Origin of the sequence: Pseudarthrobacter sp. YAF2, from assembly GCF_052113345.1 — a bacterium.
Lineage (GTDB): Bacteria > Actinomycetota > Actinomycetes > Actinomycetales > Micrococcaceae > Arthrobacter.
In genome coordinates this window covers 57,672-113,806 of the sequence record NZ_JBFRDA010000019.1, presented here as the reverse complement: position 1 = coordinate 113,806, position 56,135 = coordinate 57,672, and the positions used below count along the sequence as shown (strand labels likewise).

The following is a 56,135-nucleotide window of genomic DNA, read 5'->3' as shown; positions in this document are numbered from 1 at the left end:
GGCGGATCTTTTCCAGGAGCCGGTTGATGTATCCGCCCACGGTCCGCGCCCGCTGCATGGAAAGGCGCCCGTTCATGAGGTACCAGGACAGGTTCTTCTCAATCAGTGACAGGCCGAAGAGGTCGCGCAACCAGGTCAGGACAGTCCGGGTCCCCGGATCCGCCACTTGCTGTAGCGCCTCGGTGAAAGCCTCCCACTGCAGCAACTCGGCGTGTGCCTGGGCGGCGTCGATGAGTTCGTTCTGGTGCCTGTTGAACAGGGCGGCACCCTTGTCCTGCGGGAGCCGCTTGCTGCCCTTGAGCGCGGCGCCGGCCTCCGCCACCATGGTCTGCACCCTGTCGGTGAGGAGCGCGCGCTGGCTTTCCTCGTCGCGGAGGGCGATCGCGGCCTTCTGGACTGACCCGGTGTCCACGACGAACTGCGCTACTTGGCGCAGGCCGGTGCGGTGGACCGCGGCGCCTGCCGCCTGGTTCACCACGTAGCGGGCCAGTACGCCGAAGTCCACGTTCCGGAATTCTTTCGCGTAGTCAGCGAGCAGGCGCTTGGCCACGAGTTGCAGCAGCACGGTGTTGTCGCCCTCGAACGTTGCATAGACGTCAAGGTCGGCCCGGAGCGAGGCGAACCGGTTCTCGATCAGGAACCCGGCACCGCCGCATGCCTCGCGGCATTCCTGCAGGGTGTCCAGGGCGTGCCAGGTGCTCAGCGGCTTCAGCGCCGCCGCCAGGGTTTCGAGGTCCTGGCGGTCCGCGTCTGTATCGTGCGCGCCGGAGAAGACGTCGTCGAACTTCTGCAGCAGCTGCTCGTGGGCAAAGCCGGCAGCATATGTGGTGGCCAGCCGGGTGAACAGCCGCCGCTGGTGCCGCTGGTAGTCGAGCAGGACTTCTTCGTCCGTGTGGGAGGACGCGTTGAACTGGCGGCGTTCGGTGGCGTACTGGATGGCCGCTTTCAAAGCCAGCTTGGAGGCGGCAACGGCGGCGCCGTCCAAGGACACGCGGCCCTGGACCAGCGTTCCCAACATGGTGAAAAAGCGGCGGCCGGGGCTTGCAATTGGGGACGTATAGGTTCCGTCGGAGTCGACGTTGCCGTACCGGTTCAGTAGGTTGGTGCGCGGGACGCGGACGTTGGTGAAGTGCAGGCGGCCGTTGTCGATCCCGTTAAGGCCGCCCTTGATGCCATCATCCTCGCCGCCGATGCCGGGCAGGAACTCCTTGGTGTCCGGGTCCCGCAGGTCGACGTAGAGTGCGTGGACGCCGTGGTTGACCCCGCGGGTCACCAACTGGGCAAACACCACTGCGCCCAGTCCGTCCGTGGCGGCGTTGCCGATGTAGTCCTTCCACGCCGCGCGGAACGGGGTATGGATGACGAATTCCTCGGTATCGGGATCGTAGGTGGCCGTGGTGGCGATGCTGGCCACATCCGAGCCGTGGCCTGTCTCCGTCATGGCGAAGCAGCCGGGGATGTCCAGGTTCATGATGCCCGGCAGCCATTTGGCGTGGTGTTCGCCCGTTCCCAGGTGCATCACGGCGGATCCAAAGAGACCCCACTGGACCCCCGCCTTGATCTGCAGCGACGGGTCTGCCACGACCAGCTCCTCGAACCCGGCGATGTTTCCGCCGTGGTCGTCAGAGCCGCCCAGTTCCGCCGGGAATGCCCGGTGGACGGCTTCGTTGTCCACCAGGTAGTTGAGCTGGCCGAATACCCGCTCGCGGTGGTCCGTGTGTGTCAGGCCTTCGATCTTGTGCAGTTCCGGGCGTGCAGCCAGGTCCCTTGCCTGGAGCCGCACGTCGGCCCACTTTCCCAGGAGTTGCCGGCCCAGGGCCGCGACGTCGATGGCGGGTGCGGGGGCGTAGGCCATGGGTTTGGCTGCCGGGGTTGCCGGGGAGCGGAGCCCTTTGCGGGCGGTGCGGTCCACTACGTCAGTCATGTCACAGTCCTTCTTTGGCGGATAACTTGGTGGTCGGTGGGGCAGACGTGAGTTCCGGGGCTATGCCAACACACAGCCATGCCGTGATGTGGCGGGCCATGGTTTCCTGGCTTGGCTTGGTGGGGGAGTCCGGTGTGCTGAGCCACTGCTCGCCGGCGTTCCGCACCAGGCCGATTGCCGCCCGGGGCCAGAAGTCGATGATGGCTTCCCCGACATCACCCAGGTGGGAGCGCATCGGCGTGGCGATCATGTCCGCAATGGCATCGAAGAAGTGGCCCAGGGCGCCGGCCCCTGTCGCCGCAGGCGCAGGGACTGCGGCCTCGCCGGGGGAGTAGCTGGTGACGAACGCATAAACGCTGGGGCTGGTGTCTGCCATCTGCAGGTAGGCCGAGACCATCGCCAGCAACCCTTCCCGCGGAGTAACGGCACTCTGCGCTGCTTCCTTGATGCGGTTCTGCATTTGGCTCAGGACCACTTCTCCCACCGCCTGCTGCAGGCCGGCTTTGTCCCCGAAATAGCGGTAGAACACGGATTTCGAGGTTCCGGCCGCCGTGGCGATTTCTTCCATGGACGCGTCGCTGCCCAGCGCATGGACTGCCCTGCGGGCCTGCTTGATCAGCTCCCGGCGCCGCTCCTCGCGGTGGCTCTGCCAGCGTGCGGAACGGCCGTCTGGACTGGCGGCAGACGGCAGTCCAACGGTGAGCGGCAGGCGGGCATTACGGAAATTCACGATACCCAGCGTATCAGGTACGCTGGGTATCGGTAACCGCATGTGAGCAGAGGAGCCACCCATGTCCATAGACGGACAGTCCACGCCAGCACCTGATGAATCAGTTCGAGCAGCAGTTTCCGCACCCCGCAGGGCGGTGATAGTCGGCGGCAACAGGATTCCCTTTGCGCGGTCCGGCGGCGCCTACGCGAAGTCTTCCAACCAGGACATGCTGACCGCGGCCCTCGACGGCCTGATCGCACGCTTCGGCCTCCAGGACGAACGCATCGGACAGGTTGCCGCAGGCGCCGTCCTCAAGCACTCCAGGGATTTCAACCTCACCCGGGAAGCCGTCCTTGGATCTGCCCTGTCCGCCGAAACGCCGGTGTACGACCTCCAGCAGGCCTGCGCCACCGGCTTGGAGACAGTGGTGGGCCTGGCCAACAAGATCAAGCTGGGACAGATCGATTCCGCCATAGCCGGCGGCGTGGATTCAGCATCCGATGCTCCCGTGGTGGTCAGCGAGGGGCTCCGCGACATCATCCTTGACCTTAACCGCGCCAAAACGCTTCCCCAGCGCCTCCAGATCCTGAGCCGCCTCCGGCCAAAGGACCTGGCCCCGCTGGCGCCCGGCACGGCGGAACCGCGCACAGGCCTGTCCATGGGAGAGCACCAGGCCCTGACCACTGCGCAGTGGAAGATTTCCCGCGAAGCGCAGGACGAACTGGCGCTGAACAGTCACCGGAACCTCGCGGCCGCCTACGAGTCAGGTTTCTTCGATGACCTGCTGACGCCCTACCGTGGACTGACGCGGGACGGCAACCTGCGCGCTGACACCTCATTGGAAAAACTGGCGTCGTTGAAGCCTGTGTTCGGCAGGAACCTCGGCGCCGGCGCCACCATGACGGCGGGCAACTCCACGCCGTTGACCGATGGCGCCTCCACCGTCCTCCTCGCCTCCGATGACTGGGCCGATGCCCGCGACCTGCCCAAACTGGCGGCCGTGGTGGACGCCGAGGCGGCAGCCGTGGATTTTGTGCACGGCAAGGACGGCCTGCTGATGGCCCCCGCATTCGCAGTGCCCAGGCTCCTGGCCCGGCAGAACCTGACTTTGGCGGACTTCGACTTCTTCGAAATCCATGAAGCCTTCGCGGCCACGGTCCTCAGCACGCTTGCGGCGTGGGAGGACGAGGAATTCTGCCGGACCCGGCTCGGACTGGACGGCGCTTTCGGCAGCATCGACCGTTCACGCCTCAACGTCAACGGATCATCGCTGGCAGCGGGTCACCCCTTCGCCGCCACCGGCGGACGGATCGTGGGTACGCTGGCCAAGATGCTCCACGCGAAGGCAGCCGTGGAGGGGCGGCCCGCCCGGGGCCTGGTGTCTGTGTGTGCGGCCGGCGGCCAGGGCGTCGTCGCGGTTCTGGAATCTGTGTAGGGGGCAGTCATGACGGATACTTACACCCAGCTGGTTAACAGCGGCGTGGGCCGCAAGGTGGCCAGGAAGCTCGGGCTGCCGCAGCCCGCAGTGCTCCGCCGCTACCAGCCCGGACAACCTTTGGTCGTTGGCCCTGTCGTCGTCGTGGGAAACACTCCAGGGGCTGACAGCCTCGCCAACGAATTGTTGTCCTGGGACCTTGACGTCCGGAGGCACGCCGTTCCGGCCGAAAAGCTGGGCGCCATCATCCTGGTCCTCGACGAGCTGGAGCATCCGACGGACCTGGAGCAGCCGGTATTGTCCGCCGCAGGCTCACTGCGGGACCTGCGCGCCGGCGGCCGGATCATTACGGTGTCCCGGCCTGCAGCCGACGCACCTTCCCCTGCGGCCGCGGCTGCCCGCCAAGGCGTCGACGGTTTTCTGCGGTCCCTGGCCAAAGAGCTGCGGGCGGGTGCCACAGCAAACGGTGTCCTCCTCTCGGAGGGCACCACCTCCACGAGCCCCAGCGCACTGGGCGCCATCAGGTTCTTCCTTTCCGGCCGATCGGCGTTCGTTGACGGGCAGTTCCTGAAAGTCTCCTCGCAAGACGGTGAGCTTCCCGTGAACCCCGATAAGCCGCTGTCGGGCAAAATCGCCGTGGTGACCGGCGCCGCCAGGGGAATCGGCGCCGAAATTGCACGGACACTGCACCGCGACGGAGCCACACTGCTCCTTGTCGACATTCCGACGGCGGGGGACCAGCTGGCGGCCGTGGCCAACGAGGTGCGGGCCACGGCCCTGCAGCTGGATATCAGCGGCGCGGACGCTGGCGGGCGGATCCTCGAGCATGCAGCGCAGCGGCATGGCCGCCTGGATATTGTGGTGCACAATGCCGGGATCACCCGGGACAAACTGCTGGCCAACATGGACAAGGCGCGGTGGAACTCGGTCATCAACATCAACATCGCGGCCCAGCTCCGGATCAACGAAGCCCTGCTGGCTTCGGACCACTTCCGCTCATCACCGCGGATCGTGTCCGTTGCCTCCACCAGCGGCATCGCCGGCAACAGGGGACAAACGAACTACGCCGCCTCCAAAGGCGGCGTCATGGGCATGGTACGGGCCACCGCTCCGCTGCTCGCCGCCAACGGCGGCACCATCAACGCCGTCGCGCCCGGGTTCATTGAAACCGAGATGACCGCGCGGATTCCTTTTGCCGTCCGTGAAGTGGCGCGCAGGCTCAACTCACTGCAGCAGGGTGGCCTCCCCACGGACGTGGCGGAAACCATCGCATTCCTGGCCAGCGACGCCGCGGGCGGAATCAACGGAGAGGTGCTGCGGGTGTGCGGGCAAAACCTGGTGGGGGCATGACACTCCAGCAACCAGTGATCCTCGGTGAGATGCCGTCGCTGTCCAAGCTGTACGTCAACGCCGCCGCCCAGGCAGCACGTCAAAGGCTTCTTGGAACGCATGACTCGGCCGATCTTCCTGCCGAGAGCCACGAAGTCAGGGGCGTCACGGTGGACGTTGGAAACCTCACGGCGTACCAGCACCTGATCGGCGAGACCGCCAGCGACGTACTGCCTGCCGGCTTCATCCATGCCTTGGCTTTTCCACTGGCCATGAGCGTCATGAACCGGGACGACTTCCCGCTGCCCCTGTTGGGGATGATCCACCTGCGCAACAGTGTTGAGCAGAGAACGCCGCTGGTTTTCACGGACGTCCTTGACGTAACCGCCAGGGTGGAGGACCTTCGGGGCCACCGGGCGGGGACGCAGGTGGATGTGGTGGCAGAGGTGCGTCGCGCGGGCTCGGCGGACATTTGCTGGCGGGGGGTCTCCACCTACCTTGCCAAGGGGGTGTTCCTTCCCGGCATCGACAAACCCTCCGCCGCCGCGCAGAAACCGGATTTCACGGCTCCCGCCCCAACGGCTCTGTGGCACCTGGGGGTGGACACGGGCCGTGCTTACGCTGCCGTGTCCGGTGACTTCAACCCGATACACCTGAGCGTGTTGTCGGCCAAGGCGCTCGGGATGAGGCGGTCGATAGCCCACGGGATGTACCTCGCCTCGCGTGCCCTCGCGGACGTCGGGCCGTCCCGCGGTGACTCCTTCAGCTGGGACGTGGATTTTGAAGCGCCGGTCTTCCTGCCGTGCAGGGTGGCATTGGAGATCAGTACGGACCAGGCCGCAACGGGGGCGTGGAAGCATTCACGCTTCGTCGCGTGGAATCCACGTTCAGGGCGGCGCCACTTCGGTGGCACAGTTTCAGCGCTGTAGGCGTTGGGGAGCCAGCCGGATCAGTCCTTTGGCCTGACGGCGCGCAGGATGCGGTGCAGGCTCAGGAGGACCGATTCGGAGGCGGGGACGGTCCCCTTCTCCGCCTGCCTGGCGGTGGTGGCGGCCATGCAGGCTTCCACTGCCACCTTGGCGGCGTCGTACCTGCCCTGACGCCCGTTGTCTTCACCCTCTTCGTTGGTGGACAGCATCTCTCCGGTCGCCGTAATGGCTTCGGCCAGCGGTTTGGTGTCCTCCAGGGGGATGTCATACGGCAGGTCGCTGTTCCAAATCACGTCGGAAAGCACATCGGTCATGTCCTGGATATGGAAAGTGACCTGCTCCAGATTCTGCAGGTCGCGGTAGTCCTTGTCGATGTCCCTCGGGTGCAGCTTTCGCCGCGGGTTGGCGCGCCGGCTGGCGTCAGCTTCTTTGACCAGGTGCCGCACCGATCTCGCCGCGTCGGAAAGCTCCTCTGACCTGCGCGACCATTCTTCATGCTCCGGCGGCCACTTCTCCGTGAGGGCTGCTCCCATATCGGTCAGCTGCCTGCCAAGGGCGCGCCTGAGCTCTGCCAGGCTGGTGGCGGCCGCATTCAGGTGCAGTGGTGGAAAGATCAGGAAGTTTACGGCGATGCCCACCGCCACGCCGGCGGCCATTTGCAGGAGGTACCCGTAGGAGAAGTCCTCGGCATTCCTGCCGCCGACCAGCAAAACCAGGAGCGCCGCCGTCGGGATCCAGTCACTGCCGGAACCGATGCCGGGCAGGCCGCCCAAGAGCACCCCGACGCCCATGAAGAGAGCCACCGTCAGGGGGGAGGGATCGGAAATGCTGACCAGGATGAAGGCCAGGCCTATCCCTACCGCCAAACCTGCGATGGCCTGAAGACCGTTCCGCACCGAACCGGCGACGTTGTGGTACATGGCCACAAGGGCGCCCAGTGGCGCATAGTACGTGTAGTGGGACGCCGCGCCCGGCATGAGTGGAGCGATCGTGAAGGCTACACCCGCGGCGAGCGCGGCTTTGGCCGCCAGCTGCAGCCGTTGTGCTGCGAAGGCGGCAGAGATTCCCTCCACCGAGCGTTTGAGAAGTTGGGTCCCCCGAGCCCACCGTGCGTCCGGTCGTGCTTGAGTATTGCCCATCCGGACCACAGTAGGGCCGGTACCCCGTCAGGACAAGCCGGCCGCTGAACGCCGCACCTCAGTGGCCAGCCGGTGGGCCCGCCCCGGTGTCCGCCCCTCCTCTTGGCGCCGGGGGATGTAGCCGAAGCCAAGGCCGTAGGAGGGGTCGGCAAAGCCGAGCGCGGCGTTGGCTCCCTCATGGCCAAAGGCGCGGTGGCTGCCGAAGTTCCGTGACGGGTGCGGTTTCATGAAGACGACGGCGAACGCGTTGTCGAGTCCCGAAGAACGGTCCAGGCCCCACACCTGCTCCCGGGACATTGCCTCGATGGTTGGGACCGAGAGGAAGGGCCGGCCGCCGTCGACGCCGGTTGTTGCCGCCGCATACAGGCGGGCCAACCCGTCAGCGGACCCGACCCCACCGGCGGCCGACATGCCTGCTGCGCGGACGGCGCGGATGTTCGGCAGCTCCATGATGGTGCTGACGGGTGCGTTGCCGTTAATGCCTTCCAGGCTGAGCGGGTCCACCCAGTCCTGGTCCGGGGCGTCCTGGTAGAGGACGTCCCGGTAGCGCGGTTCCAGTTCTTCGGGCAGGCCGAGGAAGAAGTCCACGCCGTGGGGCGTCCGGATCCTGCGGTCATAGATAGCCTGCAATGGCTCGCCCGCCGTGCGGCGGCACAGCTCCTCCATCAGGATACCGATGGTGAGGGCGTGGTATCCGAACTGCCGCCCGGGCTGCCACAGGGGAGGGGCAGCAGCGAGCCGCGCCGCAGCTTCGGACGTGGTGAACTCGGCAAGGCCAAAGCCGCCGTCGATTCCCGTCAGCCCGGCCTGATGGGACAGTGCTTCCCTGACGAGCAGCCGGTCTTTGCCATGGACGGCGAATTCCGGCCAGTAATGGGCCACCGTCCTGTCCAGATCGAGGAGGCCGTCCTGGACCAGCAGTGCGATGACCATTGCGCCGACCCCTTTGGAGCAGGAGTAGGCTCCCGTCACGGTGTCAGGCGCCATGTCCGGGCCTCCAGTCAGCCGGACCACCTGGCGGGAGCCTTGATACGCGGCAAGCTGGGCACTGTAGTGGGGGTCCTCAGCGAGCAGCGACTCGAACAACGCCAGCACGTTCCCGTATCCGGGTGCAACGAAGCCTAGGGAAGTTTGCATGCCTCCCAGCATAAGGGAAAGCGATTTCCTGTGGGCGCTTTCCGCCTAGCCCTCTGCCCCGTGTCCGGGCGCCACTTCCTCGCCCGGCCGCACCGGTGCCGGCGGAGTACCGTCTCCGAAGGGCCGTCCGCCCAGGGACTCGCGGCCGTGGTCTTCCAACCATCCGCGGAGGTCCGGCCCCGAGGGGACAATGCCGGTGGGGTTGATGTCCTCGTGCACGATGTAGTAGTGCCGCTTGATCTGGACAAAGTCGATGGTGTCGCCGAATCCGGGAGTCTGGAACAGGTCCCGCGCGTAACCCCACAAGTGCGGCATCTCGCTCAGCTTCTGGCGGTTGCATTTGAAGTGGCCGTGGTAGACGGGATCGAACCTGGCCAATGTGGTGAACAGGCGTACGTCCGCTTCGGTGATGGTGTCGCCCACGAGGTACCGCTGGTGTGAGAGCCGCTCTTCCAGCCAGTCCAGCGCGGTCCACAGGCGGTCGTAGGCTGAATCGTAGGCCTCCTGTGAGCCGGCGAAGCCGCAGCGGTACACGCCGTTGTTGACTTCGGTGAACACACGCTTGTTGACCTGGTCGATCTCCTCGCGGAGGTGCCCGGGATAGAGCTTCGGTGCGCCCGGCCGGTGGAACTCCACCCATTCGGTCGAAAAGTCGAGGGTAATCTGCGGAAAGTTGTTGGTCACAACTTCTCCGGTTGCAATGTCCACGATGGCGGGGACGGTGATGCCCCGCGGATAGCCGGGGAAGCGTTTGAAGTAGGCCTCCTGGATGCGTTCGATGCCCAGGACGGGGTCCACGCCGCCCGGGTCGAGGTCGAAGGTCCAGGACCGGGCATCGTGGGTGGGTCCGGGCTGGCCCAGGGAGATGGCGTCTTCGAGGCCAAGCAGCCTGCGGACTATGACGGTCCGGTTTGCCCACGGGCAAGCCCTGGCGGCAATGAGCCGGTACCGTCCTGCTTCCACGGGCCAGCCGTGCTCTCCGTTGCTGCCGGGCGCGGCGTCCTTGGTAATGCGGTCCTCGATGTAGTTGGTATCACGGGTAAACCCGGCGCCGCCGGTCACATAGGCGCCTCGGGTGCTGTGCACGGTGGCGTCTTCCGCCGCTGTGGGAGTGCTGTCCGTTTCATCGCTCATCCTCTTAGCGTATGCGCCACCGGACACCCTAGGTCCCGCCAAGAAGGATCTGCGAGACCGGAAACCAGGCCGCAAGCCATGATCCGGCGACGAGGAAACTGAAGATTGTTATCCAGACGGCGGACGGTACGGAGGTGGCGCGGTACAGCAGGTAGGCGTCGGAAGTCGCCAGGCGGTCGCGACGCCGGAGGTGGACGTGGGTGAGTTTGGCCAGGTCCCGGACCGCGGCCACGAGCAGGGCAAGGCCGAGGATGACGGCGGCGTGTCCGGCGACGGCGGCCGGTGCGAGGAACGTGAGCGCTGCAGCGCCGGCTATCGCGGTGATCGTAATGAGGAAAGCCGCAAGGTTGCGAAGGAAAAGCAGGGACCCGGCCAGCACCACCATGCTCACCGCCATGGCTGCGGCACCCCACCCGGTGACCCCGCTCCACACGAAAGCCGCACCAACAACGGCCGGGACCGGATAGCCCCAGAAACACGACCATGCAGCAGCCAGACGGCTTCGGCTGTAGGTGGTGGTTGTTCCGGAGTGGTCCAGGCGGAGCCGGATCCCGGACAGCCGTTGCCCCGAGGTGACGGCGGCAAACGCGTGGCCCAGTTCGTGGGTGGCGGTGGCGAGAAGCCCGAAGTAGCGCCAGGATCGGCGCGGGATGGACAGCGCCGTTGCTGCTGCCAGGGACAACAGCATCTCTACCCAGGTGATATTGGGCACGGGGGCCTGGGTGAAGGCCGCTGCGAAGGTGTTCCACAAGCTCGCTGCGCTGTCCAACGCTGCCTCCTGGCTGCCGGGTCGTCGTCGTAAGTGCTTGACCGCACGTTACGCACCTTGTCTGGGCGAATGCTTTAAAACCGAGAGGCACGCCCTGTGCGGCGTGCCTCTCGGTTGTTGTTCAGGAGATTCCCGGCGCTTCCGCCGAAACTTGCCGGCCTCCTAGCCTTCGCACTCGGTGCAGTAGCTGTGGCCGTCTTTCTGGCGGGCAATCTGGGACCGGTGCCGGACCAGGAAGCAGGAGTAGCAGGTGAATTCGTCCTCTGCCTGCGGAATGACCTGGACTACGAGCTCCTCAGCGACGAATTCGCCGCCAGGGACGCCGGCGCCGTCCAGCCCGTCAGCCTCGTCCAACTCCTGCACCACACTGCGGGCGTCGGGAGCATTTGCTGACTGGAGCTGCTCAAGTGAGTTGTCCTGCGATTCCTTGACGTCGGAACGCAGTTCATCGTAATCGGTTGCCACTTTAGGTGCTTCTCTTTTCTTTGATTGGCTGTCGGGTATGAAACGTACAGCATCAGGCCCGTATTCCCCAACAGGGAGCGTATAGGCGCCGGTGATTGGGTACATGTTCAAGGAGCAGCCGCCGGCCACCGGCCGGAGTCGGGTTGCGCAGGAAGAGGACGGCGGGGGCCTCCTCTGGACAATGGAAGGGGCTGTCGTGGAAGGACCCACCGCACGGTTCGGAGGTTCGGAACAGGTCGGTGCAGGCGTTGGCCCGATACTGGAGAAGTTTGATGCCGTATCCCATATTGCCGTGCTGCGGGGAGGCGGGCTCGGTGACCTCCTGTTCGCCGTTCCCGCCTTGGCTGCCCTGAAGGCGGCCTACCCGGCTGCGACGATAACGCTACTGGGCACGCCGATCCACCGTGCACTGCTCGAGGCGGTGGAAAGCCCTGTGGATGAAGTGCAGATCCTGCCCTTTGCCGAGGGAGTGCGGCCCGGGGACGAAGATCACGACGAGCTTGCGGCGTTCTTCGCGGACATGCGGAGCCGCAACTTTGACCTTGCCGTCCAGCTCCATGGTGGCGGACGATACTCAAACCCCTTCCTGTTACGGCTCGGAGCCCGCCACACCGTAGGGACCCGCACGCCGGATGCGGCACACCTGGAGCGGACCGTCCCCTACCTCTACTATCAACACGAACCCCTCCGCGCCCTGGAGGTGGCAGGATTCGCCGGCGCCTTTCCCGTTGACCTTGAAGCACGGCTGGTTCCCGCCGTGGGCGGAGCTGTCCCAGAAGCAGCCGGCCGCGATAGGGGCCCCCTCGTAGTGATCCACCCGGGCGCAACCGACCCCCGCCGTCGCTGGCCCACGCAAAAATTTGCGCAGCTGGCAGCTGCCTGCGCGGCCGACGGCTCACGGGTTCTCCTCATCGGGGACAGCAGCGAGCGGGAACTGGCTGACCGGATAGCCCGCTTGGCTGCAGCGCCCGCAGTCCACTCAATCGCCGGGGAACTCAATATGGCGGGACTGGTGGCCGTCCTCGCGGACGCTGACGTCGTGGTGGCAAATGACAGCGGACCGCGGCATCTGGCCCAGGCGCTCGGCGTGCCCACTGTCGGAATTTATTGGGTGGGAAACGTGATCAATGCAGGCGCCCTGGGCCGAAGCCTTCACCGGGTCCACGCCTCGTGGACCACGGCATGCCCCACGTGCGGCATCGACATCACGCAGGTCGGCTGGACCGCACCGCGCTGCGCCCACGACGACTCACTGGTTGCGGATATAGAGGTGGGTGACGTCTACGAGGATGTCCGCAGCCTCAACGCCCAGAAGTCCGCGACGCAGGCCGCATGAACGGCGCGGAAATGGTCCCGGAATCCAGCGCGAAGACCCCCACCGGTCAGCGGCCGGAGCTATTGGTGCTGCGGGCCCTCAAGCTGGGAGACCTGCTGGTCGCGGTACCCGCTCTTAAAGCCCTCCGGAGGGCATATCCGGGGCACCGGCTCCGGTACGCGGCGCAGGGGTGGCTCGTCGAAGCCCTGGAGCTGGTGGGCGGCTATGAGCTGTTGCCCACGCACGGCCTGGACGAGCCACTGGCGGTGGAGCCTGGCCTGGTGGACGTCGCTGTCAACTTGCACGGCAGCGGCCCGGAAAGCCAAGGCCGGGTCGAGGCCTTGAAGGCGCGGTATACCGTTGCCCACCGGAGCGTCCACCGGGATGGTCCGCCATGGAGGCCGGAACTTCACGAGCGCGAACGCTGGGTCCGGCTCCTGGAATGGCATGGGATAACAGCTGATCCACTCGACGTGCAGCTCGAGCGGCCTCGGATTCCGAGCCCCGTACCCGGTGCCTCCGTCCTGCATGTGGGTGCCGCCTACGGCAGCAGGCTGTGGCCTGCGGAGCGCTTCGCAGCGGTGGCGGCGGCGCTCGCAGCGGCGGGACACCGGGTGGTATTCACCGGTGGCACCTCCGAGCGGGGCCGGGCCGGGGAAGTCTGCCGCCTCGCTGGACTCCCGGGCTCCTCAGTGCTGGCAGGTGGGCTCGGACTGGGGGAGTTTGCGGCCACCATCGCTGCTGCGCGGCTGGTGGTCTCGGCAGACACGGGAGCTGCGCATCTCGCATCTGCGTACGGCACCCCCTCCGTGGTCCTGTTCGGGCCCGCGCCGCCGGAAATCTGGGGTCCGCCACCGGGGCCACATACTGTTCTGACACGCGCTGAACTGAGGCGCGGCGATACGTTCGCGGATCAGCCTGATCCGGCGTTGCTGGCCGTCCAGGTGCCGGATGTCATAGCAGCAATCAGGGGTCTGGGAGTGTTTTAGGTGTTGTGGATTTAGGCGGCTTTGATGTGGATCTGCGGGGGTAAGCCACGGCCGCCGAGACCTAAAATTGTGACTATGAGCACTGAGCTGGAGATCGCCTTGGTGTTGGGGACCGCCCTCCTGTGGATGGCGGTTACGCTGACCATCCTGTCCGCTATCGACCGTCCGGAACGGAAAGCCCGGCGGCAGGAACGCCGTGACATTCGGACGGAAAAACGCCGGATCGAGTACCGTCCGGCCGTGGCGGGTTCGCGCGTGCACCGCCATCCCCGGCCCCGGAGGTTGCATCTGCACTGACGACGACGGGACGCCGGCGGGTGCCCCGGCGACCGCGCAATGGCGAGGCATGTCGACCTAACGCGGCGCTCGCCGTCGTGCGCCCTTCCTTGGCCCCTGGCACCGGATCCTTGGCGCCGTCCCACCGGAATCTTCTCCACGGCTGCCTGGATCGTCAAGTCTTGACGAGGTTCGCCGGACCGCTGACACTTTCCGGATGGGAGTAAGCGAAGAGTTGCGGGCCCTCGGCGAAGTGGTGGACCGGCTGGCGGCCAGGTTTCCCGCGCTGTCCCGGGAGCAGATCGAAGAAGTGGTGCAGCAAGAGCACAGCATGCTTGACACCGGAAGGGTGCGCGCGTTCATACCGGTGCTCGTTGAACATGCGGCCAGGGACCGGCTTTCGCAATAGTCCCGGAGCGGCACCGCCGCCGCCGGTCCCCGCAGGTTAAGACGCGACGTCGATAAGCACTTTTCCGATGGTGCCCTGTTCAACAGCGTCATGGGCAGCTGCGGTTTCCTCCAGGCGGAAGCGTGACAGCGGCAGCCCATGTTCTTCGCCGACGCGAAGCGCGCCGGCTTCGAGGGCTTCGGAGACAGCAGCCACGGCCTGCTGCTTCTGCTCATTGGTAACCGTGTAGGTGAGGATGAATTGCAGCCGGACATTCTTGGTCATGCTTTCGCGGACGGGCACTGTGAGTGAGTCTCCGGGGTTGGCGGCGTAGACGGAGATCGTTCCGCCCGGCTTGAGCACTTCAAGGTCCGCCTCTATGTTCGCCGGAGCGTTGACGTCCACGATGACGTCCACGCCGTCCGGGCACGCCTCACGGACAGCACGAACGACGTCCTCCGTCCGGTAGTTGATGATCGTGCCGGCGCCCGCCCGCCGTGCCAGTTCCGCCTTGTGGTCGCCGCTGACGGTGGTGATCACTGTTGCCCCGGCCCATCGTGCCAACTGGATGGCTGCGTGTCCCACGGCTCCCGCGCCTCCAGTGACCAGCACGGTCCGCCCGGCCAGGACGCCGGGGGAGAGCCGGGACGGTCCGCCTTCTGTCGAGGTGAGGGCGCGGTGGGCGGTCAGTGCGGGAATGCCGAGCGAGGCGCCGGCGTCGAAGGACTCTCCGGCCGGAAGGGCCACGGCCTTCCCGGCCGGCACGGTGACGTACTCCTGCGCAGTGCCTTCGTTGCTGTCCCACGCCACGTCCCAGAGCCAGACACGGTCCCCGACGCCGAACCCGGCCACCCCGGAACCTGCCGCATCGATCACCCCGGCCCCGTCCTGGTTCGGAACCTTGGGCGCGTCGAGCTTCATGCTCCCGCCACCGGAGCGGGACTTCCAGTCAGTAGGGTTCACCCCGGACACGAGCAACCGGACCCGGACCTCGCCCTGACCGGGGTCCAGCAGCGGCTTGTCGCGGAGCTTCAGGACCGATGATGGGCCTGTCTCCTCGTACACGATGGCTTTCATGTCTACTCCAAATCCGCACTCGGCTGCAGTTACCGCTCCAACTTACCGCGGCCGCAACGTGCCCCGTGCAGGTGGTTTGTTCGGCCCCGGTCGCCGGTTTTGGGGGGGCGGCACCTGTCCGGCGCCTAGAACCTGTCTGTGCCGCGGAGGGAGCGTGGCCGGCCGTCCGGGTCCACTACAAGGCGGTACAGTGGATCGGCCCAAAGCCCGTGGAGCGGTGGCAGGGGCTCTATGGTGTGGCGGCGCACCTGTCCGGAAGGTCGAGGCGTGCGGCGCCCGTCCCGGTGCCATTGATCAAGGGCATCAGCGGTGCTGTTCCACAGGTCCAGCCCGGCCGCCCGCGCATGGAGCCGCGGGTCTTCGGAGTCCAGCCCCAGATGCTCGGCCCAGAGCTGGATTCGAAGTTCCCTGGCCAACGGCCCGGGTGCGGCAGGTTCGTTGGCTTCGGCCGGGCTGCCGCTTCCGGGGCCGGAGGTATCGACGACGGCGCACGTGAGCTCGCTGTCAGTGGCCCAGGACCGGCGGTTGAAGTTGTCCGATCCGCAGGTGAACCAGGTGTCGTCGATGATGCAGATCTTGGCATGGACATAAATGGGGGTGCCCTCGCTGTTCTCCAGGTCGAACACCCCGACCCGGTCAGGCGCGGCCCGCCGGAGCATGGCGATGGCCCGGAGTTGGCCCAGCCGCCTGGGCGGGCCGCCCAACCGGCCATCCGAGTCCGGATATCGGGGTACGACGATGATCACCTGCAGCTCAGGATTGCGCTCCAACGCCGCTGCGATTCCGGCCGCGACCTCGGTTGACCACAAGTACTGGTCCTCGATGTAGATGAGTGAACGGGCTTGGGAGAAGGCTTTCGCGTAGGCGCGGGCTATGCTTCGCTCGCCGCCGGGAGCGAACGGGAAAGGTGGGTGCTTCCGGCCGTACGTACGCAGCAGCTGCACCGCGTGCGGGCCCGCCGGAGGTGGGGGAGGGGCAGCGGCCGGAAGCGGTTTGGGGTGACGGGGCATCCGGGCCAGGCGCTGCAGCAACATGCGGTAGGGCGTGTGTCGGTCCAGCGGGTGCGGATCGTTCCACCGTTCAGCGAAGACCGCCAGGACATCGGCCACCGCGGGACCACGCAGCTCCAGTGCCGCATCGTGCCAAGGGGGCCGCTGACCGTATTTGGGATCCATTTTTACCGCTTGCGGGTCACCGCCATGGCGGGCGTCGTCCCGGCGGCTGTGTGAGAGGTCCAGCCCGCCGACGAAGGCGACGTCCTTCGAAGGGTCGTCGCGACGCCGGATGACCACCAGTTTCTGATGGTGGGAACCAAAAAGACGCACACGCTGGTCCAACAGCGCTTCGCCGCCGGCATCGTTGATTTGCCGGCTGAGGAGTTCGTTGGAGCGCCCGCTGATGGGGGCCGATACCCGTTCGCCGTGGGACCGCCAAACGAGTCCACGGACTTCCACCCCGGCACGGGCCAGCCCGGCCAGCACCTCGCCAATCGTGGGGCCGCCAGCCGATATCTGCTCATCGGCATCCCCGCGCCAGTCCGTGAACCACACCCGGTCACCGGCCTGGAGCGCCGACAATTCCTCGTGCAACCGCGAAAAATAGGACGCCCCATGGATCAAGGGCCGCACCAGGTTTCCCTCTGACCACGATGGCGATCCATTGTTCCCCGCCTGCACAGCGCTGGCAGGATTTCCCCGCTCGGATCTGCTCAGGAACCACTTGCCGGCGATGTTGTCCACTCGGCGCTCCTTGTCCGGGCCCGGGGGAAGGCCTCTTCGTTTCCAACGTAGCCTACGGACGCGGGCCGCCGCAGTATCTCCGGGCGTTGCCGGTTTCCCTCGGGGTTTAGGGAAATTTGGGACAATTGTTACCCCTGTGCAGGTTGTTTTGTGCTACATCGACAGTACGATGGGCACGTTCCAGTCACTTCTGACACCTGGGGGAAAACCTTGAGCTATCCGCAATACCCGTCGCAGCAGCCTTATCCGCCGCAGCAGTACCCGTCCCAGCAGTCTTGGCCAGGCGGGGAACCTCCGCTCTGGGCCCCTTACTACGGTGCGCCGTTCCCGGCGGCAGTCAAACGCTTCTTCAAGAAGTATGCGGCTTTCTCCGGCAGGGCCAGCCGGAGCGAATACTGGTGGTGGACGCTCGTATCCGTGATCGTCAGCATCATTTTGAACATCATCGTCAACACAGGCATGGTCGCGTCCACGTCGTCCTACAGCAGCACCCCGCAGTTGGGCCCTGGTTCAGTGTTCGGCCTGATTCTGCTCATTATCTGGGGTCTGGCCACCATCGTTCCGTCGCTGGCACTGACGGTGCGCCGCCTGCACGACAGCAATAAGAGTGGCTGGCTGATCCTGCTGGGACTGATCCCGTTCGCCGGAGCAATCATCCTCCTGGTCTTCACCCTTTTGGGTCCGGACCCGGCCGGGCAGCGGTTCGACCAGCCCACGCAGTAACAATTACGCAGCCCGTCCCGACAGGGGACAGGACGAAGGAAGAGGGGAAGACCACCGCGGTCTTCCCCTCTTTCATGTCTTGCAGTGCAGCCGTTTCCTGCCCCGGCGCTGGATAGTTGGCGACGCGTGGTGAATTAAGTGGCTGGTGCTGTGGCTTTCTTTTCAAGTGACTGCGCCATTTTCTGGAGTTTGGCACCGTAGCCGCCGTTTAGGGCAGTGTCCTTGATCTTGCCGGCCTGGCCATCCACTTCTACCGCGGAGGCGTTCTTGAGTGCCGTCAGGTCAGCCTGCAGGTTCGTTGGGAGCTTGGCGAACAGCTTGGGATGGCTGATCAGTTGGTCGGCGATTTTCTGGAGTCCGGCACCGGGCGTCGCCGAGGTAAACGCTGTCCGCAGCTCCTGGCGGAGGCCTGCCATCGCCGTCGCTGTCTTTTCGAATGCCTGGGCGCGCTGTTGAATTTCGGTACCGTACCCCCCGGAGAGGGCGGTGGTTTTGATCTTGTAAGCGTCCTTCACCCGGTCGGCGGCGGGTGCGTCCTTGAGCGTCGTTACATCTGCCTGCAGGGATGCCGGGAGTTTCGCGAACAGCTTGGGGTGCGCCATGAGGGTGGCGGCAGCTTTCGCTGCCCGGTCACCGGCGGACTGGGGACTGTCCGCCTGCAGATTCAGAAAAGTTTTGAGGCCACCGGTTCCCTGGCCTGCCTTGGCTGCGACATTAGCACCGGTGGACGGGGCCGCCGTCGAGATCGGCGACGGCGTGGGGGCGGCCGATGCGGTCGCGATGCCTGCCGCGGCCATGGCACCGGCGGCGAGAACGGCCGCCGCTCCAACGCCAACGCGTGTCTTCAATGATGGGATAGATGGCTTTGCCACGCTGTGTCCTTCCAATTGCCCTGCATCCCCCGTGGGGCCGCCCCTGGCCCATGACATTCCAACTCTACGAGTGAAGTCTTGAAACAGGCTGAATGCCTGACCTGGGGCCGCATCAGTTCAGGGAAGCACGCCACGCCGGCGGCCGAAGGGGCGCCGGCGCACAGAAAAGACGCGCCCCGTTCGCTGAGCGCGCCCTTCCTAAAAGAAACTGTTAGTGCTTGAAGGCGTCCTTGACCTTTTCTCCGGCCTGCTTCAAATCACCCTTGGCCTGGTCTGCCTGGCCTTCGGTCCGCAGGCTCTCATCGCCTGTGGCCGTGCCCGCGGCTTCCTTGGCCTTGCCGCCTGCCTTCTCGGCAGCGTTATCAATCTTGTCGCCCAGTCCCATGGTGTTTCCTCCTCTGGTTGGTAGCCGTTAGCATTCGGCCACCTACATCATAAGCATGCTTAGGATACCGTTCGCAAGCTCCGGCTGAGGTTTGGAGGCTACACCCCTGCCGGGAAAGTGAACGTGGCAGGGAGCGTGGCAGGGGCCGCGCCGTGGAACAGGACGATCTCGTCGTGGGCTTTCAAAACCACATCGGCGATTTTCCCGTCGTGCCGGGCACCGTTGACGGCCGCACTCCAGCCGTCCTGGGCCGAATGCGCCGCGCCGGGTGTCGGGTCGGTTCCGTCCAGGACGCCCCATTCGGTGAGGAACTGCCCAAGGGTGTAGGTGGCGCCGGCGGTGGGTGCTTCAATGTGAATGATCCCGGATTCGTCATGGCTGTGCAGTGCCGAGATGCCGTTAGGCCGGCCGGAATCGTCAAAGCTGAAGCCGATGTCTGCCGGCACGCTAACCGGCTTACCGTCCACGAAAACATCCAGGTGGGCGTGGAAGTGTTCGGCGGCGCCTTCGGCGTTGAGAACCTGCAGCCCGGCGGCTTTGATCCGGTCCCCACCGCTCCTTGGCTTCAGTTCCCAGCCGGTGGACGCTGCGGAGGAAGACACAGGGGCGGTCGATGCAGGTGAGGCTGTTGTGCCGGCCGTGGGCACCGCGGTGCCAGGGCCGGGGGTGACGGACGCCGAGCATCCAGCGACTGCCAGGGTGATGCCGGCAATGACAGCGCCGAAGGTGAGCTGTTTTTTCAACGGAGACTACTTTCGATCAGGAACGGATACCCGCCATGTGTGCGGAACCCGGCGTTCCAGGCTTCATTCCGGTTACAGGCCGGGCACGGCAGCATTGCTGGCCGACGCCCCGCCAATCCAGGACCTGGGCGGACGAACAACCGCGGGGGCGGGACAGGGGCTCTCTTGGGCGGCGAAAGAAAAAAACCCCTGAAATCCTTGGATTTCAGGGGTTTTCCCTTGTGCGCGGAGGGGGACTTGAACCCCCACCCCCTTTCGAGGACTAGCACCTCAAGCTAGCGCGTCTGCCATTCCGCCACCCGCGCAGGTGGTATTTCGGGAAGCCGTCCCGCCTTTCAGCGTTTCGCGCCTCTCCGAAGCAGCGAGAAAAACTCTAACATGACTTTTCGGGAACAACGAATCGGGCCGAATGGGTAGGCTGAGGACAGCGATTCAGCTCGTGCCACCCAGTCATTCCCTACCAAGGAGATACAAATGCCTGACGTCCTGCCCGAGGATGAAGTTGTCCGGATCTGCCAGGAACTCATTCGGATCGACACGTCCAACTACGGCGACGGGTCCGGGCCGGGCGAACGGGCGGCCGCTGAATATACGGCAGGTCTGATCGAGGAAGTGGGACTGGACGCGGAGATTTTCGAATCGGCCCCCGGCCGCGCCAGTGTGGTGACCCGGATGGCGGGGGAGGACCCTTCCGCCAGCGCCCTGGTGTTGCACGGCCACTTGGACGTCGTCCCTGCCCTGCGTGACCAATGGTCCGTGGACCCGTTTGGTGCGGAACTGAAGGACGGCCTGATCTGGGGACGCGGCGCCGTCGACATGAAAGACATGGATGCCATGATCCTCTCCGTCATGCGCAGCTTCGCCAGGGACGGCAGGAAACCCAAGCGGGACATCATCTTCGCGTTCTTCGCGGATGAGGAAGCCGGCGGCGTCTATGGCGCCCGCTACGCGGTGGACAACCGTCCCGAACTGTTCGAGGGCGCAACGGAGGCGATCTCCGAGGTGGGCGGCTTCTCCGCCACCATCGGCGGCCAGCGCACCTACCTGCTGCAGACCGCCGAGAAAGGCATCTCCTGGCTTCGGCTGGTGGCTCATGGCAGGGCCGGCCACGGTTCGCAGATCAACTCGGACAACGCGATCACCCGCCTGGCCGCCGCGGTCACGCGCATCGGTGAATACAAGTGGCCCATCGAACTCACCCCCACCACCCGCCAGTTCCTTGACGGCGTGACCGAACTCACCGGAGTGGAGTTCGACGCCGACAATCCGGACATCCTGCTGGACCAGCTTGGCACCGTGGCCCGCTTCGTCGGCGCCACCCTGCAGAACACCACCAACCCCACCCTCTTGAAGGGCGGTTACAAGCACAACGTGATTCCCGAGTCGGCCGAAGCCCTGGTTGACTGCCGCACGCTGCCCGGACAGGAGCAGCAGGTCCTGGAAATTGTCCGCGAACTCGCTGGCACCGGCGTCGATGTCAGCTATGTCCACAATGACGTCTCGCTGGAGGTCCCGTTTGCCGGCAACCTGGTGGATTCCATGATCGATGCCCTCCACAAGGAAGATCCGGGCGCCAAGGTACTGCCGTACACGCTGTCCGGCGGCACAGACAATAAGTCGCTCAGCCGGCTGGGCATCACCGGCTACGGTTTTGCCCCGCTGATGCTTCCGGACGAACTCGACTTCACCGGCATGTTCCACGGGGTGGACGAGCGGGTCCCGGCCGACTCGCTCAAGTTCGGCGCGCGGGTGCTGAACACCCTGCTGACCAACTACTAGGGGTGGCTGTGACTCCGGAACAGCTCCTGCCGGACGCGCTCCTGGAGCGCATCCGTGGCCGGGCCGCCGGCTATGACCGGGACAATGCCTTCTTCCACGAGGACTTGCAGGAGTTGGCGGCTGCGGGGTACCTGAAGCTTTTCGTGCCGGCGTCCGACGGCGGCGCGGGCCTCGGGCTCCAAGCGGCGGCGCAGTGCCAGCGCAGGCTGGCAACAGCTGCGCCGGCCACTGCCCTTGCGGTCAACATGCACCTGGTCTGGACCGGCGTCGCGCACGTCCTGGCAGCCCGGGACGACGACTCGCTGGCGTTCGTCCTCAAGGAAGCCGCACAGGGAGAGATCTTCGCCTTTGGCAACTCCGAGGCAGGCAACGACTCCGTCCTCTTCGACTCACGGACCATGGCGACGCCGGGGCCCGACGGCGGATACACGTTCACCGGCACCAAAATCTTCACCAGCCTGTCGCCGGCCTGGACCCGGCTTGGAATCTTCGGCAAAGACCCCATGGCCAGGGACGGCGCGGGGGAGCTTGTCCACGGCTTCATCAGCCGCGAATCCCCGGGCTACCGGATCCTGGACGATTGGGACACGCTGGGCATGCGGGCCAGCCAGTCCAACACCACCGTCCTGGAGGGTGCGGCCGTCCCCGCCGGGAGGATCTTCCGCAAGCTGCCCGTGGGACCCAACGCTGACCCCCTTATCTTCGCGATCTTCGCCTGCTTCGAAGCGCTCCTCGCCGCCGTCTACACGGGACTGGGCGAGCGTGCCCTGGCCGTGGGGGTGGAGACGGCCAAGCGGCGCACGTCGTTCAAGAACGGCGGCCGCAGCTACGCCCAGGACCCGGACATCCGGTGGAAGGTTGCGGAGGCCGCCATGGCCATGGACAACCTGTACCCCCAGCTGGACGCCGTGGCCGCGGACGTCGACGCCGTGGCCGATCACGGGGCCCAATGGTTCCCCAAGCTGGTGGGGCTGAAGGTGAATGCGACAGAAACCGCCCGTCGGGTAGTGGACCTGGCCATCCGGGTCAGCGGCGGATCCAGCTACTTCAGGGGCTCCGAACTCGAGCGGCTGTACCGGGACGTACTCGCCGGAATGTTCCACCCCTCCGATGACGAGTCAGCCCACAACACGGTGGCCAACGCCTGGCTCGGACCCCTGGAAGACTAGGCGGGCCGCCGGGCGCCCGCCCTGCGCGGTGCGCGCTATACGGTGCGCTGGACCTGCATCACCCGGCGGCGCAGCCAAAAACGCCTGCCGCCGCCCACGTAGAGCTTGCTGCGTTCCAATTCCCACTTGCCGTATTCGGAGTGCTCCACCAGACGGCGCCGTGCCTCCGGCAGGGAATCCTCAGGGCTGAGCGTCAGTACGAGGTACTCGTACTGACGCAAATAATCCCGCTCCCGCTGGACCGAGCTGGTGAGAAATTGTTCCTTCATTTGCTCTCCATTTTCGTCCTTTTCCGGCTAACGTGAAGTCATGAGCATCGATCCGCGTGTCGCGCTTTCGTCCCTGACCACCGCTTTGGAAGAACACCTTATAGCAGCATCGAACCGGCGCGGGGACGGTGACCCCTCCGTGGAGGCAGCCTTTTTTGCAGTTGCAGATGCCTTCGAGGTTTATGAGGACGCACTCTATGAGGCCTACAACGAAGTAACCCCGTTGCAGGTATTCGACGATGAGGACGATGAAGAGGAAGCCGACGTGGACGACGACGAAGACCTGGAGATCGTCGACGAATAGCGCAGGGTCCAAGTCTTTCGAGACCGCTGCAGACCCCGTCAAGGCCTAAGCGGAAACGTCCTCCAGGGCCCGTGCGATCTGGGGCGGCAGGGGTGAGAGCTGCGCGTCGAGGATTTCCTTCAGCTGGACGTTGGTGCGGGCCCCGACAACAACCGTAGCTACGCCGTGCTGTGAGAGCAGCCAAGACAACGCGACATCCTGCGGCGTACGTCCCAAGCCATTGGCTGCCATGCATACCGCGTCCACCACCCGGGACGGCTTCTCCTCCAGGTAAGGCTCCACATAATCAGCTTCGCCGGCCGAGGCGCCGCGCGAACCGGCGGGAATGCTGCCCCGGTACTTACCTGTAAGCACCCCCCTGCCCAACGGACCCCAAGCCATCAGGCCCAGCCCTGCGTCTTCAAGGGCGGGCATCAATTCGGCTTCCGCCGACCGGTTAAGGAACGAGTATTCCGCCTGGGCGGCCACAAGCGGCATGGGACTGATCGCGGCAGCTTTGGCCGCCTGCCAGCCCGTGAAATTTGAGATTCCGGCGTACCGGGCGCGCCCGGACCGGACGGCGAACTCCAGCGCGGCCAGCGTCTCCTCGAGGGGAACGTTTCCGTCCCAAGCTTCAGCAAACCAAAGGTCCACGTAATCCGTGCCCAACCTGGCCAGGCTTGCGTCCAGTCCGGTGAGCATCGCATTGCGCGAAGTGTCCACCGCGCGGCGGCCATCCGGCGTCGTCATTCCCGCTTTGGTGGAAATGGAAATCTCCGTGCGGGACACTACGTCGCCCAGGAGCGAGCCGAGGACCGCTTCGGAACCCCCGCCAGCGTATGACGCCGAGGTGTCCACATGCCGGCCGCCCGCATTAAGGAAGGTACGCAGCAACTCCGAGGCGTCCTGCTCGTCAGTTTCCCCACCCCAGGACCGGGCACCCAGGGAAAGGGCTGAAACTCGCAATCCACTGTTGCCGACGTAACGCTGCTGCATAGCAGCAAGCTTACGGGCAGAAGCACCGCCGCCATGCCGTAGGGTCTTAGCGTGAACTGGTTTGAAGCGGCCCTGCTGGGCCTAGTGCAGGGTCTGACCGAATTTCTACCGATTTCATCGAGCGCACACCTGCGGATCGTGGGGGAGTTCCTCCCCAACGCGCAGGATCCGGGTGCCGCGTTCACGGCCATCACCCAGCTGGGAACCGAAACAGCCGTACTGATCTACTTCTGGCGTGACATTGTCCGCATCGTCAAAGCCTGGGCAGGCTCCCTGGCCGGCAAAGTGCCGCGGCAGGATCCCGATGCCCGCATGGGCTGGCTGGTGATCCTGGGCAGCATCCCCATCATCGTCCTGGGCCTGCTCTTCCAGGACCAGATCGAGTCGGTGCTCCGCAGCATGTGGATCGTCGCCACCATGCTGATCGTCTTCGGCCTCATCCTCGCCGTCGCGGACGCCATCGGCGCCCAGAAGCGGGACCTGACCCACCTGACCTACAAGCACGGCATCCTGTACGGCCTGGCGCAGGCCATGGCCTTGATTCCGGGCGTGTCCCGCTCCGGCGGCACCATCACCGCCGGCCTCCTGATGGGCTATACCCGTGAGGCCGCGGCCCGGTATTCCTTCCTGCTCGCCATCCCGGCTGTCTTCGGCAGCGGGCTGTACCAGCTCTACAAAGTGGTCACCAAGGAGGGCATTTCGGGCCCGTTCGGGCTGCCGGAGACCGCGCTGGCCACCGTGATCGCACTGGTTGTGGGGTACGTGATCATCGGCTGGTTCCTGAAGTTCGTCTCCACGCGCAGCTACCGGCTCTTCGTCTGGTACCGGATCTTCCTGGGCCTGGCCCTCTACCTCCTGCTCGGTTTCAACGTCATCAGCGCCTAGGACTAGGCTTTACCTGTGAAATCCTGGACTTCCCGCCCCGTTCCTGCCCTGCCCGGAAACATGGCCGCCATCCGGCTGTTCGACACCGCGGCAGGCCGCGAAGTGGCCCTTGAGCCGGACGGCAGGCCCTCCATGTACGTCTGCGGCATCACTCCCTACGACGCAACCCACATGGGTCACGCCGCCAGCTATGTCGCATTCGACCTGCTGAACCGTGCATGGCGCGACGCCGGCAGTGAGGTGTCCTACGTCCAGAACGTCACCGACGTGGACGACCCCCTGCTCGAGCGCGCCACCGGCACCGGAGTGGACTGGCGCGACCTCGCCGCCGAACAGGTGGAGCTGTTCCAGACCGACATGGAAGCCCTCAACGTCCTTCCGCCTGACCACTACGTGGGCGCCGTCGAGTCCATCGGGCTGATCGTGCCGGAAGTGGAGCGGCTGGTCAGCATGGGGCTGGCCTACAAGGTAAACGGCACCAACGGCGAACCTGACGGAGATGTCTATTACGACGTCGAGGCAGCCGGAAAGCAGTCAACGGCACCTGACGCCTGGGCGCTGGGAGCCATTTCCCACCTGGGCGAAAGCGCCATGCTGGAGCTTTTCGCCGAACGCGGCGGCGACCCGGGGCGCGCCGGAAAGCGGCAGGCGCTGGACCCGCTGCTGTGGCGGGTGAAAAGGGAAGGCGAACCGAGCTGGCCCGGCGGAAGCCTCGGCGCGGGCCGGCCAGGCTGGCACATCGAATGCACCGTCATCGCGCAAAAGTACCTGCCGTCACCCTTCACCGTGCAGGGCGGTGGCTCGGACCTGATCTTCCCGCACCACGAAATGGGTGCCGGGCACGCGTACTCGCTGGCAGGAGTCCCGCTGGCAAAGCACTATGCCCATGCCGGCATGGTAGGGCTCGACGGCGAGAAGATGAGCAAGTCCAAGGGCAACCTGGTGCTCGTTTCCAAGCTCCGCGCCGCAGGGGAGGACCCGTCCGCCATCCGGCTGGCCATCCTGTCCCACCACTACCGTTCGGACTGGTCCTGGACGGACGAAGGGTTCGCCGCGGCCAAAGCTGACCTTGCGGCCTGGCGGAAGGCCCTGCAGCATGCACCCGAGGGTTCAGGCACGGCGCTGCTGGCCGGCATGCGCGAAGCGCTTGCATCGGACCTCAACGCGCCGGCGGCGGTTGCCGCCGTTTCCCGGTGGGCACGGTCGGCGAACGACGCCGGTGCTGCCGCCAGCGCCGCTGACGCCGCCCTGGTGAAGGACGCGGTGGACGCCCTCCTGGGCATCCAGCTCTAAAGGCTTCCGCTTCAAGCGGCAAAAAGAGGGCCTGGCCCGGATTCCTCCGGGCCAGGCCCTCTTGCGTTACGCAGGTTTCAGCCCCTGTCCTGGCCGCGCCGTTTCAAGTAGCGCTCAAATTCCCGGGCAATGGACTCGCCGCTCGCTTCGGGCAGATCGGCCGTGTCCTTGGCTTCCTCCAACTGGCGCACGTAAGCGGCGATCTCCGGATCCTCCGTGGCCAGCTCGTCCACGCCGCGCTCCCATGCGTCTGCTTCCTCCGCCAGTTCATGGGTATCCAGCGGCACCTGCAGGAGTTCCTCGATCCGGTGCAGGAGGGCCAGCTGGGCTTTGGGGGAGGGCGCCTGTGCCACATAGTGCGGCACGGCAGCCCACAACGACACGGTAGGAATTCCGGCCAACAGTGACACCTCGGACAGTACGCCGACAATGCCCACGGGCCCTTCGTACTGGGAAGCCTCCAGATTCATGCGTTCCCGGAGCGGAGCGTCGTCGGAAGATGTGCTGACGGGAATAGGGCGGCTGTGCGGGACATCCGCCAGGAGTGCACCCACCAGGACCACATAATCCACGTGCAACGCCTCGGCATGGACCAGCAGCTCCGCGGTGTAGGCGCGCCATTTATAGGACGGCTCGGTGCCCTGCACAAAGATCACATCCACATTGGAATTGGGCGCGCTGGCTTTGTAGATCCGGGTGGAAGGCCACTTGATCTTGCGTTCACCCGCTGCGTTCCTGCGGACGGTGGGGCGCGTGAACTGGAAGTCGTAGTACTCGTCAGCATCGATGGATGCGACTTTCTTGCCGCCCCAGAGTTTGTTCAAGTAGCGCAACGAATCGCTGGCCGCTTCTCCGGCGTCGTTCCACCCTTCAAAGGCGGCAAGCATGACCGTTACGCGCTGTCCGTCAGCCACTGGCTGCAGGAACCGTTCCCGCTCGGGTCCGGCACCCTCTGCGGCGGTGTCTCCCTCGAAGCTATTCATTTCTTCACCCTACGTCCAAGGTGCTTGGTCGTGCAGGGATTGAAGCGCCGCAAATCCCCGTAAACCCGTCCTTTTGGCACCCCGGGCACGTCATATTCGCCCAAGGCGTAGCCCACAGCCCCTGCCCAGCCTTGCCCCGTAGACTGGCGTTATGTCAATACCTGCCGCCAGTTCACCGCTCAAAGCCGTCCTTTGGGACATGGACGGGACTATCGTGGACACCGAGCCGTACTGGATCGCCGCAGAGCGGGCACTGGTGGAAGCCCATGGGGGCACCTGGAGCCACCAGCAGGCAATGCAGCTGGTTGGGCAATCACTGACCTTCTCTGCCGGACTGCTGCAGCAGTCCGGCGTCCAAATGGAGATCCGAGACATCATTGACACCCTGACGGCCCAGGTCATCAGCAGCGTCCAGCAGCAGGTGCCATGGCGGCCCGGCGCCCGTGAGCTCCTGGAAGAGCTTCACCAGGCCGGGGTCCGGTGCGCCTTGGTCACCATGTCCGAGGGTCCACTGGCCCGGGAAGTGGTGGCCAACCTTCCCAGGCCCTACTTCGAAGTGCTGGTGACCGGTGACACCGTCTCCCAGGGCAAGCCACATCCGGAGGCATACCTGACGGCAGTGGAGTTGCTGCAGGAAAACGACCCCGGGCTCGGTATCCACCATTGCGTGGCGCTGGAGGATTCCGTGCCGGGCGTGGCTGCGGCAGTTGCCTCCGGGGTGGCAACAGTGGCAGTACCGCACATCGTTCCCCTGCCCGACCACGAGAGCTACGAACTGTGGGACTCCCTGGCCGGCCGTTCCCTGGCGGAGCTGGAAGCCCTGCTGGTGGGCGCTGGTTCCGAAATCCCCGCGCCGGCCGGTTTGGGTGATTCCCGTGGCTGAGGACAGCACCAAGCCCGGCACGGGCCGGGAGGCCCCCGGACGGCGCGAAGGGATCCCGCTGGGACGCATTGCCGGCGTGCCCGTGGTTCTCGCCTACTCGTGGTTCGTCATTGCAGCCTTCACAGTGATCGTCTACGGGCCGGTCCTGGCACGAAACAACCCCATGCTGGGCGCCAGCGCCTATGTCGTCGCTTTCGCCTACGCGGTGCTGCTGCTGATCTCGGTGCTTGTGCACGAACTCGCCCATGCCTTAACAGCGAAAATCTACGGCTGGCCCACCCAGAAAATCGTCCTTAACCTCTGGGGCGGCCACACCCAGTTCGAGAGCTTCACGGCTTCGCCCGGACGCTCCGTGCTGGTAGCCCTTGCCGGACCGGCAGCCAACTTCGTCCTGGCCGGCGGCGCGTGGCTGGTGCTTGGCACCAACAGCCTGGGCAGCGTCGCCGAGATCCTGACAAACATCTTCATGTGGGCCAACTTCCTCATCGGTGTCTTCAACGTCCTTCCGGGCCTCCCGCTGGACGGGGGCCGGCTGGTTGAGTCCATCGTCTGGAAAGCCACCGGCAGCCAGGCGAAGGGCACCGTGGCTGCCGGCTGGGGAGGGCGGATCATCGTCCTCGCCATCGCGTACTGGTTCCTGCTTCGCCCCTTCCTCGCCGGTGACCGCCCGGACTTCAGCTTCCTTATGATCACCGTCCTTGTCGGCGGCTTCCTGTGGATGGGGGCTTCGGCATCCATCCAGCAGGGCACACTGCGCGGCAGGCTTCCACTCGTCAGCGCAGCAACATTGTCGATGCCCGCGGCCGGGCTCCCCGCCACCGCCACCGTCCGGGACGCCCTCCGCCTCTCAGAAGCAGGGGGAAAGGCTGTTGTGGTGTGCGGATCTGACGGCCGCCCGCAAGGTGTGGTGGACCCGGACGCCCTTAGGTCCGTCCCGGTTGCCGCGGCGGATTCGACGCCGATCCACGCCGTCTCCTTCGCCCTGGCCGAGGGCGCCTATGTCCCCGAATGGTCCAAGGGGCAGGAACTGGTGCAGTTCCTGTCGCAGGTTGAGGGCCGCCACTATGCCGTGGTGGACCACAACGGCAAGGTCACCGGACTGCTGACGCAGGAAGCTGTCCTGGCAACCATCACCGGAAAGCGGCCGGGGAACGATAGCTACCCTCAGGGCCAGAACCGGTAGAGTTACCTGCCGGTCATGCATTGCGGCCGCAGAAGCCAACCGGCGTCCGAAGGGGCCGTTGGACTGCGGCCCAACAGGTTTACAGGAGCGAGGAAAATCATGAGCAGCGAAACTGCCGTCAACGACGCCCAGGGCGCAGCACAAGCCGGTGTTGCCACCAGCGGCTCGCAGCCGGTGGGAGCCGCCCGTCGCCGCGGCCCTTTCCGCGAGGGGGAACGCGTCCAGCTGACCGACGAACGCGGCCGGATGAACACCATCACCCTTGAGCGTGGCGGCGCCTTCCACACCCACCGCGGCTTCCTCAACCATGACGAGATCATCGGCCAGGTGGACGGCTCCGTTGTTGTCAACAACGTGGGCCAGCAGTACCAGACCCTGCGCCCGCTGCTCTCCGACTTCGTCCTCTCCATGCCGCGTGGCGCCGCCGTCGTCTATCCCAAGGACGCGGGCCAGATCGTCACCATGGCGGACATCTTCCCCGGCGCCCGCGTGGTGGAAGCCGGCGTCGGATCCGGAGCACTGTCCATCTCCCTGCTGCGTGCCGTCGGCGATAACGGCTACCTCCACTCCTTTGAGCGCCGCGAGGAGTTCGCGGACATTGCCCGCGGCAACGTTGAAACGATCTTCGGCGGTCCGCATCCTGCCTGGCAGATATCCCTCGGGGACTTCCAGGAAGAAGTGGTCCGGGCCGAGGAACCGGGCTCCGTGGACCGTGTGGTCCTGGACATGCTCGCACCTTGGGAATGCCTCGACGCCGTCGCCACCGTGCTGGCACCCGGCGGCGTATGGATCAACTACGTCGCCACGGTCACCCAGCTCTCCCGCACCGCCGAAGCGATCCGGGCCGACGGCCGCTTCACGGAGCCCGACGCGTGGGAGTCAATGGTCCGCGGCTGGCACCTCGAAGGGCTCGCCGTCCGCCCCGACCACCGCATGGTGGCCCACACCGGGTTCCTCCTGGTCACCCGGCGGCTAGCCGACGGGGTCACCGGAATCTCGGTGAAGCGCCGCCCGTCGAAGACCGAATTCAACGAAGAAGACGTCAATGCCTGGACCCCCGGGGCCGTGGGGGAACGGGCCGTATCGGACAAGAAACTCCGCCGGGCCGCCCGGGATGCCATCGCCGGCACGAACGTCGTGGACACGCCCGAGGTTACGAACTAGTCCATATTTCGGGAGTCTCCATCCCTACCCGGCATCTTGGGACTAATGTCTTAAGAGAAGCGCAGGAAGGGGCTGATACATCATGGAGACTCCAAACCAGGACTCCGGACGTACACCGGCAGAGCAGTCTGCCGCCAACGACCTCTCGGTTGCTGACCGCCAGGTCAACATACTTCGGGACAAGCTCAGGCACATCGACCGCCAGCTCGCAGCGGCAACCCAGAACAACACCAAGCTGGTCACCATGCTTGAGACCGCGAAAGCGGAAATCCTGCGGCTCAAGAATGCCCTTGACCAGGAAGGGCAGCCGCCGTACAGCTTCGGCACCATCCTGCAGATCAACCCCAAACGGCAACCCGCACCCGGCAGCAGCGGACAAGCCGCTACCGAGGAATCAGTGGACATCTTCAACGCGGGGCGGAAGATGCGGGTGGGCATCAGCCCGCTGGTCAACATCAATCAGTTGGCCGTCGGGCAGGAAGTACTGCTGAACGAGGCACTCCTGATCGTCGCCGGGCTCGGTTACGAGCGGGCCGGCGAGCTGGCCACGCTGAAGGAAATGCTGGGACGCGACCGGGCCCTGGTTGTAGGCCGGGCGGACGAAGAACGCGTTGTCCGCCTGTCCGGTGCCCTCCTGGCCGAAAAGCTCCGGGTTGGCGATGCCCTCTCCATCGATTCACGCACCGGGTATGCGCTGGAGAAGGTCCCCCGTTCCGAGGTGGAGAACCTGGTCCTGGAGGAAGTCCCGGACATCACTTACGAGGACATCGGCGGCCTCGGACCCCAAATCGAGCAGATCCGCGACGCCGTCGAACTGCCGTTCCTGCACCCGGACCTTTACCGTGAGCACGGGCTGAAGGCCCCCAAGGGGATCCTGCTCTATGGTCCTCCCGGTTGCGGCAAAACCTTGATCGCCAAGGCAGTGGCCAACTCCCTCGCTGCCCGGGCAGCAGAACGGTCCGGGAACGTTGACCTCAAGAGCTACTTCCTCAACATCAAGGGGCCCGAACTCCTCGACAAATATGTGGGTGAGACCGAACGCCACATCCGCCTGATCTTCTCCCGCGCCAGGGAAAAGGCCTCCGACGGCAGCCCCGTGGTGGTGTTCTTCGACGAGATGGACTCGCTCTTCCGCACCCGCGGCACCGGGATTTCGTCCGACGTCGAGACCACCATTGTGCCCCAGCTCTTGAGCGAGATCGACGGTGTGGAACGACTCGACAACGTGATCGTGATCGGCGCGTCCAACCGTGAAGACATGATCGACCCCGCCATCCTCCGGCCGGGCCGGCTGGACGTCAAGGTCAAGATCCAGCGCCCGGACGCGGAAGCCGCCGCCGACATCTTCAACAAATACATCACCCCGGACCTGCCGTTCCACGAATCGGACCTGGCCGAACACAACGGTGACGTCCAGGCGACGGTTGACGCCATGGTCCAGCGCACTGTGGAAGCCATGTACTCCACGGACAAGTCCAACGAGTTCCTGGAGGTCACCTACGCCAACGGTGATACCGAGATGCTGTACTTCAAGGACTTCAACTCGGGCGCCGTGGTACAAAACGTGGTGGACCGGGCCAAGAAATACGCCATCAAGGACTTGCTGACCGCGCACCAGAAGGGGCTGCGGATCGAGCACCTCCTGCGCGCTGTCGTCGATGAGTTCCGCGAACACGAGGACATGCCCAACACCACCAATCCCGACGACTGGGCACGCATCTCCGGCAAGAAGGGCGAACGGATCACCTACATCCGCACCATCGTCCAAGGCAAGGCCGGGCAGGAGCCCGGAAAGTCGATCGAAACCATGCCCACCACTGGACAGTATCTATGACGGGTGCACAAGGACCTGCCGTCGGGGAGGCCCTCCCCGTCGGCGGGGCCATGCGGGTCATGGGGGCGGAAACCGAATACGGCATCCATGCTCCGTCCGCACCCTCCGCCAACGCAACCATGATGAGTGCCCGCGTTGTCCAGGCCTACGCCCAGGTCACCCGGCAGCGGGCGGCCGGGGGAGCCGAAACCCGGTGGGATTATACGGATGAAGAACCCCTGCATGATGCCCGGGGCTGGACAGTGGACCGTGGGTCTGCGCATCCCAGCCAGCTGACCGACCAGCCGCCGGTGCTTGATGCAGAGTCCGTAGCGTTGGCCTATGGCCGTGAGGAACTTGAGCTCGACGGCCAGGATGAATCCGGGTCCCTGTTGATGAACATGGTCCTTGGCAACGGGGCTCGGCTCTACGTTGACCATGCCCACCCGGAGTACTCAAGCCCCGAGGTGACCAACCCGCGCGACGCTGTGGCCTGGGATGCCGCGGGCGACCTCGTGGCGCTGGCCGCCGTCCGCCGCCTGGCAGCGGACCCCGCCTTGCCTCCGGTGAACCTCTACAAGAACAACACGGACAACAAGTCAGTTTCCTATGGGTCGCATGAAAACTACCTCATGCCCCGCTCCGTGCCGTTTGGCGACATTGTCCGCGGGCTGACACCTTTCTTCGTCAGCCGCCAGGTGGTGTGCGGAGCCGGGAGATTGGGGATAGGACAAGACAGCTCCACGCCGGGCTTCCAGGTCAGCCAGCGGGCCGACTTTTTCGAGGCCGAAGTTGGGCTGGAAACCACAATCCGCCGGCCCATCATCAACACCAGGGATGAGCCTCACGCCACCGCTGACAAGTACCGGCGCCTTCACGTGATCATTGGAGATGCCAACCTCAGCCAGGTCTCCAACTACCTGAAGTTCGGTACCACCGCCTTGGTCCTCAGCCTGATCGAAGCTGGACTGGCGCCAAAAATTGAGGTCTACGAGCCCGTCACGGCACTCAAGACGGTCAGCCACGACACGTCGCTGACCGCGAAGCTGCGCCTCCTGGACGGCCGGCGGGTGTCGGCTCTGGACCTTCAGTGGATGTACCACGAGGCCGCCGCCAAACTTGCGCAGGACACCGGTGTGGGTGACGCCCTGGACGGCGACGGCCACACCCACGGGGTCCTGGAACGGTGGGCCACCGTCCTGACGCAACTGGATAACGACAGGACAGCCGCCGCAGGGTCGGTGGAGTGGCTGGCAAAGCTGTCCCTCCTGGACGGTTACCGCCAGCGCGACGGCCTGGAATGGAGCGATGCCCGGCTGGGCCTGGTGGATCTGCAATGGTCCGACATCAGGCCGGAAAAGGGCCTGTACTACCGAATGCTGGCCAGGGGCCGGATGCAGCGCGTGGTAGACGACGCCTTCATCGCTGCCGCCGTGGCAGAGCCCCCGCAGGATACGCGGGCGTTCTTCCGCGGAAAGTGCATCAGCAGCTTCGGCAAGGATGTCGTGGGCGCCAGCTGGGATTCGGTGATCTTCGACGTACCAGGGTACGGACGGCTTCAACGCGTGCCCACCCGCGAACCGTTGAGGGGAACCAAAGACCTGACCGGAGCGTTGTTTGAACGCTACCGGGAAGCTGGACCGTTCCTGGGAGAACTGCTGGGACACAACAGCGCTCCGCCTGCGGCGTAAACCGCGCCGGAATGCCCGTCCCGTGGCAGGATGGGGATATCGGAGGATCCGCCGGATCCGCCGGAAGCACGAGGAGGGAAACCGATGGCAGGCCAGGAGCAACAGCAGCCGCAGTCACGTGACAGCCAGGTCGAAGACGACATTCCCGAGGCACCCCCGGCATCGCCCGAGGCGCAGGCATCGGCGTCGACAGAAGGCGTGGACGACCTCCTGGACGAAATCGACGGCGTCCTGGAATCAAACGCCGAAGAGTTCGTCCGGGCGTTCGTCCAAAAAGGCGGCCAGTAACCCGGACCCGATGGGTGGCGGAAGCCGCGGCCGGCCGGAAACTGTACCGACGTTGAAGTACCACGTTCAAGGAGTGATGAGTGCAGGAATCAACCGCCAACCAGGTAGCCGCCAACGCCACCTCGTCCTTTACCGAACATCTGCAGCGGGACCGGCCGGAATTATTGCCCTTTGGCCGGTCCCTGACCGGCATTGCGTCCGCGGCTGCCCCCGTGCAGGTTCCGCACGCCACCACGATCGTTGCCATGAGCTACAACGACGGAGTCCTGATGGCGGGCGACAGGCGGGCCACCATGGGAAATATCATTGCCAGCCGGCACATTGAGAAGGTTTTCCCCGCGGACAGGTTCTCGGTCCTTGGCATCGCGGGAACAGCCGGCATTGCGATCGACCTGACCCGGCTGTTCCAGGTTGAACTTGAGCACTACGAAAAGATCGAGGGCACCCAGCTCAGCCTCGAGGGCAAGGCCAACCGCCTTGGCGCCATGATCAGGGGCAACCTGCCCATGGCATTGCAGGGCCTGGCCGTAGTTCCGCTGTTCGCCGGTTTCGACACCGGCGCCAACGTGGGCCGGCTGTTCTCCTATGACGTCACCGGAGGCAGGTATGAGGAACACGAGCACCACACGGTGGGCTCGGGTTCCGTATTTGCACGCGGCGCCCTGAAGAAGCTTTGGCGGCCCAGGCTCACCGCCGCCGAGGCGCTGTCCGTCGCAGTGGAATCCCTCTACGACGCCGCCGACGACGATTCCGCCACCGGCGGACCAGATACCGTCCGGCAGTTGTGGCCGGTCGTCTACACGGTTGACAGGACGGGTGCCCGCCGGGTTCCGGATTCCGAACTCTCGGCCGCCTCGCGAAGCGTTATCGAGTCCCGCACCATCGCCGGACGGGAGGCCTGAGATGACGCAGCAGTTCTACGTCTCGCCCGAACAGCTGATGAAGGACCGCGCGGATTTCGCGCGGAAAGGCATCGCCCGTGGCCGCTCCGTGGTGGTGATCAGCTGCGCAGACGGCATCGCACTGGTCGCTGAGAACCCCTCGCCGTCATTGCACAAAATCGGCGAAATCTACGACAAGATCGCTTTCGCCGCCGTGGGGAAATACAACGAATTCGAAAGCCTCCGCCAGGCCGGTGTCCGCTATGCCGACGTGCGCGGCTACTCCTACGACCGCGAGGACGTAACCGCCCGCGGCCTGGCCAGCGTGTACGCGCAAAGCCTGGGGGCGGTCTTCACGGCCGAACAAAAGCCCTTCGAGGTGGAGCTTGCCGTGGCTGAGGTAGGCCCGACCCAGGCCGACGACCACCTCTACAGGCTGACCTTTGACGGCTCGATCGCCGACGAACACAGCTTCGTCGTCATGGGCGGCCAAGCCGAGAAGGTCTCCTCCACCATCGGCGCGGGCTGGCAGGCCGCCCTGGGTTTCGCCGACGCCGTACGCCTGGCGCTGAAGGGGCTTTCGCCCGCCGCGGAGACGGACCAGCCTGCCACACCGCTGCCCGCAAGTGCACTGGAAGTGGCAGTCCTGGACAGGCTTTCCGAAAGCTCCCGCGGCTCACGGCGCGCATTCCGCAGGCTGAACGACGCGGACATTACGGCATTGCTGGCCTAGGAGGACCACATGGACAAGAGAATCTTCGGTATCGAAACCGAATTCGGAATCTCCTACTCAAGCCCCGATTCGAGGCCTCTTGCTCCTGAGGAGGTGGCCCGGTACCTCTTCCGCAAGGTTGTCAGCTGGGGACGCTCATCCAACGTGTTCCTCACCAACGGTTCCCGGCTCTACCTCGATGTCGGGTCCCATCCCGAGTACGCCACCGCCGAATGCGATGACCTGGCCCAGCTGATCGCCCATGACCGCGCCGGTGAGCTGATCCTTGACGACCTCGTGGATGAGGCCCAGGCACGGCTTGCCGCCGAAGGCTTCAACGGCACCGTGTACCTGTTCAAGAACAACACCGACTCAGCCGGCAACTCCTACGGCAGCCACGAAAACTACCTCATCCCGCGGCGCGGAGAGTTTTCCCGCCTGGCCGAGATCCTGATTCCGTTCCTGGTGACCCGCCAACTCATCGCAGGCGCCGGAAAAATCCTGAAGACTCCGCACGGAGCCACGTATGCGTTTTCCCAGCGCGCCGACCACATCTGGGAGGGTGTCTCCTCGGCCACCACGCGGTCACGGCCCATCATCAACACCCGCGATGAGCCCCATGCGGATGCTGAGTTCTACCGGCGGCTGCACGTCATCGTCGGGGACTCGAACATGTCAGAGGCTACGGCCCTGATGAAGGTCGGCACCGTGGACCTGGTCCTTCGGATGATCGAAGCAGGGGTGATCATGCGCGACATGCGGATGGAAAACCCCATCCGCAGCATCCGCGAAATTTCCCACGACCTCAGTGGCAGGGCACTGGTGCGGCTCGCCAACGGGCGCCAGCTCACCGCCCTTGAGATCCAGCAGGAGTACCTCAGCAAGGTCACTGCTTTCGTGCAGGAGCATGGCGCCCACAACCCGCACGTTCCAGTGATCCTCGACCTGTGGGAGCGGACCCTGCATGCGATCGAAGCCGGTGATACCAGGAGCATCGACACCGAAATCGACTGGGCCATCAAGAAGAAGCTGATGGACAACTACCGCGAACGCCATGGCCTGGGCTTGGAGGCGCCACGCATCGCCCAACTGGACCTGACGTATCACGACATCTCCCGCAGCCGCGGCATCTACTATTTGCTGCAGTCACGCGGTGCCGTGCGCCGGATCGTTGACGATACCGTCATCAAGGGTGCCGTGGACGCGCCGCCGCAAACCACACGTGCCAAGCTGCGGGGCGACTTCGTCCGGCGGGCACAGGAGCTGGGACGCGACTACACCGTGGACTGGGTACACCTGAAGCTCAACGACCGTGCCCACCAGACGATTCTCTGCAAGGATCCTTTCCGCAGCGTGGATGAGCGCGTCGATGCGCTGCTCGACTCTATGGGCTGACGTCCAGCTTCAGGGTCTATTCTGGATAAGGTCCCTTTAACGGGACCTTCCACGACACTGTCCGCTGCCATGCGGAATGTCGTATCCACCCTGCCCCGACGAAAGTTTTCCTACGTGCGCCGACTACTAGCAATCCTCCTTCCCGGCCTGCTGCTGCTGACCGCCTGTGGAGGCACAGCTTCACAGCCTGGGCCCACCAGCCAGTCCGCCGGGGACACTGCAAAGTTCGACTCCCTCAAGCTGACCGACAACGGGGACAAGAAGGCCCCGGGCGTGGACTTTGACAAGCCCCTGGCCGTCACCGAACCGACCATTAAGGTCGTCTCGGAAGGCAGCGGCGATGCCGTCAAGGCGAACCAAGTGGCCAAAATCTCCATCCTGGCCCTCAACGGCACGGACGGTTCCCAGTTGGAGGACACGTTCCCCAGCGAGCCCGAGAGCCTTGAGCTGACCGACGACCTCAAGACCAGCAGCCCGGTCATCTACAACGCGTTCGTTGGCGCCAAGGTTGGATCCAGCCTGGCGCTGGCCGTCCCCGGCCAGCAGAGTGCCCCGTCGGCAAGCCCCAGCCCGTCCGACGGCGCCAGTCCCAGCCCGAGCGCTGCAGCTGATCCCTCCCAGTTGCTGATTATCAAGGTTGTTTCCGCTGCCGACTCCACTCCTGTCCTGGACAAACCCCAGGGCGAGACCGTGACGCCACCCCCCGGCCTGCCCACCGTGACCGAAAAAGACGGTGTACCGGAAATCAACGTTGCGGGTGCTCCTGCACCCACTGCCCTGGTGTCGCAGGACCTGATCAAGGGCACCGGCGCCACCGTCAAGGAATCGGACACCCTGACCGTGAACTACGTTGGCGTCAATCTCGCCGACGGCACCAAGTTCGATTCCAGCTTCGACCGCGGCCAGCCGGCCACCTTCCCGTTGACCGGTGTCATCAAGGGCTGGACCCAGGGCCTGGCCGGTAAGACCGTAGGTTCCCGCGTCCTGCTGGTCATCCCCAAGGACCTGGCTTACGGCGATGCCGGCCAGGGCCAGGCAAAGGGTGACCTGGTGTTCGTAGTGGACATCCTCGGGGTCAAGTAGCAACACTTACAGGGAGGCCGCATCCTTTCGCGGCACCCACCAGATCACTCACGCAGAGGAGCAAGCATGTCGTTTGGACAGCGGGAATTCGACCGCCAGAAACCCGAGATCGATTTTCCGGAAGGCGACGTCCCCACGGAACTGGTCATCACCGACCTCATTGAGGGCGATGGCCGGGAAGCCCAGGCGGGGGACACGGTCTCCACCCACTACGTCGGCGTGGCCTGGTCCACCGGCGAAGAGTTCGACGCCTCTTGGGGCCGCGGCGCACCGCTGGACTTCCGGGTCGGCGTCGGCCAGGTCATCCAGGGCTGGGACCAGGGCCTGCTGGGCATGAAGGTCGGCGGCCGCCGCCGTCTCGAGATCCCGTCCGAGCTGGCGTACGGCTCCCGCGGAGCCGGTGGGGCGATCAAGCCCAACGAGGCACTGATCTTCGTCGTGGACCTCGTCGGGGTCCGCTGACTTCCAGCCCACCACAACACCCGCAAGCGCGGCAGCATGGAGATGTTCCCATGCTGCCGCGCTTTCGGTTTTCGGCGGGGGAGTTTAGTAACGTAGCCAAGGTGTCCGTATCCCGCACTGAACGACTCCTCAACCTTCTGATCGCGCTCCTGAATACCCGCTACGGGCTGCGCCGCAGCGAACTGCGGGAAAAGGTCTATCACGACGCCTCCGGCAACGACATTGCGTTTGGGCGGATGTTCGAACGCGACAAGAATGATTTGCGGGCAATGGGTTTCGACGTCGAGACCCTGACGGACTCCGGCTGGAGCGAAGACGACCCCGCCACCACCCGTTACCGGATCGGCAAGGAATCCAACAGGCTGCCCGACGTCCAGCTGGGACCGGAGGAATGGACCGTCCTGCTGCTGGCTTCGCAGCTCTGGGAGCGGGCCGCGTTGGGTGCGGCCGCCCAGAGTGCGCTGCGCAAGATCCAGGCGTCCGGGCGGCTGGCGGAGATTGAACTCCCCGCCGGCGTGCAGCCCCGGATCAAGCCTGCCGGGCAGGCCTTCGATGACATCGTCACCGCCATGCATGCCAAGCATCCCGTCAGCTTCACGTACCTGGCCGGCAGCACCGGCAGGGAGGAAGGACGTGTGGTCGAGCCCTGGGGCCTTGGCAGCCGCTTTGGCCAGTGGTACGTGATGGGGTACGACCGGACCCGGAACGCGCCCAGGCATTTCCGCCTTTCCCGGTTCACCAGCGCGGTGACCACCCTGGCCAAGGAACAGTACTCACCGCCGGCAAACTTCAGTATCCGCGCCGAACTGGACCGGCTGCCCGAACTGCCGCTGCGCACCGCCGTCGTGGACGTCAGGAAGGGGCGCCTCCTCGCATTGCGGAGCCGCGCAGCAGGCGCCTCAACGCACGAGCCAAATGCACAGCCGAACGATGGCTTTGACCGGCTTGTCCTGGAGTACCGCGATCCGGAAGTGCTTGCCGAGGAACTGGCCTCCTACGGGCCGGACGCCCGGGCACTGGCCCCGGAAGACCTCGCCTCGGCAGTGCGCCGCCGCCTTCGGGCCGCCGCAGCCTTCAGCGCCTCACCCGTCCCCGCCTACACGTTCGCTGACGTCCACGCCCTGGCAGCCCGCAAACGCACCTCCGAAGACCAACTCAAGCGCATGCTCCAGCTGGTCCCCTTCCTGGTTCACAACCAGGGCCTGCACATCCAGGATGTAGCAAGGCATTTCGGGATTACCCGCGAGGAACTTGAGGCTGATCTCCAGATCCTCATCTGCTCCGGGCTGCCCGAGGGGTACCCGGATGATTTGCTCGATATCCAGTGGGAAGATGGCCACGTCTTCATTTCCCAGGACCTCGACCTGAAGCGGCCCGTCCGGTTCACCGTCGAGGAAGCCTGCGCACTGCTGACCGGCCTCGAGACGCTCAACGGCCTGCCGGACCTGCCCGGTGGAGGAGCGCTGGAATCGGTCACCCTCAAGCTGCTCGCCGCTGCCGGCGAGGAGGGTCTCCGGGCAGCGTCCATCGCCGGACCGCAGGTGGCGCCCGCAGACGCCGAAACCCATGCCACGGTCCGGCAGGCCATCGAATCCCGCTCGCAACTCCGGCTGACGTACCTGTCGCCCCAGCGGGACGCGGTCACGGTTCGCGACGTCGACCCGCTCCGGCTCTATTCACTGGACAACACCTGGTATTTCGAAGCCTGGTGCCACCAAGTGTCCGGGCTTCGGAATTTCCGGCTGGACCGGGTGCAGGAGGTGCATGCCAACGGCGCACCCGCCAGCGGGCACGCCACGCCCACCGGCGGAGTGCCGGCAAAGCTTTTCACCGCCAACGACGACGACACCACAGTGATCATCCAGCTCACCCGGCAGGGGAGGGGACTGGCAGACGACTACTACGCCGAGCGAATTGCGGAACTGCCCGACGGCGGTCTGGTGGCCGAGATCAGGTTTGGCAACACGGCGTGGCTGCCGATGTTCGTGGCCCAGCACGGGGGCACGGCAAGGATTCTGGCGCCGGCAGAACTTGCCGGTGCGGCAAGCGACTGGCTCGCGGCGTCGCTGGCAACCTACGGCGGATAGACTTCCAGCATGCCTTGGTGGTCCTGGATCCTGATCTGGATAGCGCTTGTCGCCGTATCCCTGCTGTTCTATGTCCTGTTGGGCATCCGTCTCTACCGCCAGTTCATGGCGACGGTAAAGGACCTGGGCGACGCGGGCGCCAGGCTGGGAAGCCTGGGCCCGACAGTGTTGCCGGAGGAGCCCGCCGATCCATCACATGTCGTGCCGGGTTCGGCCGTTTTTGCCTCGCCCGCCGTCATGCGACATGATTACGAGGCATCCAAATCGGCCAGGCGCGAAGAACGCCGCCGCCGTCGAGTGCAGCGCAAAAAGGACCGGGGCCAGCCGCAGGCGCTCGGAGATCTCGACTTCACATAGAAGTAGGATGTAATTAGAGGAAAGGATTTCCCGTGGGAAGACTCTTTGATGGCCCCTGGCCCATCGTCATTATCATCGTCGTAGCTTTGCTTCTCTTTGCCGCGCCCAAGCTTCCGGCCATGGCCCGCAGCCTTGGACAGTCCATGCGGATCATCAAATCCGAGGTCAAGGAAATGAAGAACGACGGCAAAGCCGAGTCCTCCGAGCCCTCCGGCCCGGTGGAAGGCACCATCGTGAACCATCCCAAGGCGAAGCCCGCTGAGCCGACAGACGGCACTGACGTTCCGCCGTCGACCCGCGCCTGACCTCCCGTGGTACTGTCGCGGGGCCGTAAAGCCAATCCCGAGGGCCGCATGTCCCTGTGGGAGCACCTCAAGGAACTGAAGAACCGGCTGATCAAGTCGGCCATCGGGGTCGTCATCGGCGGCATTGGGGGCTGGATACTTTACGATCCGCTGCTGAAGGCCCTGGCCGAACCGGTCAACAGGATCTCCGATGAGACCGGCGGCCTGGCAGCCATCAACTTCGGAACCATCGCCTCGCCCTTTGACTTCAAGCTCCAGATGTCGCTCCTCATCGGGGCGGTGATTTCCAGCCCCATCTGGATCTACCAGCTCTGGGCGTTTATCACCCCCGGCCTGACGTCCAAGGAACGCCGATACACCCTGGGCTACATGGCCGCAGCCATCCCGTTGTTCCTTGCTGGAATCTGGGTGGGCTGGCTGGTAGTTCCGCAGGTGGTCCACGCCTTGACGCAGTTCACCCCCGCAGGCTCCTCAAGTGTCATCGACGCCCGGACCTACATCGAGTTCGTTACACGCATGGTACTGATGCTGGGCCTGGCTTTCCTGGTCCCTGTGGTGCTGGTCGGCGTCAACATGGCAGGCCTGGTTTCCGGGCGCACCATTCTCAAGGCTTGGCGCATCACGGTCTTCCTCGTCTTCGTCCTGGCAGCTGTTGCCGCCCCGGGCGCGGACGCCATTTCAATGTTCATGCTCGCCGGGCCCCTGCTGGCGCTGTTCTTCGCAGCCATCGGGATCTGCATCATGAATGACAAGCGGCGCGACCGCCGCCAGGCCAAGCAGGTTGCCGAAACCGAAGCCACCGCGGACGTAGCCACCCCAAGCAGTGAACTCAAGAAGCTCTAGCCTGCCGCTAGGCTTGGGATATGTCTTCCAACACCGGGTCGTTCTCCACCGGACCCACCGATTCCGAAGAACTGTCACCCGCTGAAAGGTACCGCGCCAGCGCTGAACACAGGGCTGAGGCCGCCACGTACCTCGGACAGTTTTCCGGGACCCTTGAGTTCGAGCTTGATGACTTCCAGCGGAAGGCCTGCCGTTCCCTGCAGGAAGGCAGGGGAGTCCTGGTGGCGGCCCCTACCGGCGCCGGCAAAACCATCGTTGGCGAGTTCGCCATCTACCTGGCGCTGCAACGGGGCCTGAAGGCTTTCTACACCACGCCCATCAAGGCACTCAGCAACCAAAAATTCAGCGAGCTTGCCGCCAAATACGGCGCGGAGAACGTGGGGCTCCTGACCGGTGACACCAGTATCAACGGCGACGCGCAGGTAGTGGTCATGACCACCGAGGTCCTGCGGAACATGCTGTACGCCGACTCTGCGACCCTGGGCGACCTTGGCTACGTGGTCATGGACGAGGTGCACTACCTTGCCGACCGGTTCCGCGGGGCGGTCTGGGAAGAAGTCATCATCCACCTGCCCAGTGAGGTCCAGGTCGCTTCCTTGAGCGCAACGGTCTCCAACGCCGAAGAATTTGGTGCGTGGCTGGACACCGTGCGCGGCGACACGGACATTATCGTTTCCGAGCACCGTCCGGTTCCGTTGTGGCAGCACGTCATGGTGGGGCGCCGGATCATGGACCTGTTCGCCGGCGAAACCACGTTCGACGAGATCGCCCCGCCCGGCGGGGAAGAAGACGATCAGGCGCCCAAACAGGACAAAGCCCGCGAGAGCGCCAAGGGCCGCGGCTTTGACGTCAACCCGGAATTGCTCGACGTGGCGCGCAGTGAAATCCAGCAAAGCTTCCGGAGCCGGCAAGGGCCGGGGAAACGCGGCCAGCGCGGCCGGCGCGGCAACGACCGTCCGGTCCGCGGCGCCGAGCCTGCAGGGGTGCGCCGGGCCAGCCGTCCCCAGGTGATTGCCAGCCTTGACCGGATGGATCTTTTGCCGGCCATCACCTTCATCTTTTCCCGTGCGGGGTGTGAGGGAGCGGTCGCCCAGTGCGTCGCGTCCGGCCTGTGGCTCACCACGGAAACCGAACAGCGGATCATCGCCCAGCGCGTTGACGAAGCCGGGCAGGATATTCCACCGGACGATCTCGACGTCCTTGGCTTTTGGACCTGGCGGGACGGATTGCTCAGGGGTTTCGCGGCCCATCATGCCGGTATGCTGCCCACCTTCAAGGAGGTGGTGGAGAAACTCTTCGCCGACGGCCTGGTCAAGGCTGTCTTCGCCACGGAGACCCTCGCCCTGGGCGTGAACATGCCAGCGCGCTCGGTGGTGCTGGAAAAACTGGACAAGTTCAACGGTGAAGCCCACGTGGACATCACGGCCGGTGAATACACCCAGCTCACGGGCCGCGCCGGCCGGCGCGGCATCGACGTCGAAGGCCATGCCGTGGTGCTGTGGCAGCCGGGGACGGACCCGACGGCGGTCGCAGGCCTCGCCTCCCGGCGCACCTACCCGCTGAACTCGAGTTTCCAGCCCACCTACAACATGAGCATCAACCTGCTTGCACAGTTTGGCCGGGTACGGGCCCGGGAAATCCTCGAGTCGTCCTTTGCGCAGTTCCAGGCCGACCGTTCCGTGGTGGGGCTCGCCAGGCAGGTCCGCAGCAGGGAGGAATCCCTCGCCGGCTACGCCAAATCCATGACCTGCCACCTGGGCGACTTCACCGAGTATGCCCGGCTTCGGAGGGAACTGTCCGACGCCGAGAACGCCACGTCCCGCACCAAATCCCGGGTGCAAAAGTCGCTCAGCGACGACTCCCTGGCCCGGTTGCTGCCCGGTGACGTGGTTAACGTTCCCGCTGGACGTGCGCCAGGACCCGCCGTCGTCCTCAGCTCTGACCATGGCAGCCGCGAACCGCGGCCGGCCGTCCTCACCCTGGACAACCAGCTGCGACGGATCGGCACGGACGATCTCGAGGGACCCATCGCTCCGGTCACCCGGATCCGCATCCCCAAGTCCTTCAATGCCAAGGTGCCCAAGTCACGCCGCGACCTCGCATCATCGGCGCGGAACGCGCTGCGCGAGAACCGGCCGCCCGCGCCCGGCCAGAACCGGAACCACGATTTCGGCCGTGCCGCAGCACTGCCCAACCAGGAAAAACGCATCGCCGATCTCCGTCGTGCCCTCCGCGCCCACCCCTGCCACGGCTGCAGCGAACGGGAAGACCACGCGCGGTGGTCCGAGCGCTGGTGGAAGCTGCGGCGCGAAACGGACGGCCTGGTCCGCCAGATCCAAGGCCGCACCAACACCATCGCCAAAACCTTTGACCGGGTCTGCGACGTGCTGTCTACCTACGGCTACCTGGAAGACACCGGAGACGGCCGGCTGGTCATCAGTCCCGATGGGCAGCGGCTGCGCCGGATCTATGGCGAGAAGGATCTGCTGATCTCCCAGTCACTGCGGCTGGGCGCCTTCGACGACCTCGACGCCACGGAAGTGGCAGCGCTGGCCAGTGTGCTGGTGTACCAGGCCAAACGGGAGGACCGGGGGCTGCGGCCGCGTATGCCCAGCGTCTCACTGGAGACGTCTGTGGACATCGTGGTCAGGGAATGGTCCGCGCTGGAGGATGTGGAGGAGGAGAACAAGCTTCCGCTGACCGGCGAGCCCGAGCTGGGGCTCGTGTGGCCGCTGTACAAGTGGGCCCGGGGGCGCCACCTGCAGGACGTCCTGAGCGGGACCGACCTCGCCGCCGGCGACTTTGTCCGTTGGGTCAAGCAGGTGGTGGACCTTCTGGACCAGCTGGCAAAAATCCCCGGCCTGGATCCGCGCCTGTCACGGCTATGCGTTGAAGCCATCAACCTGATCCGCCGCGGCGTCGTAGCCTACTCGTCCGTTCTCTGATCCTCGTACCCCGCCGGTCAGCACCGGCCCGTTCCCACCCCAGGAGTCCTGCCAACCATGCCCCACCCCGATTCCACGTCCCGTCCCGCCCCGGTGCTGTACCGCAACGGATCCGTCTACACGGCGGCGGACCCGTTCGCGACAGCCATGCTGGTGGATGGTGACACCGTCGCGTGGGTTGGGTCTGAACAGGCCGCAACGTCCATCGCCGACAGCTCCATGGAGATCATCGACCTTCGCGGCGCACTGGTGGCCCCCGGCTTCGTTGACTCGCACATGCACCTGACGGAAACCGGCATCGCACTGGAATCCTTGCAGCTTGGCTCAGCCACTTCTGCCCGGGCGCTCCTCGATGCCGTCGCCGGTGTGAAGGGTGAGGGAACCGTGCTGGGGCACGGCTGGGATGAGACTGCGTGGCTCGATCCCACGCTGCCGACGGCGGAGGAACTGGAGCGGGCGGCCGGGGGCAGGCCGGTCTACCTGTCACGGGTGGACGCGCACTCGGCGCTCGTTTCAACGTCCCTTGCGGAGTCCGCGGACCTTCGGAGCCAGGACGGGTTCGACGGCGGGGCGAGGGTGATCCGGGCAGCACACGCTGCGGCGCGGCTGGCAACGCGGCAGTTGCCGGCTGAGGTCCTGGAAAGGCACCAGGCCCGGGCCCTCGCCGAGGCCGCCGCCAATGGGTACGTGGCCCTTGCCGAGATGGGTGCGCCCCATATCGGCGGCGCCGACGACCTGAGGATGGCCGCAGCCTGGAACGCACAGGATGCGGCCGCCCGGCCGGTTCCGGAGGTCCTGCCGTACTGGGGTGAGGCGGCTTCATCGGAGGAGCAGGCTGGCGCCCTCGTCGCACAGTTCGGCGGCGCCATCCGCGGGCTCGGCGGAGACCTGAATATCGACGGATCGCTTGGCTCCCGGACCGCGGCCCTGCGTGCCGGGTACCACGACGCTGGACAGGAGCGCGGCGCCCTCTACCTGGATGTTGACCAGGCCGCGGCGCACCTTGCCGCCTGCTCGCTGGCCGGTATCCAGGGCGGGTTCCATGTAATTGGCGACGCCGGACTGGACGTTGCCCTCGAAGCGCTTGACCGTGCCGCCAAGGAAGTAGGCGCACAGCGGGTGCGCGCCGCCGGCCATCGCTTTGAGCATGTTGAGATGGTGGATGCCGCGGCCGTCGGGAGACTGGCTTCCTATTCGGTGACTGTGAGCGCCCAGCCGGCGTTCGACGCAGCCTGGGGCGGACCCGGGGGCCTGTACGAGCGGAGGGTGGGGGAGCGGAGTCGGTCCATGAATCCGTTCGCCACCTTCTACGCGGCAGGGGTTCCTGTGTGCTTCGGCAGCGACAGCCCGGTGACACCGCTGCGTCCCTGGTCCAGCGTGCGCGCCTGCGTGGAACATCACAACCAGGACGAAAGAATTTCCGCACGGGCCGCGTTCCTGGGCCACACCCGCGCCGGCTGGAGGGCCGCCCGGCACGCCAACCCGATGGCCGGACAACTCGTCCCCGGAGCCCCGGCAAGTTTCGCTGTGTGGGAGGTGGAGGAACTCATGGTGCAGGTGGCTGACGGGCGGGTTCAATCGTGGAGCACCGATCCTCGCGCCAGGACCCCGCTGCTGCCGGCACTGGACACTGGTTCGGATCCTGTGTGCCTCCAAACGGTGAAAGACGGTGCCGAACTGTTTGCCAGCCCGGCCTTGCGGTCCTGAGCCGGGATTCTTCCGCCCTATAATGGGGAGTTGCGCCCGCCGCCGGCATGCCCGGCAACAGGTGCTCCGACCACTTCCACCAGGAAAGGCCCTTTGTGCGCGTCCTTACGATCATTCCCACCTACAACGAACTGGAATCGCTGCCCAAGACGCTCCAGCGCCTGCGGACGGCCGTTCCGGCGTCGGACGTGCTGGTGGTCGATGACAACAGCCCCGACGGTACCGGCACCCTGGCCGATGGCTTCGCCGCCGAGGATTCCCAGGTCCACGTCCTGCACCGCAAGGGCAAGGAAGGCCTCGGTGCCGCCTACATCGCGGGGTTCAAGTGGGGGCTGGAAGCCGGCTACGACGTCCTCGTGGAAATGGACGCCGACGGCTCCCACCAGCCCGAACAGCTCCCGCAACTCCTTGAAGCCGTCGAACAGGGCGCAGACCTGGCCATGGGCTCCCGTTGGGTCCCCGGTGGCAGTGTAGTCAACTGGCCACTGTACCGGCAGGCAATCTCCCGGGTGGGCAGCACCTACGCCCGGCTGATGCTCGGCCTGCGGATCAAAGACGTCACCGGCGGCTACCGCGCCTTTCGCCGGACCACCCTCGAGAAGCTGAACCTGGACCAGGTGGACTCGGTGGGCTATGGGTTCCAGGTGGACCTTGCCTGGCGGGTCGCCAAGCTTGGGCTCCGCATTGAAGAACGTCCCATCACTTTCGTCGAACGTGAACTGGGCGCCTCGAAGATGAGCGGCAACATCGTGGTGGAAGCCATGATCAACGTCACCAAATGGGGACTGGCCGCACGCTGGAACACGCTGGCCGGAAAAGTGCAGAACAAGCAGGCATAGGCTGCAGCAAGGCATATAAAAGGGGGCGTCCCCGCACCAAAAGTGCGGGGACGCCCCCTTTTTTGTTGCGTGGCTATGCGGAGCGGCGCTCTCCACGGCGTTCGCGCAGAATGGTCAGGCGGTCTTCGAGGATCTGTTCCAGTTCAGGCAGGGAGCGACGTTCCAGCAGCATGTCCCAGTGGGTGCGGACTGCCTTGTCGTTACTCGTGTCCGGCTTCTCACCGTCTACCAGGAGCGCTTCCTTGCCGGTCTTGGAGACCCACACCGGAGGAATTTCCGCCTCGGAGGAGAACGTGACGAACACCTGCTCGCCATCCTCGCAACGGTACTCGACCCGCTGGCGCGGAGCCGGCTCTACTCCGGACTCGGTCTCCATGCTCTGCGCACCAAGGCGCATGCCCCGCAGGCTGCGATCGCTCATGATTTCTCCCTCTGGTCGGTTCGCGGATGAAAACTCCGCGATAGCCGGTGGTGACGATGCGCCGCCGGACTACTGTGTGCACTGTGCTGCATCATAGGATTCAACGCATTGCGAAGCTGTGTTGTTCCAGCTGGTGTTATCCTGCCGGACAAATACCCAATTGTACGGGTCTTAGCCCGCACGCACCAAAACAAAGAGGGACCCGCGCTGCGGATCCCTCCCCGTTCCAGGCGGTGCCTACGGTTCGGTCCGCTGGGCCGGAACGTCGTCGAACAGTCCGTTGGCCGCCTGTTCAGGCGCGGTGCCACCAAGGGCGTTTCCGATTCCCTTCAGGGCTTCGCCCACTTCGCTGGGGATGATCCACAGCTTGTTGGCCGAACCCTCGGCAAGTTTGGGCAGCGTCTGGAGGTACTGGTAGGCCAGGAGTTTCTGGTCCGGGTTTCCCTTGTGGATGGCATCAAAGACCTTCTGGATGGCCTGCGACTCACCGTCTGCCCGGAGGATGGCGGCCTTGGCATCGCCTTCGGCCTTGAGGATGGCGGCCTGCCGCTGTCCTTCCGCGGTAAGGATGGCGGACTGCTTGGTCCCCTCGGCGGTAAGGATGGCGGCGCGGCGGTCGCGTTCGGCACGCATCTGCTTCTCCATCGAGTCCTGGATGGAGTGGGGCGGATCGATCGCCTTCAACTCCACCCGGGATACGCGGATGCCCCAGCGGCCTGTCGCCTCATCAAGAACTCCGCGGAGCTGTCCGTTGATCTGGTCACGCGAGGTCAGGGCTTCTTCGAGGTTCAGCCCGCCCACGACGTTACGCAGGGTGGTGGTAGTGAGTTGCTCCACCGCCTGGATGTAGTTGGCGATCTCGTAGGTGGCGGCGCGTGGGTCCGTGACCTGGAAATAGACCACCGTGTCGATGGACACCACCAGGTTGTCTTCCGTGATCACCGGCTGGGGTGGAAAGGAAACCACCTGTTCACGCAGGTCCAGCAACGGCAGGAGCCTATCCACAAAAGGAATCAGGATTGTCAGCCCCGGGTTAAGCGTCCGCTGGTATTTGCCCAGGCGTTCAACGACGCCGGCACGTGCCTGCGGGATGATCCGGACCGACCGGACCAAGACGATGATGACGAACACGATCAGGACCACCAGCACAACGGCCAGTGCGGTTCCGCCTGCGTTTTCCATAAAACTCCTTATCCCCCAAATGTCAGGCTGTTTCAGGGCCGGTGGCCGCCGCCGGCGGTACCGAAACCACTGCTGTTGCGCCATCAATGGCCGAGACGACCACTTTCTGGCCTGCGGGAAGTACTCCCGCGGCGGAGCGTGCGCTCCAAATATCGCCGCCGATTTTCACCAAACCGCCATCCGAGGTCACGGCCTCCATGACGATGGCGGGTTCACCGATGAGCCGGTCCACGTTGGTCCGCTGCTCGGACGGTCCCTTCTTCAGGTGCGAGAGTGCCACCGGCCGCACGAACGCGACCATGAGCAGGGATACGATGCAAAAGACCACCACCTGGAGCCAGGGTTCGGCACCGGCGAAGTCGGCTGCCAGGGCGGCAAGCGCGCCGCCGCCAAGCATGATGAAGAACAGGTCAAGGGTGATCATCTCGACCACGGCAAACGCCAGGAAGGCCGTGAGCCACAGCGCCCACCAGTTTTCCCCAAGCCATTCGAACATCCTGTTCCCCCTTCGTCACGGGGGAGCCGCGTCTGCGGACCCGCCTGCAACTGTCTTTTCATCCTAGACCGAGGACCAGGCATGCGCGCTGGACGCAGGCACCGGCCGGGGGATAGTGGCCAAGTCGTTACGCGGTGCCTTGCGTCCTGGGACGGAACACCAGGAGCCTGAACTTGGCCCCGGCCGTCACCGGTTCGGGGAGGCCCTCCAGCCGGGCCGCGATCTGTTCGATGTCCAGGTGGTGCCCCGCCGGTCCCATGAACGCCAGGTCCGCCGCGGCCGCGCGGGTCAGCTCAAGGGATATGTCGACATCACGGACACTGTCCAGGTCGAAATATCCGGCCATAGCCTCCGCCAGGCGGTCATCCTTGCCCTCTTCGATACCGAGCATCCCGGTCACCGAGGCGACTTCCGCGAGGTGTCCGGGGCGCGGAGTCACCACCACCAGCACCCCGGCGGGGCGAAGTACCCGGGCAAATTCGGCCGGGTTCCGCGGGGCAAACACCACCGTGACAGCGTCCACCGAGCTGGTGGCCACCGGGAGGGGCTGCCAGATATCGCAGACCATGTTGACGGCGTCCGGGTTAAGCCGCGCCGCCCGCCGAAGCGCAAATTTGGAAATGTCCAGGCCGATCGCGGACACGTGCCGCCCGTCCGTGGCGGCAGCATCAAGTATTTCCCGGAGGTAATGGCCGGTTCCGGTTCCGGAGTCCAGCACGGTCGCGCCGGTCTCAGGGAGATTGCGTACGACGGCGGAAGCTACGGCCTGTGCCAGCGGCCGGTAGTTGCCGTTCCCCAGGAAATTGAAGCGCGACTGCACCATGGCGGCGCTGTCCGCCTCAAAGGACGTCCCCTTGCCAACCAGCAGGTTGAAATAGCCTTGCCGTGCCGCGTCGAAATTGTGGCCGGCAGCGCAAGCCAGCCGGGGTTGGTTCCCGGAGCCTGGTTCTAGGAGATCCAGCGGATCCGAGCAGACGGGGCAGAGGAGGGGGAGATCCGCGGATGGCATGGAAACCAGTTTATGGTGGCGGGCCGGTCCCGGTCCGTTTACCTGACATGGGTCCTGCGGCACTCATGGTCAGCCGAGTGATATTCCCGCGGGTCCGGCGTCGAACCCCAACCCGGCGCTGGCCCTGCCGATGCCCGCTTCCGCCCAGTGCGCGGCGTACTCCGCATTGCTGCTGAGGGAACGGAGCTGGGCGCGGTCGATATATAAGATGCCGTTGAGGTGGTCCGTCTCGTGCTGGACGATGCGGGCCTGCCAGCCGGAGAACACGCGCTGCTCCGCCGCGCCGTCGGGTGTCAGGTACTCAAGCAGCACCGTCTCCGGACGCGCCACCACGGCCTGCAGCCCGTTGAGCGAAAGGCACCCCTCATAGAACGATGCCAGGCCGGGTCCCTCCGGCGTGTAACGGGGGTTGAGTATGGCCAGGAATTCCAACGGGCTCCGGTGCCGCAGCTCTGCGGCGTCGGGGTCGACGTCGTACTGGTCTTCCAGGACCGCGAGTTGCAACGGGATGCCAAGCTGGGGCGCGGCAAGACCCACACCGGGGGCTTCGTGCATGACCTGGCGCATGATCCCGATGAGGCGGTCCAGCTCGTCCGGCGAAAGTTGACCGTCGAACTCTGCGGCCTGCTGTCTCAGCGCGGGATGGCCGGCCTGGACGATCGGCGGCAGCGAACCGGCTGACAGGATCCGTTCCACGGCCTCCCGGATTTCGTTGGGCCCGGCAGTGGCCGGGGGAGCACTCTGGGTCATGGTGACAGCCTACTGGCGGTTGCCCTGCGGGAACCTCGGCTAAGGTCGGGTGCATGGCTGACGAGATATTGCTGGCATCGCCGCTGGAGCGCGTCCTGGAATTTATCCGAATCCTCGAATCGGGCGGTGGCGCCGCTGAGATCCGTCCGTTCCTTGCCGAGGGTTTTGTCTTGACGGAGGCCCCGCACCTGCTGGCACCGGAGGGGTCCACCCGGACGCTGGAGGGCGTGCTTGCCGGTGCCGACCAGAGCCACCAGGTGGTGGCAAACCAGGAATTCGCGGTCCGGCGGACCACATGCGAGGGCGGCCGTGTGGCTGTGGAAGCCGATTGGTCGGCTACGGTGCTGATGGATCTGCGGTACTGGGACCGTGGCGAAACCATTCGGGCCAGGACCTCGTCCGTCTTTGAGGTGAAGGACGGCCTCATTGTCAGCCAGGACAGCTACGACTGCTATTTCCGTTAGCCACACCCCGGCCCCTCCGGTGGTTTAGTGCATGGTGAACCGCCTGGCGGCCCACTGGTTCACTGCCGGAATGGAGGCAGCCGCGCCAAGTGCAGCCGTACGGATTCGAAGGAGCGGAGCCGGGAGGGGCCTGCCGAGCGCCATATTGATTTCGGCTTGCCGGCGGGCACGGGCCGCCGCCCTTCGCCGGGCCATTTCGAAGTCCCTGAATTGCCTGTTTGCGGGGCCGCCGGCAACGGCTGCTGAAACCAGCGGGGCGAGGGCCTCGGCATCAAGCCAGCCCAGGTTCATGCCTTGGCCGCCGATGGGACTGATCTCGTGGGCCGCGTCGCCCAGCAGGATTGTCCGTCCGGCCACCGTGCGGCGGGCGATCACCGAACCGACGCTGAAGGCGCTCAGCATGGAGTTGGTGGCCGGGTCGGGCTCGATTCCGGTCCGCTGTCCAATTAAGGCGGCCAGGTCGGAGGCCGTTGCCGGGCAGGCCGGGCGGCTGAGGCGCACCACCCATCGGCGGATCCCGCCCGGGAGCGGAAACGATTCCACGATTCCCTGCCGTTCGAGGAACAGGGCAGCTTTGTCTCCCAGGTCACTGCCGTCCTCGAAATCCCCCATGAGGTAGCGGTCCGGGTACGTCCTGCAAGAGGCAGGCACACCCAAGGCGTCCCGGAGTCCAGACCGGGCACCGTCGGCGGCCACCAGCAGCGCGGCCGTGGCAAGTGCCGGCCGGTGCGTGGAATCTTCCCTGGATTCAAACGCCACGGTGACCCGGCCGCCGTCGTCCGTGAGCCCTGTGACGTTCGCACCCTTGACCAGAGCGTCGGTGTCCAACATACGTAGGCGGTCCTCCAGGATTTGCTCTGTCCTGAATTGGGGAAGTGCAAGGACGAAGGGAAAGTCGGCTGACACATCACTGAAGGCCATGCTTCCCACCGTTCTTCCACCGCTCAGGGCCACGCCTTCACGGATGCGGACACCCTCCCGAACCATGCTCGAGGCCACACCGATCCGGGCAAGTGCCTGCAGCGCCGGTGGGTGGATGCCGATGGCCCGGGTGTGTTGGTTCCGCGTCTGGCGTTGTTCGAGCACCCTGACCGAGACGCCTTCCTGGAGCAGGACCGCGGCAAGGTACAGCCCAACCGGTCCGCCGCCGGCGATCACAACATCGGCGTCCAACTCAGTCATGATGCCAGGTGAGGACTTGATGGAATGCTGACGACCGTTCCACGGACCAGCCCGGGGGAGCGACTGCGGACAATTCGCCGGGCTTGTAGCTGCGCCGGATGGATGTCAGGCCGTCCTCCCGGATGAAGGACTGCCGGAACGGCAGCGCGGCAACACTGAAAAGGGCGAAGGCTGCCGGGCTGCGGATGAGGTCGTTATGCAGCGATTTCGTTCCCGCAAGGGTCTCCGAATCGACCAGCAGTTGCCGAAGTTCGTCGGGCGCAAGGTGGTGGAGGACATGGTTGGAGATGACGACGTCGAACCGGGTCCCCTCGCGGACCAGGTCGCTGCTGTGGGCCTCCCGGAAGTCCACGCCGGAGGCCACAGCACGCTGCCGGGCGAATCGGGCTGCGCGGGGATCCGGGTCAATCCCGGTGATATGCATCGGTTTCCCGTCCCGGGCCGCCCAGCGGGAGAGCAAGACGGCGAGGTCACCGCCGCCGCAGCCGACGTCCAGGATGGTTAGCGGGCGTGACTGCGGTGGAGCGATGGGCCGAAGCTCCTTCGCGTAGATTCTCCGCCACCCGGACAGGACCCTGTTGATGAGGCCGAACTGCCGGTAGGTGTTGTCCAGGAGTCGGTCGTCGCAGTCGGGGCGGTCCATCTGCTCGGTGGCGGCCGCAGCCCGGCGGCGCAGCAGGAACTCCATTGACCGGTCCCGTTCAGCCGACTGTTGCTTCTTCGGAGCCGGCCGGCGCGGCTGCCTGGCTGTCACAGGTTGCTGCATCCGCGCGCTCATCAGGCCCCGAAACTGCCTGCCGGAGCTTGGTGAACAGGCCTGTTTCGACGGTCAGGCCCGGGCCAAACGCCATGGAGCAGACGCGCTCGCCCCCGTTGCTCCCGTCCCGCAGAGGTTGTTCCAGGATGTGCTTCAGAACGAACAGGACAGTGGCGCTGCTCATGTTGCCGTAATTACGAAGGATCCCGCGTGCGGGTACCAGTTGCTCCTCGGTGAGGCCCAGCCGCGACTGGACTTTGTCCAGGATGCTGCGGCCGCCCGGATGGATGGCCCAGTGGGGGATGGAGGTGTAGGGGAGTGCCGCAAGTTCCGGTTCCCGTGCCAGGAGGGGCTCCAGGGCGCCCACAATGTGGTCATCGATGATGTGCGGAACGTAGTTGCCGAGCACCATTTCGAACCCGTTGTCGCCGATGTTCCAGGCCATCGAGTCCTCGCCGACAGGGGTCAGCACCGTTTCGAAGTGGTCCAGCTTCAGCAGTGCGGTTTCCCCGGTTCCGTGCCGGGCGGTGACGACGGCGGCGGCGGCACCGTCGGCAAACAGGGCCGAGCCCATGATGGCGTCGGGATCGTTGGATGTGCGCACATGCAGGGAACAAAGCTCGGCGCACACGACCAGGACAACGGCATTGGGGTCCGCCTCACAGAACAGCTTTGCGGCGCGGAGCGCGGGGAAGGCCGCGTAGCAACCCATGAAGCCCAGGTGGTAGCGCTGGACAGCGGGGTTCAGGCCAAGCTCGCGGACCACCTTGTAGTCCGGCCCAGGGTTGAAAAACCCCGTGCACGAAACCGTGATGAGATGAGTTATGTCAAGTAAATCCAGTTCCGGGACGGCGTCCAGGGCAGCGCGGGACGCCTCGACGAAGAGCTTTGTGGCCTCGCGGGCGAAGATATCGTTCCGGACCTTGGTGCTGGGGTTCAGCAGGAGCCCGGATTCCTGGTCGTAGAACTGGGGGTTGCCCGAACGTGATGTGTTGGTCAGTTCCTGCACTGCGGTAAATCGCGTCTCGATGGCTGCGCCGTCAAAGCAGGTGTTCACCAGCCGGGAACCCAAACGGGACAATCCCGGCTGGGCCGCAAAGACGTCACGGGCTTCGGACTGGATCAGCTTTGTCGTCGGAACTGCAGTTTCCAAGGAACGCACGTAGACCGTCATTGGTTTATTCTTGACGCGCGCTGGACCAAAGACAATGGGCTTATGCCGATTGAGCTGCGGATTCACAGGTGTTTGGACTTGGTATGCGGCTCCGCTTCCAAGCCTGACCAAAGCGCCGATAATCTACATTATGTCAAGTAACGTTGAGAGTACCCCGGCGGCATTTTCTTCCAGGCCTTCTCCCGGGACCCAACCGGGACGGCCGATTAGTGGCGCCGCCGTATGGAAGCTCCCACCACGCCTCCGAGCGCGAGTCCAACGGCGCAACCCCAGAAAGGGCTCTGAAACAGGGCCAAGCCCAGGCTGAATCCCATGGCGGCGCCGACCAGCGTGCAGATCCACAAAGGTTTGTTCACTATCTCTCCGGATTCAGGGCAGTGACGTCGATCCCTGCCGAGACTACTGCAACCCCGAAACCTGCCCTTGGAAATTTGGCACACGCGTGCAGTAAACGCCCGCAGTACATAGTTTGCCGTCGGATCCCGCCTTTTCCAGAAGCCAACGCCGGGACCCACTTTCGGGAGGCCTCCCAAACATGCCACTCCCCCGGCCTTCCCCACCCGGCTACCGTCCGGCCTCCACACCGCGGACGGCTAAACTGAAAGCCATGAATCCCCTGAAAACGAAGCCGGCAACGTCAGTTTCGGCTCGAACCGTCATGGCGGCCGCTGCAGCCGATATCATCCTCATCCTGGCGTTTGCGGCGATTGGACGGGATGCTCACCACCGGGAGGAACCGGTCCTGGGTGTCTTGCTCACGGCCTGGCCCTTCCTCGCCGGCGCGGCCGTGGGCTGGATGGCTGCACGGGCATGGCGGAGTCCCCTATCGGTACTCCGGGCCGGCGTGCCGGTATGGCTTGGCAGCCTGATTGGTGGAATGGTCCTCCGTGCGTTGACCGCCCAGACGGTTGTCATTCCTTTCATC

At 65.2% G+C, this 56,135-nt stretch carries 56 protein-coding genes and 1 tRNA gene (2 of these 57 cut by a window edge); 33 read left to right on the top strand and 24 right to left on the bottom strand.

Annotation, left to right across the window (positions count from 1 at the left end):
• Together AB4Y79_RS18465 and AB4Y79_RS18460 are read right to left on the bottom strand one after the other, a co-directional pair.
• On the bottom strand, positions 1-1,924 hold the 5' portion of the coding sequence (locus AB4Y79_RS18465; protein WP_441864902.1) for an acyl-CoA dehydrogenase family protein. The gene continues 191 nt to the left of window position 1, outside the view; 1,924 of the gene's 2,115 nt are visible here — the first part of the coding sequence; the start codon lies at positions 1,922-1,924; its stop codon lies off the left edge, out of view.
• Between the two features lies 1 nt (position 1,925).
• A complete protein-coding gene (locus AB4Y79_RS18460; RefSeq protein ID WP_441864900.1) occupies positions 1,926-2,696 on the bottom strand; it encodes a TetR/AcrR family transcriptional regulator in 771 nt (256 codons plus the stop codon).
• A gap of 19 nt (positions 2,697-2,715) precedes the next feature.
• On the opposite strand from AB4Y79_RS18460, the gene AB4Y79_RS18455 reads away from it, so the two are divergent.
• Genes AB4Y79_RS18455 through AB4Y79_RS18445 form a run of 3 tightly spaced genes read left to right on the top strand, consistent with a single transcriptional unit; the run spans position 2,716 to position 6,329 of the window.
• On the top strand, positions 2,716-4,071 hold the full coding sequence (locus tag AB4Y79_RS18455) for an acetyl-CoA C-acetyltransferase (RefSeq protein ID WP_441864898.1): 1,356 nt from the start codon (positions 2,716-2,718) through the stop codon (positions 4,069-4,071).
• A 9-nt stretch (positions 4,072-4,080) separates the two neighbouring features.
• Positions 4,081-5,421: a 3-oxoacyl-ACP reductase gene (locus AB4Y79_RS18450; RefSeq protein ID WP_441864895.1), complete on the top strand. Its 1,341-nt coding sequence runs from the start codon at positions 4,081-4,083 to the stop codon at positions 5,419-5,421.
• Positions 5,418-6,329: a MaoC/PaaZ C-terminal domain-containing protein gene (locus AB4Y79_RS18445; protein WP_441864893.1), complete on the top strand. Its 912-nt coding sequence runs from the start codon at positions 5,418-5,420 to the stop codon at positions 6,327-6,329. Before AB4Y79_RS18450 ends, AB4Y79_RS18445 begins: the two co-directional genes overlap by 4 nt.
• 20 nt (positions 6,330-6,349) lie before the next feature.
• Here the strand turns inward: AB4Y79_RS18445 and AB4Y79_RS18440 are convergent, their stop codons facing one another.
• From AB4Y79_RS18440 to AB4Y79_RS18420, 5 genes are all read right to left on the bottom strand, one after another.
• On the bottom strand, positions 6,350-7,402 hold the full coding sequence (locus AB4Y79_RS18440) for an FUSC family protein (protein WP_441864891.1): 1,053 nt from the start codon (positions 7,400-7,402) through the stop codon (positions 6,350-6,352).
• Between the two features lie 93 nt (positions 7,403-7,495).
• Positions 7,496-8,605: a serine hydrolase domain-containing protein gene (locus AB4Y79_RS18435; RefSeq protein ID WP_441864888.1), complete on the bottom strand. Its 1,110-nt coding sequence runs from the start codon at positions 8,603-8,605 to the stop codon at positions 7,496-7,498.
• A gap of 45 nt (positions 8,606-8,650) precedes the next feature.
• Positions 8,651-9,739 carry a glutathione S-transferase family protein gene (locus AB4Y79_RS18430; protein ID WP_441864885.1) on the bottom strand — a complete coding sequence of 363 codons (1,089 nt, stop codon included), beginning with the start codon at positions 9,737-9,739 and terminating at the stop codon, positions 8,651-8,653.
• A 28-nt stretch (positions 9,740-9,767) separates the two neighbouring features.
• Positions 9,768-10,508: a M50 family metallopeptidase gene (locus AB4Y79_RS18425; protein ID WP_441864882.1), complete on the bottom strand. Its 741-nt coding sequence runs from the start codon at positions 10,506-10,508 to the stop codon at positions 9,768-9,770.
• A 162-nt stretch (positions 10,509-10,670) separates the two neighbouring features.
• Positions 10,671-10,973, bottom strand: a complete 303-nt coding sequence (locus AB4Y79_RS18420; RefSeq protein ID WP_018761323.1) for a DUF4193 domain-containing protein — start codon at positions 10,971-10,973, stop codon at positions 10,671-10,673.
• A 196-nt stretch (positions 10,974-11,169) separates the two neighbouring features.
• Here AB4Y79_RS18420 and AB4Y79_RS18415 point away from each other — a divergent pair, with 196 nt between their 5' ends.
• The 4 genes from AB4Y79_RS18415 (at position 11,170) to AB4Y79_RS18400 (ending at position 13,962) form a co-directional block, all read left to right on the top strand.
• On the top strand, positions 11,170-12,309 hold the full coding sequence (locus tag AB4Y79_RS18415; protein ID WP_441864879.1) for a glycosyltransferase family 9 protein: 1,140 nt from the start codon (positions 11,170-11,172) through the stop codon (positions 12,307-12,309).
• Positions 12,306-13,277 (top strand): glycosyltransferase family 9 protein, encoded by a 972-nt coding sequence (locus AB4Y79_RS18410; protein ID WP_441864876.1) that lies wholly within the window; start codon positions 12,306-12,308, stop codon positions 13,275-13,277. Before AB4Y79_RS18415 ends, AB4Y79_RS18410 begins: the two co-directional genes overlap by 4 nt.
• 75 nt (positions 13,278-13,352) lie before the next feature.
• Positions 13,353-13,574 carry a hypothetical protein gene (locus AB4Y79_RS18405; RefSeq protein WP_441864873.1) on the top strand — a complete coding sequence of 74 codons (222 nt, stop codon included), beginning with the start codon at positions 13,353-13,355 and terminating at the stop codon, positions 13,572-13,574.
• Positions 13,575-13,770: 196 nt separating this feature from the next.
• On the top strand, positions 13,771-13,962 hold the full coding sequence (locus AB4Y79_RS18400; RefSeq protein ID WP_441864870.1) for a three-helix bundle dimerization domain-containing protein: 192 nt from the start codon (positions 13,771-13,773) through the stop codon (positions 13,960-13,962).
• 36 nt (positions 13,963-13,998) lie between these two features.
• Here the strand turns inward: AB4Y79_RS18400 and AB4Y79_RS18395 are convergent, their stop codons facing one another.
• Positions 13,999-15,018, bottom strand: coding sequence for an NADPH:quinone reductase (locus AB4Y79_RS18395; protein ID WP_441864868.1), 1,020 nt, complete (start codon positions 15,016-15,018; stop codon positions 13,999-14,001).
• Between the two features lie 125 nt (positions 15,019-15,143).
• Positions 15,144-16,757: a phospholipase D family protein gene (locus AB4Y79_RS18390; protein ID WP_441864866.1), complete on the bottom strand. Its 1,614-nt coding sequence runs from the start codon at positions 16,755-16,757 to the stop codon at positions 15,144-15,146.
• Positions 16,758-16,967: 210 nt separating this feature from the next.
• Between AB4Y79_RS18390 and AB4Y79_RS18385 the strand changes: the two genes are divergently transcribed.
• A complete protein-coding gene (locus AB4Y79_RS18385; protein WP_441864864.1) occupies positions 16,968-17,480 on the top strand; it encodes a DUF805 domain-containing protein in 513 nt (170 codons plus the stop codon).
• A gap of 134 nt (positions 17,481-17,614) precedes the next feature.
• On the opposite strand, the gene AB4Y79_RS18380 is transcribed toward AB4Y79_RS18385, so the two are convergent.
• The 4 genes from AB4Y79_RS18380 to AB4Y79_RS18365 all read right to left on the bottom strand — a co-directional run bounded on the left by AB4Y79_RS18380 (position 17,615) and on the right by AB4Y79_RS18365 (position 19,785).
• On the bottom strand, positions 17,615-18,352 hold the full coding sequence (locus AB4Y79_RS18380) for a hypothetical protein (RefSeq protein WP_441864861.1): 738 nt from the start codon (positions 18,350-18,352) through the stop codon (positions 17,615-17,617).
• Positions 18,353-18,563: 211 nt separating this feature from the next.
• Entirely contained in the window at positions 18,564-18,737 is a 174-nt protein-coding gene (locus tag AB4Y79_RS18375; protein WP_308930957.1) for a CsbD family protein, read from the bottom strand.
• Positions 18,738-18,835: 98 nt separating this feature from the next.
• On the bottom strand, positions 18,836-19,480 hold the full coding sequence (locus tag AB4Y79_RS18370) for a hypothetical protein (RefSeq protein WP_441864859.1): 645 nt from the start codon (positions 19,478-19,480) through the stop codon (positions 18,836-18,838).
• Positions 19,481-19,702: 222 nt separating this feature from the next.
• A tRNA-Leu gene (locus AB4Y79_RS18365) sits at positions 19,703-19,785 on the bottom strand.
• A 169-nt stretch (positions 19,786-19,954) separates the two neighbouring features.
• Between AB4Y79_RS18365 and AB4Y79_RS18360 the strand changes: the two genes are divergently transcribed.
• Entirely contained in the window at positions 19,955-21,259 is a 1,305-nt protein-coding gene (locus AB4Y79_RS18360; protein ID WP_441864857.1) for a M20/M25/M40 family metallo-hydrolase, read from the top strand.
• Between the two features lie 8 nt (positions 21,260-21,267).
• Entirely contained in the window at positions 21,268-22,428 is a 1,161-nt protein-coding gene (locus AB4Y79_RS18355) for an acyl-CoA dehydrogenase family protein (RefSeq protein ID WP_441864854.1), read from the top strand.
• A gap of 35 nt (positions 22,429-22,463) precedes the next feature.
• On the opposite strand, the gene AB4Y79_RS18350 is transcribed toward AB4Y79_RS18355, so the two are convergent.
• Positions 22,464-22,697: a DUF5703 family protein gene (locus AB4Y79_RS18350; protein WP_441864852.1), complete on the bottom strand. Its 234-nt coding sequence runs from the start codon at positions 22,695-22,697 to the stop codon at positions 22,464-22,466.
• 40 nt (positions 22,698-22,737) lie between these two features.
• Between AB4Y79_RS18350 and AB4Y79_RS18345 the strand changes: the two genes are divergently transcribed.
• The gene (locus AB4Y79_RS18345; protein WP_441864849.1) at positions 22,738-23,001 is read left to right on the top strand and encodes a hypothetical protein; all 264 of its coding nucleotides are present in this window, start codon (positions 22,738-22,740) and stop codon (positions 22,999-23,001) included.
• 45 nt (positions 23,002-23,046) lie between these two features.
• Here the strand turns inward: AB4Y79_RS18345 and AB4Y79_RS18340 are convergent, their stop codons facing one another.
• Positions 23,047-23,976: an aldo/keto reductase gene (locus tag AB4Y79_RS18340; protein ID WP_441864846.1), complete on the bottom strand. Its 930-nt coding sequence runs from the start codon at positions 23,974-23,976 to the stop codon at positions 23,047-23,049.
• Between the two features lie 51 nt (positions 23,977-24,027).
• Here AB4Y79_RS18340 and AB4Y79_RS18335 point away from each other — a divergent pair, with 51 nt between their 5' ends.
• Complete coding sequence (locus AB4Y79_RS18335; RefSeq protein ID WP_441864843.1) at positions 24,028-24,861, top strand: undecaprenyl-diphosphate phosphatase; 834 nt, start codon at positions 24,028-24,030, stop codon at positions 24,859-24,861.
• Positions 24,862-24,876: 15 nt separating this feature from the next.
• The gene (mshC, locus tag AB4Y79_RS18330; RefSeq protein ID WP_441864840.1) at positions 24,877-26,154 is read left to right on the top strand and encodes a cysteine--1-D-myo-inosityl 2-amino-2-deoxy-alpha-D-glucopyranoside ligase; all 1,278 of its coding nucleotides are present in this window, start codon (positions 24,877-24,879) and stop codon (positions 26,152-26,154) included.
• A gap of 77 nt (positions 26,155-26,231) precedes the next feature.
• On the opposite strand, the gene AB4Y79_RS18325 is transcribed toward mshC, so the two are convergent.
• A complete protein-coding gene (locus AB4Y79_RS18325; protein ID WP_441864837.1) occupies positions 26,232-27,137 on the bottom strand; it encodes a PAC2 family protein in 906 nt (301 codons plus the stop codon).
• Positions 27,138-27,336: 199 nt separating this feature from the next.
• Between AB4Y79_RS18325 and AB4Y79_RS18320 the strand changes: the two genes are divergently transcribed.
• The 18 genes from AB4Y79_RS18320 (at position 27,337) to AB4Y79_RS18235 (ending at position 47,775) form a co-directional block, all read left to right on the top strand.
• Positions 27,337-28,020, top strand: coding sequence for an HAD family hydrolase (locus tag AB4Y79_RS18320; protein ID WP_441864951.1), 684 nt, complete (start codon positions 27,337-27,339; stop codon positions 28,018-28,020).
• On the top strand, positions 28,013-29,203 hold the full coding sequence (locus AB4Y79_RS18315) for a site-2 protease family protein (RefSeq protein ID WP_441864834.1): 1,191 nt from the start codon (positions 28,013-28,015) through the stop codon (positions 29,201-29,203). Before AB4Y79_RS18320 ends, AB4Y79_RS18315 begins: the two co-directional genes overlap by 8 nt.
• A 99-nt stretch (positions 29,204-29,302) precedes the next feature.
• A complete protein-coding gene (locus AB4Y79_RS18310) occupies positions 29,303-30,367 on the top strand; it encodes a tRNA (adenine-N1)-methyltransferase (RefSeq protein ID WP_441864832.1) in 1,065 nt (354 codons plus the stop codon).
• Positions 30,368-30,449: 82 nt separating this feature from the next.
• Positions 30,450-32,201, top strand: a complete 1,752-nt coding sequence (gene arc, locus AB4Y79_RS18305) for a proteasome ATPase (protein WP_308930945.1) — start codon at positions 30,450-30,452, stop codon at positions 32,199-32,201.
• Positions 32,198-33,871 (top strand): depupylase/deamidase Dop, encoded by a 1,674-nt coding sequence (gene dop / locus AB4Y79_RS18300; RefSeq protein ID WP_441864830.1) that lies wholly within the window; start codon positions 32,198-32,200, stop codon positions 33,869-33,871. Before arc ends, dop begins: the two co-directional genes overlap by 4 nt.
• Positions 33,872-33,955: 84 nt before the next feature.
• The gene (locus AB4Y79_RS18295) at positions 33,956-34,159 is read left to right on the top strand and encodes a ubiquitin-like protein Pup (RefSeq protein WP_308930943.1); all 204 of its coding nucleotides are present in this window, start codon (positions 33,956-33,958) and stop codon (positions 34,157-34,159) included.
• 80 nt (positions 34,160-34,239) lie between these two features.
• Positions 34,240-35,061 (top strand): proteasome subunit beta, encoded by an 822-nt coding sequence (gene prcB, locus AB4Y79_RS18290; RefSeq protein ID WP_441864828.1) that lies wholly within the window; start codon positions 34,240-34,242, stop codon positions 35,059-35,061.
• 1 nt (position 35,062) lies between these two features.
• The gene (prcA, locus tag AB4Y79_RS18285; RefSeq protein ID WP_441864826.1) at positions 35,063-35,773 is read left to right on the top strand and encodes a proteasome subunit alpha; all 711 of its coding nucleotides are present in this window, start codon (positions 35,063-35,065) and stop codon (positions 35,771-35,773) included.
• Positions 35,774-35,782: 9 nt separating this feature from the next.
• A complete protein-coding gene (gene pafA, locus AB4Y79_RS18280; protein ID WP_441864823.1) occupies positions 35,783-37,147 on the top strand; it encodes a Pup--protein ligase in 1,365 nt (454 codons plus the stop codon).
• Between the two features lie 114 nt (positions 37,148-37,261).
• Complete coding sequence (locus tag AB4Y79_RS18275; protein ID WP_441864948.1) at positions 37,262-38,230, top strand: FKBP-type peptidyl-prolyl cis-trans isomerase; 969 nt, start codon at positions 37,262-37,264, stop codon at positions 38,228-38,230.
• Positions 38,231-38,296: 66 nt separating this feature from the next.
• A complete protein-coding gene (locus AB4Y79_RS18270; RefSeq protein ID WP_285243018.1) occupies positions 38,297-38,692 on the top strand; it encodes an FKBP-type peptidyl-prolyl cis-trans isomerase in 396 nt (131 codons plus the stop codon).
• Between the two features lie 101 nt (positions 38,693-38,793).
• On the top strand, positions 38,794-40,779 hold the full coding sequence (locus tag AB4Y79_RS18265; protein WP_441864820.1) for a helix-turn-helix transcriptional regulator: 1,986 nt from the start codon (positions 38,794-38,796) through the stop codon (positions 40,777-40,779).
• Between the two features lie 9 nt (positions 40,780-40,788).
• The gene (locus AB4Y79_RS18260; RefSeq protein ID WP_441864818.1) at positions 40,789-41,136 is read left to right on the top strand and encodes a hypothetical protein; all 348 of its coding nucleotides are present in this window, start codon (positions 40,789-40,791) and stop codon (positions 41,134-41,136) included.
• Between the two features lie 32 nt (positions 41,137-41,168).
• Positions 41,169-41,441, top strand: coding sequence for a Sec-independent protein translocase subunit TatA (tatA, locus tag AB4Y79_RS18255; RefSeq protein ID WP_387451954.1), 273 nt, complete (start codon positions 41,169-41,171; stop codon positions 41,439-41,441).
• Between the two features lie 48 nt (positions 41,442-41,489).
• Entirely contained in the window at positions 41,490-42,284 is a 795-nt protein-coding gene (tatC, locus tag AB4Y79_RS18250; RefSeq protein ID WP_308930939.1) for a twin-arginine translocase subunit TatC, read from the top strand.
• Positions 42,285-42,304: 20 nt separating this feature from the next.
• Positions 42,305-45,229, top strand: coding sequence for a DEAD/DEAH box helicase (locus AB4Y79_RS18245; protein WP_441864816.1), 2,925 nt, complete (start codon positions 42,305-42,307; stop codon positions 45,227-45,229).
• Positions 45,230-45,286: 57 nt separating this feature from the next.
• Positions 45,287-46,936, top strand: a complete 1,650-nt coding sequence (locus AB4Y79_RS18240; RefSeq protein WP_441864814.1) for an amidohydrolase — start codon at positions 45,287-45,289, stop codon at positions 46,934-46,936.
• Positions 46,937-47,031: 95 nt separating this feature from the next.
• Entirely contained in the window at positions 47,032-47,775 is a 744-nt protein-coding gene (locus tag AB4Y79_RS18235) for a polyprenol monophosphomannose synthase (RefSeq protein ID WP_441864811.1), read from the top strand.
• Positions 47,776-47,848: 73 nt separating this feature from the next.
• Here AB4Y79_RS18235 and AB4Y79_RS18230 read toward each other — a convergent pair whose 3' ends face one another.
• The 5 genes from AB4Y79_RS18230 to AB4Y79_RS18210 form a co-directional block, all read right to left on the bottom strand.
• A complete protein-coding gene (locus AB4Y79_RS18230; protein WP_018761356.1) occupies positions 47,849-48,196 on the bottom strand; it encodes an RNA polymerase-binding protein RbpA in 348 nt (115 codons plus the stop codon).
• A 237-nt stretch (positions 48,197-48,433) separates the two neighbouring features.
• A complete protein-coding gene (locus AB4Y79_RS18225; RefSeq protein ID WP_441864808.1) occupies positions 48,434-49,378 on the bottom strand; it encodes an SPFH domain-containing protein in 945 nt (314 codons plus the stop codon).
• Positions 49,379-49,400: 22 nt separating this feature from the next.
• Positions 49,401-49,874: an NfeD family protein gene (locus AB4Y79_RS18220; protein ID WP_441864805.1), complete on the bottom strand. Its 474-nt coding sequence runs from the start codon at positions 49,872-49,874 to the stop codon at positions 49,401-49,403.
• A gap of 127 nt (positions 49,875-50,001) precedes the next feature.
• Entirely contained in the window at positions 50,002-50,883 is an 882-nt protein-coding gene (locus AB4Y79_RS18215; protein ID WP_441864802.1) for a putative RNA methyltransferase, read from the bottom strand.
• Between the two features lie 69 nt (positions 50,884-50,952).
• Entirely contained in the window at positions 50,953-51,633 is a 681-nt protein-coding gene (locus AB4Y79_RS18210; protein WP_441864799.1) for a peptide deformylase, read from the bottom strand.
• 53 nt (positions 51,634-51,686) lie between these two features.
• Here AB4Y79_RS18210 and AB4Y79_RS18205 point away from each other — a divergent pair, with 53 nt between their 5' ends.
• Positions 51,687-52,097: a nuclear transport factor 2 family protein gene (locus AB4Y79_RS18205; protein WP_441864796.1), complete on the top strand. Its 411-nt coding sequence runs from the start codon at positions 51,687-51,689 to the stop codon at positions 52,095-52,097.
• Between the two features lie 24 nt (positions 52,098-52,121).
• Here AB4Y79_RS18205 and AB4Y79_RS18200 read toward each other — a convergent pair whose 3' ends face one another.
• The 3 genes from AB4Y79_RS18200 to AB4Y79_RS18190 are packed head-to-tail and all read right to left on the bottom strand — an operon-like array spanning position 52,122 to position 55,210.
• Entirely contained in the window at positions 52,122-53,279 is a 1,158-nt protein-coding gene (locus AB4Y79_RS18200; RefSeq protein WP_441864793.1) for an FAD-dependent oxidoreductase, read from the bottom strand.
• Entirely contained in the window at positions 53,272-53,967 is a 696-nt protein-coding gene (locus tag AB4Y79_RS18195; RefSeq protein WP_441864791.1) for a class I SAM-dependent methyltransferase, read from the bottom strand. Before AB4Y79_RS18195 ends, AB4Y79_RS18200 begins: the two co-directional genes overlap by 8 nt.
• A 13-nt stretch (positions 53,968-53,980) precedes the next feature.
• On the bottom strand, positions 53,981-55,210 hold the full coding sequence (locus tag AB4Y79_RS18190) for a type III polyketide synthase (RefSeq protein ID WP_441864789.1): 1,230 nt from the start codon (positions 55,208-55,210) through the stop codon (positions 53,981-53,983).
• 607 nt (positions 55,211-55,817) lie between these two features.
• Between AB4Y79_RS18190 and AB4Y79_RS18185 the strand changes: the two genes are divergently transcribed.
• Positions 55,818-56,135 carry the 5' portion of a DUF3054 domain-containing protein gene (locus AB4Y79_RS18185; RefSeq protein WP_441864787.1) on the top strand. 84 nt of this gene lie beyond the right edge of the window, so only the first 318 of its 402 coding nucleotides appear in the window; its start codon is at positions 55,818-55,820; its stop codon lies off the right edge, out of view.

Coding starts and splice junctions, on each gene's coding strand:
- AB4Y79_RS18260 (WP_441864818.1), top strand. CDS start 40,789: ATGCCTTGGTGGTCCTGGATCCTGATCTGGATAGCGCTTGTCGCCGTA.
- pafA (WP_441864823.1), top strand. CDS start 35,783: ATGGACAAGAGAATCTTCGGTATCGAAACCGAATTCGGAATCTCCTAC.
- AB4Y79_RS18405 (WP_441864873.1), top strand. CDS start 13,353: ATGAGCACTGAGCTGGAGATCGCCTTGGTGTTGGGGACCGCCCTCCTG.
- AB4Y79_RS18345 (WP_441864849.1), top strand. CDS start 22,738: ATGAGCATCGATCCGCGTGTCGCGCTTTCGTCCCTGACCACCGCTTTG.
- tatC (WP_308930939.1), top strand. CDS start 41,490: ATGTCCCTGTGGGAGCACCTCAAGGAACTGAAGAACCGGCTGATCAAG.
- AB4Y79_RS18375 (WP_308930957.1), bottom strand. CDS start 18,737: ATGGGACTGGGCGACAAGATTGATAACGCTGCCGAGAAGGCAGGCGGC.
- prcA (WP_441864826.1), top strand. CDS start 35,063: ATGACGCAGCAGTTCTACGTCTCGCCCGAACAGCTGATGAAGGACCGC.
- AB4Y79_RS18190 (WP_441864789.1), bottom strand. CDS start 55,210: ATGACGGTCTACGTGCGTTCCTTGGAAACTGCAGTTCCGACGACAAAG.
- AB4Y79_RS18340 (WP_441864846.1), bottom strand. CDS start 23,976: ATGCAGCAGCGTTACGTCGGCAACAGTGGATTGCGAGTTTCAGCCCTT.
- AB4Y79_RS18320 (WP_441864951.1), top strand. CDS start 27,337: ATGGACGGGACTATCGTGGACACCGAGCCGTACTGGATCGCCGCAGAG.
- AB4Y79_RS18310 (WP_441864832.1), top strand. CDS start 29,303: ATGAGCAGCGAAACTGCCGTCAACGACGCCCAGGGCGCAGCACAAGCC.
- AB4Y79_RS18245 (WP_441864816.1), top strand. CDS start 42,305: ATGTCTTCCAACACCGGGTCGTTCTCCACCGGACCCACCGATTCCGAA.
- arc (WP_308930945.1), top strand. CDS start 30,450: ATGGAGACTCCAAACCAGGACTCCGGACGTACACCGGCAGAGCAGTCT.
- AB4Y79_RS18210 (WP_441864799.1), bottom strand. CDS start 51,633: ATGACCCAGAGTGCTCCCCCGGCCACTGCCGGGCCCAACGAAATCCGG.
- AB4Y79_RS18360 (WP_441864857.1), top strand. CDS start 19,955: ATGCCTGACGTCCTGCCCGAGGATGAAGTTGTCCGGATCTGCCAGGAA.
- AB4Y79_RS18220 (WP_441864805.1), bottom strand. CDS start 49,874: ATGTTCGAATGGCTTGGGGAAAACTGGTGGGCGCTGTGGCTCACGGCC.
- dop (WP_441864830.1), top strand. CDS start 32,198: ATGACGGGTGCACAAGGACCTGCCGTCGGGGAGGCCCTCCCCGTCGGC.
- AB4Y79_RS18195 (WP_441864791.1), bottom strand. CDS start 53,967: ATGGAGTTCCTGCTGCGCCGCCGGGCTGCGGCCGCCACCGAGCAGATG.
- AB4Y79_RS18395 (WP_441864868.1), bottom strand. CDS start 15,018: ATGAAAGCCATCGTGTACGAGGAGACAGGCCCATCATCGGTCCTGAAG.
- AB4Y79_RS18430 (WP_441864885.1), bottom strand. CDS start 9,739: ATGAGCGATGAAACGGACAGCACTCCCACAGCGGCGGAAGACGCCACC.
- AB4Y79_RS18400 (WP_441864870.1), top strand. CDS start 13,771: ATGGGAGTAAGCGAAGAGTTGCGGGCCCTCGGCGAAGTGGTGGACCGG.
- AB4Y79_RS18295 (WP_308930943.1), top strand. CDS start 33,956: ATGGCAGGCCAGGAGCAACAGCAGCCGCAGTCACGTGACAGCCAGGTC.
- AB4Y79_RS18350 (WP_441864852.1), bottom strand. CDS start 22,697: ATGAAGGAACAATTTCTCACCAGCTCGGTCCAGCGGGAGCGGGATTAT.
- AB4Y79_RS18205 (WP_441864796.1), top strand. CDS start 51,687: ATGGCTGACGAGATATTGCTGGCATCGCCGCTGGAGCGCGTCCTGGAA.
- AB4Y79_RS18230 (WP_018761356.1), bottom strand. CDS start 48,196: ATGAGCGATCGCAGCCTGCGGGGCATGCGCCTTGGTGCGCAGAGCATG.
- AB4Y79_RS18450 (WP_441864895.1), top strand. CDS start 4,081: ATGACGGATACTTACACCCAGCTGGTTAACAGCGGCGTGGGCCGCAAG.
- AB4Y79_RS18270 (WP_285243018.1), top strand. CDS start 38,297: ATGTCGTTTGGACAGCGGGAATTCGACCGCCAGAAACCCGAGATCGAT.
- AB4Y79_RS18225 (WP_441864808.1), bottom strand. CDS start 49,378: ATGGAAAACGCAGGCGGAACCGCACTGGCCGTTGTGCTGGTGGTCCTG.
- AB4Y79_RS18435 (WP_441864888.1), bottom strand. CDS start 8,605: ATGCAAACTTCCCTAGGCTTCGTTGCACCCGGATACGGGAACGTGCTG.
- AB4Y79_RS18240 (WP_441864814.1), top strand. CDS start 45,287: ATGCCCCACCCCGATTCCACGTCCCGTCCCGCCCCGGTGCTGTACCGC.
- AB4Y79_RS18200 (WP_441864793.1), bottom strand. CDS start 53,279: ATGACTGAGTTGGACGCCGATGTTGTGATCGCCGGCGGCGGACCGGTT.
- AB4Y79_RS18325 (WP_441864837.1), bottom strand. CDS start 27,137: ATGAATAGCTTCGAGGGAGACACCGCCGCAGAGGGTGCCGGACCCGAG.
- AB4Y79_RS18455 (WP_441864898.1), top strand. CDS start 2,716: ATGTCCATAGACGGACAGTCCACGCCAGCACCTGATGAATCAGTTCGA.
- AB4Y79_RS18410 (WP_441864876.1), top strand. CDS start 12,306: ATGAACGGCGCGGAAATGGTCCCGGAATCCAGCGCGAAGACCCCCACC.
- AB4Y79_RS18215 (WP_441864802.1), bottom strand. CDS start 50,883: ATGCCATCCGCGGATCTCCCCCTCCTCTGCCCCGTCTGCTCGGATCCG.
- AB4Y79_RS18445 (WP_441864893.1), top strand. CDS start 5,418: ATGACACTCCAGCAACCAGTGATCCTCGGTGAGATGCCGTCGCTGTCC.
- AB4Y79_RS18460 (WP_441864900.1), bottom strand. CDS start 2,696: ATGCGGTTACCGATACCCAGCGTACCTGATACGCTGGGTATCGTGAAT.